This is a genomic window from Enterobacter sp. AN-K1 (genome assembly GCF_020971765.1).
Taxonomy (GTDB): domain Bacteria; phylum Pseudomonadota; class Gammaproteobacteria; order Enterobacterales; family Enterobacteriaceae; genus Enterobacter; species Enterobacter hormaechei_C.
Window position 1 is genome coordinate 2,860,671 of record NZ_CP087390.1, and the last position, 55,095, is coordinate 2,915,765.

Below are 55,095 nucleotides of genomic sequence, written 5' to 3' on the forward strand. Positions count from 1 at the left end.
GATCACACCCAGGTTGTCGCCAGCTGCGGAACGCACGTCGGGGTTGTGGACCATCTTGATGGTGAGCGAATCAAGCTTGCGAAGAGCGATCCGGAATCGGGCGGCAAACACCACTTTATTCCTCTCGGCTGGGTTGATAAGGTCGAAGATAATAAAGTTGTCCTGACCAAAAACCATAAAGAGGTTTTTGCTGAGTGGCAGGAAGCATAAATATATTTCTCGCAAGGAAATATATGCCTTCGCTCCGGCTTCGTCCGGAGCGTAATAGTGTCTGCGCCCGGTGATTGCTGCCATTACAAATGGATGATACTGTTTTGCCTGTCCTTTCCCCGATGCAGGCCCCAAATGATGCTCCAGAGTGAAAATAGATCAGCGAAACGCATATTTTTTGTTGAAGATTTTCAGGTATTCGGCGAGCGCTACGGCATCGACTACCGTTTCCCCCAGTTAAAAGAGGCGCAGGTCAGCGGTAGCCCCGTGTTGCAGGGAAATGTTGAAGAAATGATGCTCTCGTCCGGCATTTCGCTGACCCATTCCGACGTACGTGTATTACAGCCCTATGAAACCACCTCTCGCCACAGCAGCCCGCTCTATATGCTGGTGGTGCTGGAAGGGTGCGTGACGCTCACACTCAATGGTATCAATTATCCCGTCCGCCCGGGCATGGCGTTCAGCTCACGTCTGAGTGAAGATCAGGTGATGAGCGCGCGTCACGATGCCGACAGCACGCTGAAAACGCTCTCGTTTGGCGTCTACCCGCACGATGCCGGACGTGAAGCCCTGCTTGAGTCATTGCTTCTGGAATGGCAAAGCCTGAATGCACCCGCGTTTGTCTGGCAGGTTCCCGAGTTTGTGATGTCAGGTATTCTGCATGCGCAGCGGCAGGGGGGAAGCGTGCTCTCACGCAAGCTGTTGCTGGAGGGGCTGATGTATCAGCTGCTCGGCCATGGCCTCAACCAGCGCCAGCAGCCTTGCCCAGGCCGCCCTGAGCATGCGCGTCTTGAACGCGTGCGGAGCCTGCTGGAACAGTCTCCTGAACGGGATCATACTCTCGCGCAGCTGGCAGCCCTTGCCGCAATGAGCCCAAGCAGCCTGCGCAGCAAGTTCCGTCAGCGCTACGGCTGCACGCTCTTCGATTACCTTCGCGACTGTCGCCTTGCGCTGGCGCGCCGCTATCTGCTGGAAGGCCACAGCGTGCAGCAGGCGGCTTGGATGTGCGGGTATCAGCATGCCACCAACTTTGCCACCGCGTTTCGTCGTCATTACGGGATTTCACCGGGGGACGTGCGCAAACTCCGCTAACGTAATTTCTCCTGTCGCGCGAATGCATTCCGTGTGGTTTAGCATCGCGCATACGTAACCTGGCGGCACGCATAGCCGTTTGCACTCTCAAAAAGGTAATAATTCTTATTAACAATAAGAAATATCTCTGGAGAGGGTTATGTTTGTTAAATCGCGTCTGGCACTGCTGGTGGGATGGGTTACCGGTAGCGTTGCTTTTCCTTTACTGGCGCAGGATGCCCAAAAAACTGACACCGTGGTGGTGACCTCGCAGATGCAGTCTGCGGCCACCAAGCTTGAAACACCGGATATTGAAACCCCGCAGTCGGTCTCTATCGTCACTCGCGAGCAGTTCGAAGAGCAGGGCGCAACCAGCGTGCGTCAGGCCGTGAGCTACACGCCGGGGGTCTACAGCAACCAGATCGGGGCGTCAAACCGCTTTGACTACATGGTGCTGCGCGGCTTCTCGGACGGCAGCCTGGACAACGTCTACCTCGACGGCCTGAAGATGATGGGCGACACCAACTCCCACAGCTCGCTGGTGGTTGACCCGTGGTTCCTGGACAGTATCGAAGTAGTGCGCGGTCCGGCCTCCGTGCTCTATGGCCGCTCATCGCCGGGCGGGATTGTGGCGCTCACCTCCCGTAAGCCATCGTTCGATCCTGGCGGGGAGATCAAGCTCTTCGCCGGTAACAATAACCAGCGTGGGGCGATGTTCGACGTCACTGGCCCGGTTGATGATAACGACCGCGTGGCGGTGCGCCTCAGCGGGATGACCCGCTATGCCGATTCCCAGTTCGATCCGCTGAAGGAAGAGCGTTACGCCCTGATGCCGAGCCTGACCTGGCGTATCACCGACAACACCCGTCTGGATCTGATGGCCTACCTGCACCGCGATCCGGAAGGCGGCAGCCACTCCGGCCTGCCATATGAGGGCACCGTTGTACCGCACAGCGGTAAGAAAATCTCCAACACCTTCTTCGAGGGCGAGGACGATTACGACAAGTACGATCGTCGGGAAAACATGGTCGGCTATAACATCGAGCACCTGTTTGACAGCGGCTGGTCCGTGCGCCAGAAGCTGCGCTACCTGCACACCAAAGTCGAGCTGAACCAGGTGTATGCCGCAGGCTGGCTGAATGACACCGAGCTGAACCGCGGCTATTCCGGCTCCGACGAGAAGATGAACGCCATCACCCTGGATAACCAGGTCGACGGCAGCTTCGATACCGGGGCGGTAAACCACCGCGTGCTGATCGGCATGGACTACCAGGACCGCACCAACAACGTCACTGGCTACTACGGCGGCTTCCCGCCGATTGACGCTTTCCATCCTGTTTACGGCGCGAAGCCGGACTACATCACCCAGTACAGCAGGGAAAAACACAAGCTGCGCCAGACCGGCTACTACCTACAGGATCAGATGTCCATTGACCGCTGGCGCCTCACGCTGGGCGGGCGTTACGACCAGGTGAGCGTGTCGAACGTCGACAACTTCAACCACACCCGCAGCGATCTGGATAAAAACAACTTCAGCAGCCGCGCGGCGCTGCTGTATCTGTTTGATAACGGCGTCGCGCCGTACGTCAGCTACTCTACCGCCTTTACGCCGACCAGCTTTGCCGACGAGCAGGGCAACATTTTGGATCCGATGAAGGGCAAGCAGTGGGAAGCGGGTGTGAAGTATGAGCCGGAGGGGATGAACAGCCAGTTCAGCGCCTCGGTGTTCCGCATTAACCAGAAGAACATTGCCACTAAAGAGGAGCCGACCGATCCGTACCGTTCCATCGGTGAAATCGAATCCGAAGGCGTTGAACTGGAGGCGATTGGTCAGCTGACCGACAGCCTGCGTATGCAGGCCGCGTACACCTACACGGATATTCGCTACAAGAAGAGCAGCCCGGAAGAGGAGGGCAAGCGCGCCGTTTATGCCCCGCGTAACATGGCCAGCGCCTGGCTGAGTTACGACGTCAAAACCGGCCCTCTGGACGGCCTGACCGTCGGCTCCGGCGTGCGCTATGTCAACGGGATCGCCAGCGATCGCCAGAACACCCATACGCTTCCGTCGTACACGCTGGTGGATATGACCGTGGGGTATGACCTGTCGAAAGTGGGGCTCACGGGCGTGAGCGCGCAGTTGAACGTCAATAACCTGACGGACAGAAGCTACGTCGCGGCGTGTAACTCGCTCTCTTACTGCTACTTCGGTGCAGAACGCAGCATTGTGGGCAGCGTTTCGTGGAAGTTCTGAGTCGTTGATTTTGCCGGGGGCGGGAGCGGTTTTCTCCCTGTGGGAGAGGGGCGGGGTGAGGGCAACAGGCCGTACTACTCCTCCATCGCAATCACAATTGCCTCGCCCATCTTCCTCAGCGCTTCGCGGTTCTTCTCCGTCGGCGGCAGCGCCACGTTGATCCGCAGGCAGTTGCGGTACTTCCCGGAGGCGGAAAACAGCGACCCGGCCGCAGCCTGGATCTTCAGACGGCACAGCTGCTTGCTGACGCACACCATATCGACCGTCTCCGGCAGCTCAACCCACAGCAGGAAGCTTCCCTGCGGGCGGGTGACGCATATCTCTGCCGGAAAATACTGCCGCACCCAGCAGGTATAGGTTTCCATATTCTGCTGATAAATCTGACGCATACGGCGCACGTGGCGATGGTAATGGCCGTCGCGAATAAACGCCGCCACCGCCATCTGCGTGCCCGGCACGTTAAACCCGCCCGCGGCGTACTTCATGTGCATCACCCGGTCGTAATAGCGCCCCGGCACGATCCAGCCGACCCGCAGGCCCGGCGCCACGGTTTTGGTAAACGAGCTGCATAAGAGCACGCGGCCATCTATGTCCATAGAATGAATGGTGCGCGGACGCGGGTACTCCGCCGCCAGCTCGCCGTAAATGTCATCCTCAACAATCACGATATCGTGCCGCTGTGCCAGGGCTAAGACCTGCTTCTTGCGAGACTCCGGCATGATAAACCCGAGCGGGTTATTGCAGTTCGGCACCAGGATCACCGCCTTGATCGGCCATTGCTCCAGCGCCAGCTCTAACGCCTCGATGCTGATCCCGGTCTCGGGATCGGTGGGAATTTCAATGGCCTTGATGTCAAAGCCGCGCAGCATCTGCATGGTGCCGTGAAACGATGGTGACTCGACTGCCACGATGTCACCCGGCTTGCACACCGAGAGCAGGGCGATCGACAGCGCGCCGTGGCAGCCGTTGGTGATGACAATCTCGTTTGCCGCCACGGTGGAGCCGCCATCCAGCATCAGACGGGCGATTTGCTCGCGTAGCTCCAGGCGCCCGTCGAGCACGTCATAGCTCAGCATTTCGCCCGGATTATGCTGCGCAATGCGGCTCATCTCACGCCACAGCGGCTTCAGGCTCGGTTGGTTAATGTCCGGTGAGCCGCCGCCAAAGGAGATCATCTCTTTGTCGGCGCGGGCGTCCAGCAGCATCATCACTTCGTCCCACTGGGTGACGTCCACGGGGCGCTGCACCGGGCGCGTCATCGCCGGGACGGGCGGCTGGGCTTTGCGTTTCGAGACAAAATAGCCGGAGCGCGGCTGAGGCGTAATCAGCTGGCGGTTTTCGAGGATCTGGTAGGCCTGCTGTATGGTGCTGATGCTCACGCCGTGCTCCTGGCTCAGCGTGCGTACCGACGGCAGACGTTCACCGCTGCGATACAGCCCTTGTTCGATACGTTCCGCCAGGAGGTTGGCCAGATGTTGATAGCGCGTCATGCTGTATCCTTTTTTTTCACCATACAGAGCATTAAACCAGTACAGATTGATGGGTAAACCACCATGCAGATACCGTTTTAGCGGATCTGTATGGTAAACAAAAGCAGTTTTTGAATCTGTATTGTACTGGCCGTTTTCCATGATGATAACTCCACTGGCACAGCGAGGAGAGCATCATGGAATTCTACGAGAATCGTTCAAAACGTCCGTTTATCGCGTTTGCCTGGGTAGCGAAAACGCTGCGTAACTGGTATCGCATCAACCGTACCCGCCGTATTCTGAGCCAGATGAGCGACGAGCAGCTCAAGGACGTCGGGTTATCGCGATATGATGTGTGAGCATAGGGTTGCCCGGTGGCGCTACGCTTACCGGGCCTACAGGAGACCGTAGGCCGGGTAAGGCGCAGCCGCCACCCGGCGGTTTTCAGCTCAACAGCGCAAGCGTCTGCCGTTTCGGCCTTTCCAGCAGCTCAACTGCCTCCTGATATGACCGCACGTTGTTATAGCCCATCACCAGCCCGTAGCGTTTGCCCGACCCGCGATACCACGCCGAAAGCGCATTGACCTGCAATTGCTGTTCCTGCCAGCAGCGGGCGATCTCCCGGTCAGCGCTTCCCTTTGCGAGGAACGCGACAATATGCATTCCACCGTCGTTTTGCTCGGTGAAGAACAGATCACCATAGACCTCACGCAGGGCGGCAATCATCCAGTCGCGGCGGGTTTGATAGAGCGCGCGCATCTTTTTCAGATGACGGAAAAAATGCCCCTCGTTGAGAAACGTGGTGAGGATTTTTTGCGTCAGGACCGGCTGGCCGCTGGTGAGGATGTCCGCGCTGTCGGTAAACGCGCCGACAGTGCTGGCGGGCATCACCACGTAGCCCATGCGCAGTGAAGGCATGATGGTTTTGCTGAAGGTGCCCATAAAGATCACCCTGTCATGCTGGTCGAGGCTTTTCAACGACGGCAGCACTTTGCGGGTGTAGTGAAATTCGCCGTCATAGTCATCTTCGATAATCCACGCCTCGTTTTGTGACGCCCAGTCGAGCAGCTGCTGCTTGCGCGGCAGGGAGAGCGTCATCGCCAGCGGGCTCTGGTGCGACGGGGTAACGATGGCGAAGCGGGCATCGTGGTGATTACGCAGCAGGTAGTCCGTATCCATCCCTGCGCGATCGACCGGCACGGTGTGCAGGCGGGGCACAATGCGCTTGAGCAACTGCTGGCCCATAAAGTAGCCCGGATCCTCAAATACCACCTTATCGCTGCGGCTGGCGAGCGTGTCGAGGATCAGGCGCAGGCTGCCGCTGTAGCCGCTGGTGATCAGCACCTGTTCTGCGGTGCAGGACAACCCGCGCGAGATATTGAGATAGCGGGCAATTGCCTCGCGCAGCGGATACCAGCCCAGCACCGGCGGGTTGAGCATTTCATCCTGACGCATGGCGCGCGTCGCCTGGCCTGCCAGCAGCAGCCATTTTTTATAGGGGAAGCTGTCGAGCGCGGGAATGCCGGGGCGCAGAAAACCGGCCCGTTCGCGCTGGCTAATCAACGACGCCGGCAGCGTGCCGGTCGCTTGTTCTGCCGGGGCGTTTTGCGCGGGCAGCAGAAGATCCGGATTCACCCGCGTCCCGCGCGCGCCCTGGCTTACCAGATATCCTTCCCCCGTCAGAATGGCATAGGCTGTTTCAACGGTTTTTCGCGCGACCTTAAGCTCTTCAGCCAGCACGCGGATGGCAGGCACTTTGTCGCCGGGCTTCAGTACGCCGCGCGTGATGTTATCGCGATAGCGGGTATAAATGTCGTGATAGCCCGGCTTCATGTCCTACCTCATTTCAGGTTTTTTGTGTCTTTTTACTATGTCATTAACGACGTAGATTTGCCTCATCGCATGATAAAAACCGCACAAAAAAGAGGAAAGACAATGAGCACCCGCGTAAACCACCACAAAGCCACACCTGCACTCGCCAACGCGCTTTCCGCCCTGAGCATGGAAGTGGCGAAAACCTCCATTGATCCGGCGCTGAAGCACCTGATCGACATTCGCGTCTCGCAGCTGAACGGCTGTACCTTCTGCCTGGATATGCATTCGAAAGAGGCCAAAATTGCCGGCGAGCGCGAGCTGCGCCTGTACCATCTGGCGGCGTGGCGGGAGTCGCCGCTGTTCAGCGCCCGCGAGAAAGCCGCGCTGGCCTTCACCGAAGCGCTGACCCAGATTAGCGTTCACGGCGTGAGTGACGCGCTGTACCGCAGCGTGGCGGAGCATTTCTCGGACGTGGAAATTTCAGAGCTGAACTTCGCCATCGTAGCGATCAACGCCTGGAACCGCCTGGGCATTACCTCTCGCATGGAGCCGGGCTCGCTGGATGCGGCATATGGGCTGAACAAGGCTAACCTGGAGTAATCCCGCGCTCGCGGATTATCGCCACCTGCGCCCGTAAGCTTGGCGGGACGTGACGATGGCGAGTGGGGGATTCGGGCGTTTATGGAGCCGAGGTCGATTGTGGGTTAAACCCTGCCCGGTGGCGCTACGCTTACCGGGCCTACAAAACACCGTAGGCCGGATAAGCGCAGCGCCATCCGGCAAACACTTCGCTCCATACCGAAGCATCCACACCATTAGTCCCGCATTCTCTCCATATCATCACACGGAGAGACCTTCATGATTGCAGTCCTTTTCGAAGCTAAAGCTGCACCGGCGCATCAGGCGCGCTATCTTCAACTTGCCGCAGAGCTTAAGCCTTTGCTGGCCGATATCGACGGCTTTATTGATATCGAACGGTTCCAGAGCCTGACGACCGACGGCAAAATCCTGTCCCTTTCCTGGTGGCGGGATGAAGAGGCCGTCCGCCGCTGGAAGCAGAATGTCTTCCATCAGGCCGCGCAGGCCGAAGGCCGGGCGTCGATTTTTTCTTTCTACCGTATTCGCGTGGCGCAGCTGATGCGGGAGTACAGCTCCGAAACGGGAGGGCACGCGGATGTATGACGTTCATGTGATTTTCGACAACAGGCCCGGCGAGCAGGGTGAAATTGCGGCGGCGCTGGAACAGGCCATTGCCGCTGTAGCGGCTACAATGGCCGATCCGTCGCGCGTGAAGATGCTCTGTGCTCTGATGGACGGGCGGGCGTGGACGGCTACAGAGCTGAGCGTGGCGGCAGACGTTGCGCCGTCGACCGCCAGTGGGCATCTCGCGCGGCTGGTGGAGGGAAAGCTGATTACCTGCCTGTCTCAGGGGCGGCATCGCTACTATCGCCTGGCGGGACACGACGTGGCGGCGCTTGTCGAGCAGATGATGGGACTCTCCTGGAGCCGCATCACGCCGCCGGAAACCTCCGCGCCAAAAGCCCTGCGCGAAGCACGAACCTGCTACGACCATCTTGCCGGAACGGTGGCGGTGCATATCTATGAATTCATGCAGGCGGAAGGCTGGCTTGAGGCAGACGGTTCAGCGCTCACGCTACATGGCCGCGAGCAGTTTCTGAAGCTTGGTATTCCGTTAAATCCCAATACCCGTCGCAAGGCGTGCTGCGCCTGCCTGGACTGGAGCGAGCGGCGGTTTCATCTGGGGGGAGAGGCCGGCGCGGCGCTGCTCATCCACATGGAAAGCAAAGGTTGGATCCAGCGGGTGGCGGGGTACAGGGAGGTCGTGGTGACGGCTTCGGGGAAAAGTGCCGTCAGGAAGCATTTTAGCCGCTAAACGCCGTTGCGGGCTGATGCCCTCACCCCGACCCTCTCCCACAGGGAGAGGGAGAACATCGTTTCGCAATTCCTGCGCTTTAACTTCTCGTTTCTTGATACTTACCCTGATAACTATTATCGTAATGGCGTACTACGAGAGGATTCCCCATGAGTGAAGAAGATCTGTTTAGCCGCAGGCCGATGGGCATGCGGATGGCGATGATCGTGCGTCAGTGGCGCGCAGTCATCGACGACGCCATTCTCGACACCGGGTTAACCCAGTCGAGCTGGACGGTGATGATGCAGCTTCATCAACTCGGGGATAACGTCTCGGTCAGCGAGCTGGCGGAAGTGCAGGGGATTGAACTGCCTCCGCTAATGCGTACGCTGACACAGCTGGAAAAGCAGGGCTACCTGCTGCGCACCGTCTCGCCGTATGACAAGCGTATCCGGCTGCTGACGCTGACGCCTGAGGGAAAAGCCATTCTTGAAAGGCTCTCTCAGGTGATTGAGACGTATCAGGCGCGCGTATCGCAAAACATCGCGCCGGAACATATCGATATTTTCAGCGCCACACTCAATCAAATCGCCTGCAATTTGCGGACAATCCGCGAAGAAGATAATAAGACCGAAAAATAATGACTCCTGAACAAAAGTTTGCCCGCTGGGTAAGGGTGAGTATTGCCTCTTTCCTGCTGATGTTTGTCTACTTTATCGTCGCGGATATCTGGATCCCGCTGACGCCGGACTCCACCGTGATGCGCGTGGTGACCCCGGTGTCAGCCCGCGTCTTCGGGTATGTGGCGGCGGTACATGTCCACAACAATAGCCAGGTTAAGAAAGGCGATCTGCTGTTTGAACTCGACGCCACGCCGTTTCGCAATAAGGTCGAAGCGGCGCAGATCGCGCTGGAACAGGCGCGTCTGTCTAACGACCAGCTGGACGCGCAGATTGCCGCGGCGCAGGCCAGCCTGAAAACCGCCGTGCTGACGGCGCGTAACGACAAAGTGACCTTCGACCGCTACCAGAAACTGAGCACCTTGCAGAACGTGTCGCAGGCGGATCTGGATAAGGTTCGTACCACCTGGCAGAGCAGCGAGCAGTCCGTCAGCTCGATTCAGGCGAATATCCATAACCTGCGCATTCAGCGCGGCGAGCGGGATGAACACCGTAACGTGACGCTGCAAAAATACCGTAACGCGCTGGACGAAGCGGAGCTGAACCTTGGCTGGACGAAGGTCTACGCCGAGGCGGACGGCACGGTCAGTAACCTGCAATTAAGCCCCGGTTTTTACGCCTCGTCCGGTTCGGCAGCGCTGGCGCTGGTCAACACCCGGATCGATATCGTGGCGGATTTCCGCGAGAAGAGCCTGCGGCATACCCACCAGGGGACCGACGCCGCCGTGGTGTTCGACGCCTTCCCGGGGCAAGTTTTCCGTGCCCACGTCACCAGCAGCGACGCGGGGATCCTCGCCGGACAGGAGGCCGTAAACGGTCAACTTTCTGAACCGGAAACCTCCAACCGCTGGGTGCGTGATGCCCAGCGTATGCGCATTCACGTGGCGCTGGACGAAGCCTTACCGAAGCCGCTGCCGACCGGCGCGCGCGCCACCGTGCAGCTCTACAATAGCGAAGGGCCGTTTGCGCGATTCTTCTCCGGGATGCAAATCCATCTGGTGAGCCTGCTTCACTATGTCTATTAGCACCCTGGCGCGGGTATTCACCCCGCACGGCAACATCGTCTACACGGCAAACGACTTTCGTCAGACCCTGCGTATCGTCTTTGCCGGGATGATTGCGCTCAGTATTTCGAGTTTCTACAACACCAGCTACGGCGTGTTTTTTGTGGTCTACCCGATCATGCTGCTGTCGCTGGTGCCGGTGTTTAACCGCCACGTGGCGAAGCAGTTTATCTTCAGCGCCTCGCTGAACTGCATCGAAATGGTGTTTATCATCGGCTATCTGTCCCAGTGGCCGGTCATTATGACGCTGGTGGTGTTTGCCCTGTACGTGATGCGTTTTCGCTTTATGAGTAAGGGGCCGCTGTTCCTGTTCGGCTCGATGGGCGTGGTTTGCCAGAGCGTGATGCTCAACTTTATGAGCTACCCCACCACCAACTGGCACACGCTTTTATTCTCTAACATCGAAGCGAGCGTGATGGCGGTGTGCCTGAGCGCGCTGATGAACTACCTGCTGCCGGACGTGGAGCCGCGTAAGCCGCCGCCGCTGATCGAGAAAGATGACGCCCGCGTGCGCCACGAGTCTCTGCTCTCGGGCACCGTGGCGACGCTGATTTTCGTGGTGTTCCAGATGAGCGACTTAAGCGATTCGCTTTCGGCGCTGATGGCGGGCATTTTGATCCTGTTCCCGATGCACTATCGCGGATCGGTTATCAGCTCCATCTGGCGCGTGGTCGGCGTGGTGCTGGGGTGTCTTTATATCCTTGTCGTCCAGCTTATCCTCTACGATCACAGCAGCCATATGCTGCTAATGATGCCGCTGATTGGCCTTGGACTGGCGTTTGGCGCGCGTCTGCACGTAATGGAGAAGGTCGGCGCTGGGGTAGGCTTCGCCAGTATCACCACCATCGGCATTATGTTCGGGCAGAACATGCATCCGGACAGCGACCTGGTGTTCAGCGATCTGTACCGCATCACCTCCGTCACCTTCGCGCTGGTGGTCACGCTGACGATGGTCTTTCTGGTGCACCTGATCCTGAACCGCTTCGAGGCGACGCGCTACGTTATCGCGCCGCCAAAAGCGGATTAATGCCCCAGCACGGCGGGCAACTGCGAGAGCAGAAACAGGATCAGGCCAATCGTTCCGCCCACCAGGGTACCGTTAACGCGAATGAACTGAAGATCTTTACCGATATTGAGTTCTATCTGGCGTGACATGTCTTTGGCATCCCAGCTTTTCACCGTGTCGCTGATATGGCGCGTCAGGAACGCGGCGAAATCCGGCGCCACGCGGTGCGCGGCTTGCTCCAGATGCTCATTCAGCGACGCCCGCAGGCTGGCGTCGTTGGTCAGCGTTTCGCCAAACCACAGCCCGGCGTTGGCGATACGCTGCTTCACGCGGGAATCATCGCTCTGCATGTCATTTTTCAGCCACTGGCGCAGGTCAGCCCACATTTCCCCCAGATAGCGGTTAAAGGCCTCGTCATTCTTCAGGTAGTGTTTGATATTCTCGGCTTTCGCCGTCATCTCCGGATCGTTTTTCAGATTGTCGATGAACTTGATCGTGGCGCGGTCAAACGCCTGACGGATCTGGTGCGTGCGGTCGTGGCTGATATCGTCCAGCAGCGTGTTCACCGCGTTCGACACCATCTCCGCGCTTTGATCGCCCAGCCACTCGGTGGGCAGCACCATCGCCTTGCGCGGATGCTCGGTCTTAAGCCAGTGGACGATCTGGTCGGCAATAAATTCCCGCGTGCTTTCCCGCTGAATCAGGGTAATCAGGCGGTTGATGATGGCGTCCAGCAGCACCTGGTGACGGTTGTTTTTGGTCATGCTTTCCAGCATGACGGCGCTGGTCTCGGTTAGATCGACTTTGTCGATAGCCTTGTGCACGGCGCGTTTGAGCAGGCGCTGAATGCGTCCATCGTCGGTAAGTTCCAGAAAACCGCTCATCACCTGCACCAGATGCTGCCCCACGCGCCGGGCGTTATCGGGCTGGCTGAACCAGGTCCCAATCATCTGTGCGGGCTCGTAGCGACGGATAAGATCGACAAGGGATTGCGTATCGAGAAACTTTTCCTGCACGAACTGGCCGAGATTGTCGCCGATGCGGTCTTTATTGCGCGGGATAATCGCCGTATGGCGGGAGATAAAGGGAATTGGCACCCGGCGGAACAGCGCGACAACGGCAAACCAGTCCGCCAGCGCGCCGACCATCGCCGCTTCGGCAATGGCCTTTACGCCGCGCACCCAGAAGGTTTGCGGCAGGAACAGAGTGGTGATAAACGCTGCGACGGCAATCAGCAGCAGCGACAGCGCGAGAAGCTTGGCGCGTTTGAGTTCGGTATGTTTTTCCATGGGTTAAGGATAGAGGGATACGGGGGAAAAGTGCAAAGCTGCACGAGGCCAGTCATCTCACTTTCTGGAATGCTCCTTCAGAAATCAAATCAAAACATTATCTTTTTTGTTCAAATACTGCTCTGTTTGTATATGCTTTTTTGTATATACAATCAGGGAAGGGTACACTATGCCTATAGAGTATGAGTGGGATAGCAATAAGGCGAAAAGCAATCTGCAAAAACACGCCATTCGTTTTGAAGATGCAGTTCTGGTTTTTGACGATCCCTGCCATTTGTCTGTTCAGGATCGTTATGAAAACGGGGAGTTTCGCTGGCAAACCATTGGTCTTGTACAGGGTGTTATTGTCATTCTGGTCGCGCACACGGTATGTTTTGAAAGCGGGGATGAAATCATACGTATCATCAGTGCGCGTAAAGCGGATCGTAAAGAGAGGAGGCGTTATGAGCATCGTTAAACATAAACGCGGTAGTGCACCGGAAGTGAGTGCCCGCCGGGAGGCTGAACTCAAAGCGCTGGCGGATAAACCCGACAGGGAAATTGATTACAGCGATATACCGGCCACGGAGGATGATCGCTGGGCCGGTGCCGTGCGGGGAAAATTCTATCGACCGCTCAAAACTCAGGCATCAGTACGCATTGACGCCGACGTGATGGAGTGGCTTAAACGGCCAGGGAAAGGTTACCAGACGCGGCTTAATGCCATTTTGCGCGAGGCGATGCTGCGCGATCAGAACAAAAAATAACACAGGCAGCGTCAGGCTGCCTTTTCTCTCAGAGGATATTTGCCACTACCCGCCACAGCACCCACCCACCAAACCCCATCAACACCACCCCTGCCGTGCGCTCTATCAGCCAGAGCGAACGGCTGAGCTTTCGCTGAACCGCCGGTAACCCCATCAGCGATATCAGCGCCAGATCCCATACCAGCACCACCATCACCATCCAGACGCCGCAGGTCGCCTGCTGAAGCAGTGTGACGTCCGGCCCGAGTAACGCTGTCATTAGCGCCAGGTAGAACAACGCGTTTTTGGGATTTAACAGCGCCGAACCCAGCCCCAGCAGGATTTGCTTCCGCAGAGAAGGGCAGCGCTGGCGGGTTTCTTCCAGCGCCAGCGGCTGCGGGCGGCTGCGCACAAGATGCGAGCCAATCCACAGCAGGTACAGCGCGCCGGACAGTTCGATAAGCGTAAACAGCCACCCAAACTGGCGCAGCGCGCTCCAGCCGATAATCACCAGTAAGATATACAACCCGTTACCTGCTGCGATGCCGAGACACAATCCGGCGCTGCCGCGCAGCCGGTAGCGGGCGGCGTAGCCTACCAGCAGGAAGAAATCCGGGCCCGGGCTTAACAGGGCAACAAAATGCGCCAGCGCCAGGGCAAGAAAGGCGGAGGGAAATAACAGTTCCATAGCGACCTCAGTGACAAATCTGAGGTCACCTTACGACGTTACGTATCCTGATTATTGTCTGATATTGATCGGCCCGTGGCGTACTGGCGCGGCGTGGCAGCGGTATAATTCACGAAGGTCTTATGAAAATGACTCTGGTCGGCAAACCCGCTCTGGTAGCCCACGTCGGCGATATCATCCCCCGCGCGCAGCCGCGCTTTGGCGTACTCCACGCGCGAAATGTTGAGGAAACTGCCCGGCGTCAGGCCGGTATCCTGCCTGAAAGTGCGGATCAGCGTCTCCTTGCGCAGTGAGAATCGTTGGGCGAGTTCGTCAAGGGAAGGCGGTGCGGTAAGGTCGGAGAGTAACGCCTGCTGAACCTGCTGGCTGGTTGAGCGAGGTGCATTCATCTCACCCGCGCAACGGGGAAGGGCAGAAAGCAGGGTCTCCACGGATGCGGAGGACATCGTCCCGACAACGGCAAGAAAGTGCTTAAAGAGCGTGGGATCGCGAATAACCTGTAGCGCCAGGGGAAGATCGGTGTCGATATAGAGCATATGGTAACTGCGCGGCTTCCCGGCAACGGGGTTGCAGCTGTGCGGGGCATAAGCCGGGATCACGATAAGATCACCGGGATCAAGAACGTACGCATTGCCATGACTTACGCAGCAGGTCTGGCCTTCCACAATCGCGCCGATGGAGAGCTGTGGATGGCAATGACGTTTATATGCCCGGGTGCTTTGCCACGTACTGCGCAGCTCAAGGCCTGCTGCGCGGTTAAAGGTCTGGGGGATGTGGCGGGTATCGGTCATAGGAACTCCATTGATGAGCATTTTTTATACCATGTCTGCGCATCGCCTGGCAGCGTCTTGTTAAGAACCCTCCGTATATACCCAACTTTACCTTCAAAGCCAGTCAGATTGACTACCCTTAATACCCTAAGCGGTAAAACAAGGAGATTCGATATGGCTTACCAGACAGTAAATCCTGCCACGAACCAGCTCATCAAAGAATATCCCTCTCACACTGACGCAGACGTTGAAGCGGCGCTGAAGGCAGCCGATGCGCTCTATCATTCCGACTGGGCGAAAGGCGACATAAGCCAGCGCCTGCCGGTGCTGCATAAGCTGGCGGACCTGATCGACGAACGCGTGGAGGATCTGGCGAAAATCGCCAGTCAGGAGATGGGTAAGCTCATCGAACAAAGCCGCGGCGAAGTGAAGCTGTGCGCGCAAATCGCCCGCTACTATGCGGACAACGCGAAGCAGTTCCTGGCCCCGGTGAAGTATGACTCTGAACTCGGGGAAGCATGGGTTGAACATCACCCCATCGGCGTGCTGATGGCCGTCGAGCCATGGAACTTCCCTTACTATCAGCTGATGCGCGTTCTGGCGCCAAACCTGGCAGCGGGCAACCCGGTGATCGCCAAGCACGCCAGCATCGTGCCGCACTGTGCAGAGACCTTTGCACAGCTGGTACGTGAAGCGGGCGCGCCGGAAGGGGCGTGGACCAACCTGTTTATCTCGTCCGAACAGGTGGCGAACATCATCGCCGACGATCGCGTACAGGGGGCGGCGCTGACCGGTTCAGAAAAAGCGGGTAGCGTGGTTGCGGCACAGGCTGCGAAGCACCTCAAAAAATCGACCCTGGAACTGGGCGGGAACGACGTGTTCGTGGTGCTGGACGATGCCGACCTGGATAAAGCCGTGAAGATCGGCGTTAACGCGCGGCTGAACAATGCCGGGCAGGTCTGTACCGCGGCGAAGCGCTTTATCCTGCATGAAAAGATTGCAGACGCCTTCCTGAGCAAATTCACCGAGGCGTTTAAGCAGGTGAAAATTGGCGATCCGCTGGACGAAAGCACCACGCTGGGGCCTTTGTCATCCAAAGACGCGCTGGAGACGCTAACTAAACAGGTTAACGAGGCGGTGAAAAATGGCGCGAAGCTGCACCATGGCGGCAAGCCGGTTCAGCGTGACGGAAGCTTCTTTGAGCCGACGATCCTGACACATATCTCGCGCGATAACCCGGCGTACTTCGAGGAGTTCTTCGGTCCGGTAGCGCAGGTTTACGTGGTGAAAAGCGACGACGAAGCGGTCGCACTGGCTAACGATTCCCACTACGGTCTGGGCGGCGCGGTGTTCAGCCAGAACATCGAGCGCGCGAAGAAAATGGCGTCGCGCATTGAGACCGGGATGGTGTACATCAACTGGCTCACCGACACTGCGGCAGAGCTGCCGTTCGGCGGCGTAAAACGTTCGGGTTACGGACGCGAGCTGTCGGACCTGGGGATCAAAGAGTTTGTGAACCAGAAGCTGGTGGTCGTTCGCAAGTAATGCGGTAATAAAAAAACCTGCCATCCGGCAGGTTTTTTTATTAACGGTCGCATCGCCTTTCTTGCCGGGTGGCGCTGCGCTTACCCGGCCTACAATGTGCAATAATTTTAATACATTGCACCCTTCATTGTAGGCCCGTGCAAGCGTAGCGCCGCCGGGCGAAACGCGCAAACAGGCTTAGAAGGACACTCCACCGCCTACATATGCACCATCGATCAGCGTGTGGTTTGGACGACCGTCTTTACCGTCTACGCTCACGTGGCGATAGCCCACTTTCAGCGTGACAGGTTTGACTGGCGTCCAGCTTACGCCGCCGTTAGCTTCAACATAGTTCTTCACGCTGTTGTTCAGGCCGTCTGGCGCCACATAACCTTCACCAAACACGTGAATGCTGTCCGTAAGCGCAACGTTAACGCCGCCGCCAATCGGGAATGCTACGCCGTTATCGCCTTTTTTCGGGCCGATGTAGATGGCTTTCGCGCCAGCGTTCAGCATCACCGGACCCACTTCCAGGTTGTAGCCTGCCCCAACGCCGCCGGTCTGGGTACCGTCATCGGTGTTTTTCAGCCAGTTGCTCTCCGCATACAGGCCGGATGAGGATTTCCCCATTTCCAGATTGAGGTTAGTAAAGTTTTTACCCTGCTCAATGCTGCCACCCATGGCCAGTGCGGAGCCCGATACGGCGGTCAGAGCAGAAAGGATCAGGATGTTAAGTTTTTTCATGAGTGTTTCCTCGTCATTAAATTAATCTGAGGGCACCTTAACAAGCGATGTTTATGACTGCAAATGTGATAGGTCTCGCATTTATATGCTGTTTGTGTTGGGTTTTTGAATGGTAAATGTTGATGAATTGTTTATATGGCAAATCGTCAATGTCCAATACATTCGCGTTTAGGGACAGTTTACATTCCTGGCTAAACGTAAAATGAACGAGGCGAAAATAGTCCTTCGCCATGAATTAATTGGGTTTCTAATAATTTCCAAAAGTATTTCAGCTGACACAGATAAAGACAGAGGTTTACATTTCTGGTGATTGATATACGTCCGTACGCGCCGCTTCGTTGCCATTACATGTCATTTTTCTGACACGTTTCTTCATTACGTTGTTGGCTTCACTTACTGGATGCTAACAATATGAAAAGAAAAATTATTCCTGTGCTAATCGGTTGTGCGCTCTCTTTCTCTGGCCTGGCGGCACAGCCAACCGCGGAGCGCTACGTCGTCAGCTTTCCCGAAGGCGCGCATGTCAAATACAGCGGTGCGTTTGCCAGCGCATTCCCGAACGGGCTCCCGGTGGGGATGGGTTCGGGTTTGTTATTCACGGGCAAGCAGGGCGATGCGCTGACGTTTGCGACCGTGACCGATCGCGGTCCTAACGCGGACTCGCCAAAAATGGGGAAAAACGATGCCAAAATCTTTGTTACCCCGGATTTCGCCCCGCAGCTGATGACGATCCGTGTGCTAAACGGCAAAGCGGAGGCCGTGGACGCGCGACCGCTGCATGACGATAAAGGCGAGATCAACGGCCTGCCGCTGCAAAGCGGCGTGATTGGATCTACCAATGAAGTCGCGCTAAGCGACACCTTAAAAGTGCTGAAAGGCGATAACCGCGGGCTGGATACGGAAGGCATCACGCCGGACGGGAAGGGCGGTTACTGGCTGTGCGATGAGTATGGCCCGTTCCTGATTAACATCGACGGGAAAGGGAAAATCCTCGCGATCCACGGCCCGCAGGCGACGGAAGGGGAGAAGTCCATCGCGGGTGGTCTGCCAAACGTTATCAAATGGCGTCAGGCAAACCGGGGCTTCGAAGGGCTGACCCGCATGCCGGACGGACGCATTATCGCCGCCGTGCAAAGCACGCTGGATATCGACGGGAAGAGCAAAAAACAGGCGCTGTTTACGCGTCTGGTCAGCTTCGATCCGGCGACCGGGAAAACCGCGATGTACGGCTACCCTGTCGACAGCGCGGCCTACAGCAAAAACAGCGACGCCAAAATCGGCGACATAGTGGCGCTGGATAACCACACCATCCTGCTGATAGAACAGGGTGAGGATAAAAATGACGCAATGCGTAACCTCATCTACAGGGTGGATCTGAGCAAGGCGAGCGATCTGGCTGCCTTCGACAGGCCGGGCGAATACCCGGAGTTTGATGATGAGAAAACGCTGGCGCAGCGCGGCATCACCCTTGCGGAAAAAACGCAGTTAGTCGATCTGCGTGCGCTGGGCTGGCAGCAGGAAAAGGCCGAAGGACTGGCGCTGATTGACAGTAAAACGCTGGCAGTGGCGAACGATAATGACTTTGGCGTGAAGGTGGCGATGCAGAAGCCAGTCGAAGGCAAGAAGCTCAAGGATTATCGGGTAAACGCGCAGGGGGCGCTGACGCTGGATGACAAACCGGTTGAAACCACCCTCAGCGTGAAGCCGTTGAAGAAACCGGAATCCGACAGCGAGCTGTGGATTGTGACGCTGCCGGAGGCGTTGAACCAGGGCTGAGCCACTTACCCCTCACCCTGACCCTCTCCCCGCGGGGGAGAGGGGATAATCGGTGCGGTTATTTCTTCAGCCCCGCAAACGCTGTCCGAATTTCTTCTTCCGGCAGCTGTATTCCAATAAACACCATCACGCTGTGCGGCGCTTCATCGCCCCACGGGCGATCCCAGTCGGCGCTGTACAGGCGCTGCACGCCCTGGAACAGCAGGCGGTTCGGCTCGCCGTCGATCCACAGCATCCCTTTATAGCGCAGCAGCTTGTCGGCAAACGACAGCAGCAGGTTCTCCATCACGCGGGAGACCTCGCTGATGTCTACCGGATAATCCAGCTCCACCACAATCGACGCCACGTCGTTTTGCTTGTCGGACATAAAGTGGAAGCGCGGTTTCGCGGTGACGCTCTCTTCCAGCATAAAGCCGTTGGTGTTGAACAGCTGGGCGAGATCGATATCGCCGTGCGTCACCGTGTAAATGGGCGCACGCGAGTTGATGCGCGTCAGGCGCTCGCGCAGTTTTTCGCTTTCGCCCGCCACGTCGGTTTTGGTCAGCAGGATGCGGTCGGCGTAGCCAACCTGAGACTGGGCGATGGTGAACTGGTTCATCTGCTCGTCGGCATGGACCGCATCGACCAGGGCAATCACGCCGTCCAGCAGGTAGCGCTGGCAGAGGATCTCGTGGGAGAAAAAGGTCTGAATAATCGGGCCGGGGTCGGCCATGCCGGTGCACTCGATCACCAGACGGTCAAAGTCGATGGCACCGCGATCGCGGCTGTCGAGCAGGTCCAGCAGGGCGTCTTCTAATTCGTTAGAGCGGGTGCAGCAGATGCAGCCGTTGGTCAGGGTTTTGATCTGCGTGGCGCGGTCGCCAATCAGCTGATCGTCAACGGAGACTTCGCCAAATTCGTTTTCGATGACGGCGATTTTGAAGCCGTGCTGTTCATTCAGGATGTGGCGCAGCAGGGTGGTTTTACCGGCGCCGAGGAAACCGGTCAGCAGGGTAACGGCAATCGGGGTCATGGTTTCTCCTTTAGCAGCAGCGGACGCCGCCTTCTCCACTTCCGCCGTAGCGCGCTTCCTGACGCTCGCGGAAGAATTCAGTGTAGGTCATGTACGGCTTATCCGGATGGTTGGTCTTCATATGCTCAACGTAGTTGTCATAGTCCGGAATGCCAATCAGCATTTTCGCCGCCTGACCAAGGTATTTTTTCGCTTCACCTAAGTTACCAAACATAACGTGTCCTGATAAGAAAAAGCCCGGTGGCGCTACGCTTACCGGGCCTACAGTACCGTTGTAGGGCGGGTCAGCGCAGCGCCACCCGCCATTTTATTAATGGTGTGAAGAAGTCTTCACGCCGCCTTCTGGCACCGGTACGTACGGGGTTTCTTTGTCCGTACGGCCCTCAACGTTACGCACTTTCATCCAGGTTTTGATGCCGTAGAAGATAATGCTGTACACCACCACCAGGAACAGAATGCTCAGACCCGCGTTGGTGTAGTTGTTCACCACGATATGGTTCATGTTGGCAATCTGCTGCGCGGTCAGATCCGCGCCGCCTGCGGCAATCTTCTCTTTGTACTGGTTAGCCATGAAGAAGAAGCCTTCCAGCTGCGGGTTGGTGCTGAACAGTTTCAGACCCAGCGCCCAGGTAGTGCAGAGCAGCAGCCACAGCGCAGGCACCACGGTGACCCAGATGTATTTGGTGCGTTTCATCTTCACGAGGACAACGGTACCCAGCACCAGGGCCACAGCCGCCAGCATCTGGTTAGAGATACCGAACAGCGGCCACAGGCTCTTCACGCCGCCCAGCGGGTCAACAACGCCCTGATACAGCAGATAACCCCACAGGCCTACGCAGCCCGCAGTGCCCAGAACGCCGGCCACCAGCGAGTCGGTTTTCTTCAGGAATGGCACGAAGTTACCCAGCAGATCCTGCAACATGAAGCGGCCTGCACGCGTACCGGCATCCAGCGCGGTGAGGATGAACAGCGCTTCAAACAGAATACCGAAGTGGTACCAGAAGCCCATGTCCGCCCACGGCAGCACTTTGTGGAACACGTGTGCGATACCCACCGCCAGCGTTGGCGCGCCACCTGCGCGGTTCAGCACGGACGGTTCGCCGATGTCTTTCGCGGTCTGCATGATCTGCTCAGGCGAAATCACGAAGCCCCAGGAGCTGACGGTCGCCGCCGCGTGTGCGCTGGCGTCTTTCAGCTGTGCCAGGATCAGCGCGGTATTTTCGCCGCCCATCTCATGCAGGTTTGGCATGGTAATGCCGAGACCCGCCGGCGGGGTGTTCATCGCAAAGTACAGGCCAGGCTCGATAATCGACGCCGCAACCAGCGCCATGATCGCCACGAAGGATTCCATCAGCATCGCGCCGTAACCGATGAAGCGCGCGTCGGTTTCGTTGGCCATCAGCTTCGGCGTGGTGCCGGAGGCGATCAGCGCGTGGAAGCCAGACACGGCACCGCAGGCAATGGTGATAAACAGGAACGGGAACAGGGCGCCTTTCCACAGCGGACCGGTACCGTCAATGTACTGCGTCACCGCCGGCATTTTCAGCTCCGGGTTGATGATCACAATACCAATGGCCAGCCCGACGATAACGCCGATTTTCAGGAAGGTCGCCAGGTAGTCACGCGGAGCCAGAATCAGCCACACCGGCAGCAGCGCTGAGATGAATGCGTAGCCGATCAGCGCGAAGGTGATGGTGGTGTCTTTAAAGGTCAGCGCCGGACCCCAGTACGGGTCGTGCGCAATCACGCCGCCGAAGTAGATGGAGGCGACCAGCAGCACGATACCGATGACAGACACCTCGCCAACGCGGCCAGGGCGCAGGAAGCGCATGTAGATGCCCATGAACAGCGCAATCGGTACGGTAGAGCAGACGGTGAAGACGCCCCACGGACTTTCGGCCAGCGCTTTCACCACGATCAGGGCCAGCACCGCCAGGATGATGATCATGATCAGGAAGCAGCCGAACAGGGCGATCGTGCCTGGCACGCGGCCCATCTCCTCTTTGATCATCTCGCCCAGCGACGAACCGTTACGGCGCGAGGAGATAAACAGCACCATAAAGTCCTGCACCGCTCCCGCCAGCACCACGCCCGCCAGCAGCCAGAGCGTACCCGGCAGGTAGCCCATCTGCGCAGCCAGCACCGGACCGACCAGCGGACCCGCGCCTGCAATGGCGGCGAAGTGGTGACCAAACAGCACGTAACGGTTGGTTGGCACGTAGTTCAGGCCGTCGTTGTTAATAACCGCCGGGGTGGCGCGCGTCGGGTCGAGCTTCATAACCTTCTGCGCGATGTACAAGCTGTAGTAGCGATAAGCCACAAGGTAGACGGAAACCGACGCGACCACGATCCACAGGGCGCTGACGTGCTCGCCCCGGCGTAATGCGACAACCGCCAGACAGAAAGCACCGATGATCCCGAGGATGGCCCAGGGCACGTGCTTAAGTAGTTTTTTAGTATCCATAATAAGACCTGGTTTTTTATGTAAAGAAAAAAGGGTCAGGGTTCGTTGTGAGGAGGTATTGATTAATGCTGGAGCGATCGTGCCAGATCCTCGAGCGTGTAAAGCACGGTAAATGGGTGAGTGGTTGAAAGCGATGCGTGAGCGGTCAAAAGCGAGGGTGAGTGGTTAAGGCTCACCCCCGGTGGGAGAAAATATGTGATTGAGATCACTGAGAATAATCTAGCCCTGTGGACTTTTGTCGTTCGCTTCAGGGTAGTGTACGCAGCGGCAGGGCTGATACGCGGGCAGCAGCTGATAGCGCCCTTTGCCGTCGTGTTCAATAATCGGGGAAAGCGCCTGTAAATCGCGGTACACCGTGCGTTCGGTAATGCCAAATTTTTGCATCAGATCGCGGCGATTAACGCTTCCGTTGCGATGCAGGGCAATAATGATTTCAACCAGACGTTCAGCCGAGCGGCTTCGGGGTGAAGGGGCCATAAGACTTTCCAGCGTTAAGGGGGCGGCTGACGACGTTGCCAGCCGCCCCGGAAAATTTATCTTATGGATAGTTAACGGCGCACCTTTGCGGAAACCTTAGCGTTTTTTTGTGCAACGGGATCAAATCGCGGCTTCCATCTCCATCATCACCGGGTGGAAACGGCGTTTGAAGTAGATCAGGCCGTGCCCCTCGCTGCTGAGGATGATGTTCTTAATCTCTACAAGGTAGACCAGATGGGTGCCGATGGTTTGCACCTGGGTTATCTCACCTTCCAGGCTTGCCAGAGCGCCTTTCAGCACCGGCTGCGCCAGCGGTCCTTTCTGCCAGCAGGAGAGAGCAAAGCGCTCCTCCATTGCCATGCCGGTCATCCCGGCAAAGTGGCGGGCCATGATCTCCTGCTCGTGGTTCAGCACGTTGACGCACAGTTTGCCGTTGCCCTGGAAGACCGGGTTCATGGCGCTGTTGGCGTTGATGCAGACCATGACCGAGGGCGGGGTGTCCGTGACCGAACAGACGGCGGTGGCGGTAATGCCGCAGCGACCCGCATCGCCCTCGGTAGTGACCACATTCACCGCCGCCGACAGGCTGGCCATCGCGTCTCGAAAACGCAGGCGTTCTTCAGATTGCATTGAAACCTCCCGCTGCGTTATTTCAGCAGCTTATCCAGCATATTGATATCAGTGTTGTTGTGCAGGTGCGGTACGGTCCAGCCGTGCTGGTCGTACTCGGACATGCAGCGGTCAACCATCGCCATCATCTTGTCCATGTTGCCGGAGCTTTGCGCCTGACGCAGGCATTGCAGGCGGACCTCATCCTGGCTACCGGAGTAGTTGATTTCGTACAGCTCGTGACGTCCGCCAAACTCGCTGCCGATGGCATCCCACATCAGTTTCAGAATCTTGATGCGTTCGACATGATCCATCCCGTTGGAGCCGCGCACGTACTTCGCCAGGTACTGGTCGATCTGCGGGTTGTTCAGGTCCCGCGCGCTGGACGGCAGGTAGATCAGCCCGGAGGTCACGTTACGTTCGATGATGTTCTTGATCTTCGCATAGGCCATTGGCGCCATCACGCGGTAGGTCTGTAACGCCGCGTGGTCAGGCAGATACGCGCCGTTTACCCACGGAGTGGCTTCGGAGCACATGGAGTCGCTCAGCGCCCAGAACATGTTGCGCCATGCCACCACTTCGCCGAGATCCGCCTGCACGCCGCGGAACTCGAGGGTGCCGGTACACTCCAGCGACTTCTTCAGCAGAGCGGTGATGAAGTCGAGCTTCACTGCCAGACGCACGCAGGCCTGAAGCGGGTACATGCGGGCGAAGCCACCTTCCATCGTCCAGCGACGGCAGCGGTCGAAATCACGGTAGATCAGCACGTTTTCCCACGGGATCAGCACATGATCCATTACCAGAATGGCGTCGTTCTCATCAAAGCGGCTGGAGAGCGGGTAGTCGTACGGAGAGCCTGTCGCCCCTGCCACCATCTCGTATGAGGCGCGGGAGATCAGCTTCACCCCTTCGGCATCCATCGGCGCGACGAACATCAGCGCGAAGTCCGGGTTTTCGCCCATCACCTGCGCAGAACCAAAACCGATCATGTTGTAGTGGGTCAATGCCGAGTTGGTGGCCACCACTTTCGCGCCGCTGACGATGATCCCGGCGTCGGTCTCTTTCTCCAGCTTGATGTAAACGTCTTTCACCTCGTCCGCCGGTTTATGGCGATCGATCGGCGGGTTGACGATGGCGTGGTTAAAGTACAGGCCAGTTTCCTGAATACGGGTGTACCAGTTGCGGGCATTCTGCTCGAACTGACCGTAGAAGGCAGGGTTAGCCCCGAGCGCGCAGCCGAACGCGGCTTTGTAGTCCGGCGTACGCCCCATCCAGCCGTAGCTCAGGCGCGACCACTCGGCGATGGCGTCACGCTGCTGGCGCAGATCGTCGGCGCTTTTCGCCACGCGGAAGAATTTATGGGTGTAGCCGCCGCTGCCGGTGTCGGTGCCCCAGCAGAGGGTATCCTGCATGTCTGGCTTGTGCAGGGCATCGTACATCTGGGCGATGGACGCCGCCGCATTACGAAATGCCGGGTGGGTAGTGACGTCCTTAACGCGCTCGCCGTAGATATAAATCTCACGGCCATCTTGCAGGCTTTTTAAATACTCTTCACCGGTTAACGGACGTTTGGCATCAGCGCGGAAATCTTCAGGCTTCATAGGGACCTCGTATCGGAAGATGATTGTTAAATTTATGTTTTGTTTTTGTTGTTTAATTGAAGCTTGAGAGGGGCGGAACGTGAAGGGACGATTGGGACAACGGCAGGTACTTTTCGCGAGAGATCGCAGAGTGTGATTTCCCTCACCCTAACCCTCTCCCAAAGGGAGAGGGGACGGTTACTCCCTCTCCCTTTGGGAGAGGGCAGGGGTGAGGGGAACAGGCGATACCGGTACTTTCTGCGCCCGGTACGCGCTGGGTGAGCACCCCGTCAGTCGGTTAAAAAAACGGGCGAAATAGGCCGGATCTTTAAACCCCAGCTGCCAGGCAATTTCGCTCACGGTGCTGTCGGAAAACAGCAGCAAACGTCTGGCTTCCCGCAGCTGGCGGTCGAAGATCAGCCGTTTCGGCGAGCGGTTGGCAAAGCGGCGGCAGATATCGGTCAGGCGGGATTCGGTGAGATGCAGTTCGCTGGCGTATTCCGGCACCGTCCAGTGCTCGTGGTAATGAGCATCTGTCAGCTGGTTAAAGCGCTGAAACAGCTTCAGCTCACCGCGCATGCCGCCTGACGCGTGGTCGTCGAGCTTCGCGTTGCGCAGCAGCAGGGTAAAAACGGCCTGGGCCAGCAGGGCCAGCGTATGCTCGCGACCGGGCAGTTGTTCCGTGGATTCCCGGGCAATCAGCTGCCAGTAGTGCTTCAGCGCCGCCAGTTCGTCCGGCTTGTCGGCAAGCGACAGGCAGATCCCCGGCAGGCCGAACGCTTCCCGCGTGCCGGGGTAGAGCACTTCTAACAGCGGCCAGATGAGATCCTCGCGCACCGTCAGTACGTGGCCGTCGCTGTCGGATTCGGTGATAAACGCGTGCGGCACCGACGGCGGCGTCAGCACAAACAGCGGCGCCTGCACCGAGTAACGGTGGTCGTCGAGCTGGAGCTCAATCTGCCCGGTGTCGAGAAAATGCATCTGAAAATACTGGTCGTGGCGGTGCGCCTGCATGTCGCGGCCAAAAAAGGCCGCCATGCGGGCAAACGACTGGTAGTGCACATCGTCGGTGCCCAGACTTTCGTCGTAATCCTTGCTGATATCAATGTTGGCGATGGGGCTCTGGCACATGATCATTCCTCTGTTGATCCCGCTGCGTCATCGGAATGCGCGTCAGCACCAGCGCGCCCACCACCAGCAGACCCGCCACGAACCACAGCCCCGAGCTGAAGCTGCCGGTCGCGTCGCGCAAAATACCTATCAGCAATGGGCTGACGGCAGACCCGACGTTGCCGATGGCGTTGATCACCGCCAGCGCCACCGCGCGGGATTGCAGGCTAATAACCTGATCCGGCGTGGTCCAGAATATCGCCATGGCGGTAAACGATCCGGTTGAGGCCATGATGATGCCAAGCAGCTGGATCAGGCTGTGATCGGTCGCCGAGGCCAGCATCCATCCCGCCGCGGCAAACAGATACGGCAGGATGGTGTGCTTTTTTCGCTCTTTCAGCCTGTCGGAGCGGCGGCTCCACCAGATCATCCCGAGGATGGTGCAAAACTGCGGGATCGCCGCCAGCAAGCCAATCACGATATTGCTGCTGCCGGTGTTGAAGCTTTGCAGGATCTGCGGCGTCCAGATGTTGATCGCGCTCAGCGTATTCGTCAGGCAGAAGTAGGCCAGCGTGTAGAGCAGCACGGCGGGCGTCAGCACCTCGCGCAGCGTCGATCGCGGCGTGGCGACGTGCGCAATGGCCAGCTCCTGCTCGCGAGCGATCATCGTTTTGAGTGCCTGCTTTTCGTCATCATCCAGCCAGGTGGCCTGATCCGGGGTGTCGTTAAGGTAGAACCAGGTCACCACGCCGAGCACCACCGACGGCAGCCCCTCCAGCAGGAACAGCCACTGCCAGCCCTTCAGGTTCCACAGCCCGTCCATCGCCAGAATGTACCCGGAGAGGATCGAACCGAGCATCATGGTCACCGGCATGGCGATCATAAACAGCGCGTTGGCGCGGGCGCGGTGATACGCCGGGAACCACCAGGTGAGATAGACCAGAATGCCCGGCAGGAAACCGGCTTCGGCAATGCCCACCAGCATGCGCAGGACATAAAGCGTTTCGGGGCTGGTGGCGAACATGGTGCAGGTAGAGGCGATGCCCCACACCACCATGATCCCGGCGATCCAGCGGCGGGCGCCGACCTTCGCCAGCATGATGTTGCTGGGGATCCCGCACAGCACGTAGGTCACGTAAAACAGCGTCGCGGCCAGGCCAAACATGGTCGACGTGAGGCCCAGATCTTTGCCCATCGTCAGCCCGGCAAAGCCGATGTTGATGCGATCGAGAAACGAGAAAACAAACAGGATAAAAAGAAACACGATCAAACGACGGAACAGCTTATTAATAACGCGATGTTCAACAGCTTTATTATGCAGGGTTGAGGTCGTCATGTTGCGCTCCACATCGTACGTTTAGTAGACGGATTTATTGTTATCAACTGCTGTGGTGACGTCGGTAAAGCGGGCCGCCAGCGCTTCGGCGCTGCGGGCGAGCAGGGTGGTATCCACGCCGACCGCGACAAACAACGCGCCGAGGTTGAGATAGCGTTTTGCCAGCTGTTCATTCGCCATCAGGATGCCGGGCGCTTTGCCCGCGCTGAGGATCTGCGCGATCGCCTTTTCAATGGCGTCCTGCACCTCCGGGTGCTGCGGATTGCCGGCGAAGCCCATGTCGGCGCTCAGATCCGCCGGGCCGATAAACACGCCGTCCACCCCTTCCACGTCCAGGATCTGCGGCAGGTTTTTCAGCGCCTCGCGGGTTTCGATTTGCACCAGCACGCACATGGCGTCGTTAGCGTGATGCAGATACTCCGGGATGCGGTTCCAGCGCGACGCCCGCGCCAGCGCGCTGCCGACGCCGCGAATGCCGGCAGGCGGATAGCGGGTGGCGCTGACCGCCAGACGGGCTTCGTCGGCGTTTTGCACCATCGGCACCAGCAGGGTTTGCGCCCCCACGTCCAGCAACTGCTTGATCTGCACCGGATCGTTCCACGACGGGCGCACCACCGGCTGGCTGGGATAAGGGGCGATGGCCTGTAGCTGAGTCAGGATGGTTTGCACGCTGTTCGGCGCGTGCTCTCCGTCGATCAGCAACCAGTCAAAACCGGCCCCGGCCAGTAGCTCAGCGCTGTAGCTGCTGGTCAGCCCCAGCCACAGGCCGATTTGCGGCTTTCCGGCTTTCAGCGCGGTCTTAAATGCGTTTTCCATGGTGCACTCCTACACAAAGCGGCAACTGATGGAGCCCATGTTGCCGTAGTCGACGTGGAAGGTGTCGCCTCTGCTGGCGGCAACCGGGCGGGTAAACGAGCCGCCGAGGATGATCTGGCCTGGCTCAAGCTGCACGTCGTATGGCGCGAGTTTGTTCGCCAGCCACGCCACGCCGTTTGCCGGGTGGTTAAGCACGCCTGCGGCGACCCCGGTCTCTTCGATCACACCGTTGCGGTAGAGCAGGGCGGAGATCCAGCGCAGATCCAGCTCGTCGGGTTTAATCGGGCGGCCGCCGAGGATCACGCCCGCGTTGGCGGCGTTATCGGAGATGGTGTCGAACACCTTGCGCGGGCGCTGGGTTTCCGGGTCAACGTTATGGCAGCGGGCGTCGATCAGCTCCAGGGCGGGGATGACGTAATCCGTGGCGTTGTAGACGTCGAAGATCGTGCAGTTCGGGCCGCGCAGCGGTTTTGCCAGCACGAAGGCCAGCTCCACTTCGATGCGCGGGACGATAAAGCGATCCACGGGGATGTCGCTGCTGTCGTGGAAGAACATATCGTCCAGCAGCGCGCCGTAGTCCGGCTCGCTGATCTGCGAGCTGGCCTGCATCGCTTTGGAGGTGAGGCCGATCTTGTGGCCTTTCAGCACGCGGCCTTCGGCGATTTTCAGGCTCACCCATTCGCGCTGGACGGCGTAGGCGTCTTCAATGGTGATCTCCGGGTACTCCAGCGAGATCGCGCGGATCTGCTCCCGGGATTGTTCCGCCTGATGCAGGCGGTGGGCGATCAGGGTATGGGTGTGTTTGTCGAGCATGGCGTATCCTTTGTGCGGCTGTTGCCGGGTGGCGCTTCGCTTACCCGGCCTACGTTCGAGCCGTTGTAGGCCCGGTAAGCGAAGCGCCACCGGGCGAAAAAGATGTCTACTTAAACAACGCGTGCACGTTGTTTTGTTTGTAGTTCAGCGTCGGATCGAGTTCTTCCATGGCGAAAGAGAGCGCCAGATAACGGCCCGCCATTAGCTCCGCGAAGTGCGTTTTGATCAGCGCAAACAGCATTTCACCGACCTCTTTCCGGCTTTCCAGGCTGCGCCCCGCGCCGATCTTCAGCGTCATATGCACAAAGGCGTAATCGTGCTTACCGTCTGCCATCTGCCAGGTGTCCAGCCAGTGGGCGCGGCTGCGGATACCGCCGATGGGGAAGATGCCCGTGGCGGCGAGCGCCTCGTTCACTTTGGCGAACAGCCCTGGCAGGTCGGCCTGCTCGCGGATGTTGTCGGTACATTCAGCAATAAAGTGCGGCATGGCGGCTCCTTACGCGGGCAGCGGGAAAACGGCGTTGACCTGGCCGGTGCCGGAGCTGGCGAACAGCTCGGTGAGAAACTCCACCTTACCGTCGTATTTGTCCCAGCCGAGCATCCCCAGCAGCATCACCGTGTCGTGCATATTGCCCTCGCCGTAGCAGTAGTCGGCGTACTCCGGCAGCATGCTGCAAAACTCCTTGAACTGACCCTCGCGCCACAGCTTCACCACGCGCTCGTCCATCTGACGGTCAAACTCGCGGGTGTAGCTGTTCATCCCTTCCTCCGCGCGCTGGTCGTCGATAAAGCGGTGCGAGAGCGAGCCGCTGGCAAGCACCGCCACGGTGCCGTCGTATTTTTCGATGGCACTGATGATGGCCTCGCCCAGCCTGCGGCTGTCGGCGAAGTCGTGAACCGTGCAGAACGCCGAGATGGAGACCACTTTGAAGTGCTTATCCGCGTTCATGTAGCGCATCGGCACCAGCGTGCCGTACTCCAGCTTCAGGCTCGGGATGTTGTGCGCCTTGGCGCGAACGCCAAGCTTCACCGCTTCGTCGGCAATCAGCTGGCCGAGTTCCGGGTTGCCGTCGTAGTCGTAGGTCATGTCGCGAATAAAATGCGGCAGCTCGTTGCTGGTGTAGACGCCCGAAAAATGGTCCGCGCAGTTGATGTGATACGCGCTGTTCACCAGCCAGTGGGTGTCGAAGACGATAATGGTGTCCACGCCCAGCTCGCGGCAGCGCTTGCTGATCTCTTTATGCCCGTCGATGGCCGACTGGCGGCAGCCGTGGTTTTTGCCCGGCAGTTCAGAGAGATACATTGACGGAACGTGTGTGATTTTTGCCGCTAACGCTAATTTACCCATGGTCAGATCCCCCACTTTGGAATCGGATGGTCACCCATGGAGATACAGACGTTCTTCATCTCCGCGAAGACCTCGAAGCTGTACTCGCCGCCCTCACGCCCGGTGCCGGAGGCCTTCACGCCGCCAAACGGCTGGCGCAGGTCGCGCACGTTCTGGGTGTTGACGAACACCATGCCCGCTTCGATGCTGCGCGCCAGACGCAGCACTTTGCTGACGTCCTGGGTCCAGATGTAAGATGCCAGGCCGTACTCCACGTCGTTCGCCAGGCGCAGGCCTTCCGCTTCATCCTTAAACGGCAGCAGGCAGGCCACTGGCCCGAAGATCTCCTCCTGCGCCACGCGCATGCGGTTATCGACATCCGCCAGCACGGTTGGTCGCAGGAAGTTGCCGCCCTTCAGGTGCGCAGGTAGATCGGTCGGTTTGTCCGGGCCGCCCGCCAGCAGGGTTGCCCCCTCTTCAATGCCGAGGCGGATATAGCCGGAGACTTTTTCCCAGTGCTGCTGGCTGATGAGCGCGCCAATCTGGGTGTTCGGATCGGTCGGGTCGCCCACGCGCAGGCGGTTGGCGCGCTCGGCAAAGCGTTTGACGAACTCCGGGTAGATGCTCTGCTGGATGAAGATGCGCGAGCCGGCGGTGCAGCGTTCGCCGTTGATGGAGAAGATGGTAAACAGGGCGGCGTCCAGCGCGCGCTCGATGTCTGCGTCTTCGAAAATCAGCACCGGCGATTTGCCGCCCAGCTCCATGGAATACTTCTTCAGCCCGGCGTTTTTCATGATGTTGCGCCCGGTGGCGGTACCGCCGGTGAAGGAGACGGCGCGCACGTCATGATGACGCACCAGCGCGTCGCCCGCCGTGGCGCCATAGCCCTGCACCACGTTGAGCACGCCCGCCGGAATGCCCGCTTCGAGGGCCAGCTCGCCCAGACGGTCAGCGGTCAGCGGGGAGAGTTCAGACATCTTCAGCACCGCGGTATTCCCTAAGGCCAGGCACGGCGCGACCTTCCAGGTGGCGGTCATAAACGGCACGTTCCACGGCGACACCAGCGCGCAGACACCCACCGGCTGCACCAGGGTGTAGTTGAGCATCTTGTCGTCGACCGGGTAGGTTTTGCCGTTCATCTGCTGGCACACCTCGGCGAAGAACTCGAAGTTGTGCGAGGCGCGCGGAATGAGCACGTTTTTGGTCTGGTGGATCGGCAGGCCGGTGTCGGCGGTTTCCATCGCGGCAATGTCCGGTACGTTCTGGTCAATCAGATCCCCCAGGCGACGCATCAGGCGCGCGCGCTCCTTCATCGGCAGGTTGGCCCATTTCGGAAACGCCTCTTTGGCGGCGGCAACGGCCTGATGGATTTCGGCTTCGCCGCCTGAGGCCACTTCTGCCAGCACCTCGCCGGAGGCCGGGTTAGTGGTTTGAAAGTACTCACTTCCGGCGACGTTTTTACCGTTGATCCAGTGGTTAATCTTTTTCATTTTGCAGTCTCCTCACTGACAATTCGGTTTACCAGACGGCCTACGCCTTCCACTTCCACCACTACCTCATCGCCCGGCACCACGTCGGACAGCCCCTTCGGCGTGCCGGTGGCAATCATGTCGCCCGGTTGCAGGGTCATGAAATCACTCAGATACGCAATCAAGTAGGGGATGCTGAAGATCAGGTCTGCCGTGGTGCCTTCCTGACGCAGTTCACCGTTGACGTAGGTGCGAAGACGAAGGTTGTGCGGGTCAGGAATGGCTTCTTTTGGCACTACGTTCGGGCTGATGGGGGTCAGCCCGTCGCGGCTTTTCACCCGCAGGTTCGGGCGATAGTAGTTTTCGAGATAATCGCGGATGGCGTAGTCGTTGCACACCGTGTAGCCCGCAACATACTCCATCGCCTCGGCTTCGCTGACCTTGCGCGCGGTTTTGCCGATGACCACCACCAGCTCGGCTTCGTAATGCATGTATTCAATGTTGTTTGGGCGCACCGAGGTCTGGTTGTCGCCGTTAAAGGTGTTTGGCGCTTTGATAAACACCAGCGGCTCGGTGGGCGGTTTGAAGTCCAGCTCGCTGGCGTGATCGGCGTAGTTCAGGCCGAGGGCGAACAGCGTGGCGTGCGGCGGCGTGCGCGAAGCGATGGCAACGTCGCGTTCCTCCACCACCGGGTTTTCCAGCGGCGGAAATCCTTCTGCCAGAATACGTACCCGATCGCCCGGGCGAACTTCGACGCGGCTTTGCGGAGTGCCGAGCAATATCGCATCGCCGGGGTTCAGGGTGGCAAATTCGCTCAGGGCGCTCAGCAGTTCGGCGGCGTTGCGGTGCAGATCGGCCGTGTTCCAGTGGTCCGCTTCGCGGCCGTTGATCTCGGTGATGATGGTCAGATTATCCACGTTATCAACGGCGACAGGTTCGCCGAGCGGGCAAAATCCATCCCGGCATTTGGCCTTGATCGCCGGACGGTAGAAGCTCTCTTCCGGCAGGCTGATTTCGTTAGCCAGCGCGTAGCCGGCGATGTACGCCGCTGCCTCTTCAACGCGTACTTTGCTGGCGGTTTTGCCCACCACCAGCGCCACCGTCGCGCCGCTTAACACGGTTTCTCCCTGCGGGAAGGGAATCGGTTCGCCTGCGCGGATAACAGCGTTATGTGGCTTGATAAACCACACCGCCGTTTTTGGCGGCGCGTTATAGGGGGCTTTTTCAAACGCCTCAGCCCAGGCCAAACGCTGGCTTTGGTGGTTTAGCGCTACGGCAAAAACAGTACCTTTCATTCCCATACTCCTCAAACCGGCTGTCCGGTTTTGATTTCATTAATATGTTAATGATCTGGTTTTATGCTTTTGCTGTTCGTTTCGCAATCAGAAGTGAATAATTTGTGATGCAAATAACAATAAATTTACATAAAAGGGTTAATATATATTTAAATCAATAAGTTAAAAAAATAGCTTTGTTTCTGTTAGACTTTTTGGGTTAAAACGTGTTGTCTATAAAAGCATCTGTTTTTAATTGTTTATTTGTTAATGATGTAAGGGGTAGATGATGCATGACTCATTAACCATCGCGCTGTTGCAGGCGCGTGAAGCGGCGATGGGCTACTTCCGCCCGATAGTGAAGCGGCATAATCTGACCGAGCAGCAGTGGCGTATCGTCCGCGTGCTGGCCGAGCATCCCTCCATGGATTTTCACGATCTGGCGTTCCGCACCTGTATTTTGCGCCCAAGCCTGACCGGCATTCTGACGCGGATGGAGCGCGACGGTCTGGTGCTGCGCTTAAAACCGGTGACTGACCAGCGCAAGCTGTACGTGTCGCTGACGAAAGAAGGCAATGCGCTGTACCAGCGTGCTCAGGCTCAGGTGGAAGAGGCGTACCAGCAGATAGAGGCGGAATATACGCCTGAGAAGATGAAGCAGCTCACGGCGCTGCTGGAAGAGTTTATTGAACTTGGAAACCGACATATCGCCGCGAGGGACGAAGCGTAAAAACCCTAAATTCCAGGATGATTTTCGTAAAGTTTTCTCATGCCAGGCCGAATATTCTGTATCTGCCTGAGGAAAGAGAAAACATGTTAAACCGAATCAAGATTGTCACCAGCTTACTGCTGGTTTTAGCGATATTTGGCCTTTTACAACTCACGTCTGGTGGTCTTTTCTTCAATGCCCTGAAGCATGACAAAGAGAATTTCACCATCCTGCAAACCATTCGCCAGCAACAATCCACCCTGAACGGTAGCTGGGTGGCGCTGCTGCAAACCCGTAACACCCTGAACCGCGCGGGTATCCGCTATATGATGGATCAGAACAATATCGGCAGCGGCTCAACCGTCGCCGAGCTGATGCAGATTGCCTCTGCGTCTCTGAAACAGGCGGAAAAAAACTGGGCGGATTACGAAGCGCTGCCGCGCGACCCGCGTCAGAGCGACGCTGCGGCACTGGAAATCAAACGTAATTACGATATTTACCATGGCGCGCTGGCTGAGCTGATCCAGCTGCTGGGGGCGGGCAAAATCAATGAGTTCTTCGACCAGCCGACCCAGAGCTATCAGGATGGCTTTGAGAAGCAGTACGTCAACTATCTGCAACAGAACGACGCGCTGTATCAGACCGCGGTTGAAGACAGCAACAGCTCTTACCGCCAGGCTATCTGGGTGCTGATTAGCGTGCTGGCTGCGGTGCTGGTGGTGATTGTTGCCGTCTGGCTGGGTATTCGTCAGGCGCTGATTTCGCCGCTGAACCGTCTGATTGACAGCATTCGTCATATCGCCAGCGGCGACCTGGTGAAGCGCATCGACGTGGAAGGCTCCAACGAGATGGGGGTACTGGCTGACTCCCTGCGCCATATGCAGGGCGAGCTGGTGCGTACCGTGGGTGACGTGCGTAACGGCGCCAACGCTATTTACAGCGGTGCGAGCGAAATCTCGATGGGCAATAACGATCTCTCATCCCGTACCGAACAGCAGGCTGCCTCTCTGGAAGAGACCGCCGCCAGCATGGAACAGCTGACTGCCACCGTGAAGCAGAACGCCGAGAACGCCCGTCAGGCGAGCAACCTGGCGCTGAGCGCGTCTGAAACCGCGCAGAAAGGCGGCAAGGTGGTGGATAACGTGGTGCAGACCATGCGTGACATCGCCGGCAGTTCGCAGAAAATCGCCGATATCATCAGCGTGATCGACGGGATTGCCTTCCAGACCAATATTCTGGCGCTGAACGCGGCGGTAGAAGCGGCGCGTGCGGGCGAGCAGGGGCGTGGTTTTGCGGTGGTTGCAGGTGAAGTCCGAAACCTGGCGCAGCGCAGCGCCCAGGCGGCTCGCGAGATCAAGAGCCTGATTGAAGACTCCGTGGGGCGCGTGGAAATTGGTTCAACGCTTGTTGAAAGCGCGGGTGAAACCATGGGTGAGATCGTGAATGCGGTAACGCGCGTGACGGATATCATGGGCGAAATCGCGTCTGCGTCTGACGAGCAGAGCCGCGGTATTGACCAGGTTGGGCTGGCGGTGGCTGAGATGGATCGCGTGACGCAGCAGAACGCCTCGCTGGTGGAAGAGTCTGCGGCGGCGGCCGCGGCACTGGAAGAGCAGGCGAGCCGTCTGACGCAGGCCGTTGCGGTGTTCCGTATTCAGCAGGAACAGATGAAGGCGCGCGAGTTCGCCTCGGCGAAAAGCGTTGCCGCACCGGTAGTAGCGCGTAAACCGGCTACCGCAGATGCGGGCGATAACTGGGAAACGTTCTGACGCTGTGCGTTTTGCCGGGTGGCGGCTGCGCCTGACCCGGCCTACGGATTGTGCGTTTCGCCGGGTGGCGGCTGCGGAATTGGGTTTTGTAGGCCCGGTAAGCGCAGCGCCACCGGGCGATTTTACAGAGGCAGGCGCATGGCGCAGCGGGAACCATACGCTAAACCGTGCGCCGTCTCTTCCTCGCGTTTCTGGCGCAGTTCCGGCGTCAGCGTCGTCATCATTTCAAACCCTAATCGCCTGTAGAAGGGCGCATTCCACGGGACATCACGAAACGTCGTTAACGTCAGCGAGTTCAGCCCCAGACTGCGGGCATGCGCGGCGGCACGGGCGATTAACTGGCGTCCAAGACCTCGTCCCTGCCAGTCCAGGTGAACCGACAGTTCCACAATAAACAGCGTCGATGGATGAGCTTCGGCGAGAATAAAGCCCACGGGCCTGTCGTCAGCCAGCGCCAGCCAGCTTAATCCGCGTCCGGCGTAACCGAGGTGATCTTCAACAGAAATAACCTCATTGTCTGCCAGCCAGGCCAGCTCAGGAACGTCGCGAAACCGCTGCCCCGCCGCGCGTTCAATGGCGGGCAGGGCAGCGACGTCGTCGATGCGCGTCGGGCGAAGAGTGAACGCCGTCATCAGCCAGCGCTGCTCACAATTTTAATCTCCACCATGCCGATCCCCAGCTTGCGCGGAGCGTGACCGAGAATATTCCCTTCGTTAGTGGACTGCGGATCGGGTGGCACAATGACCAGCGTATTGCTGCGCGTTGGGTTATCGAAATGCAGCGTGCTGGTGGTGACATCGTTGCTCAGCGTCAGCGTCTGTTCTTTATCACCGACGCGCACCGGTATAGGACGGTTTGCGTTGGGACCAAATGCCCTGGCGGTGATCACCAGATCGAATTTCTCCGGCAGCGGATGGGTATATTCAATTTTCACCTCATCGCCCAACTGCGCGTTAGACCAGCGCCCCCAGGATTCCGGCCGTGAAATACCGCTGAACTGCTTCACCTCTTCCGGCGCGCCGGCAACATTAAAGATGAAGCTGTCTGCTTTATAACGAATGTCGTTGTCGACGATTTTCAGCAGGTCTACGTTGCGCTGATAGCGTGCGGTATCAATAACCGTATCTTTAAACGCGGTTTTTCCCTGCCACTGCGGTTTGTCAACGTGTTGCACGGTCTGCTCGCCGCCGAGTTGCCCCTGAGAGACGCACCAGTCGGTGGACAGCGACAGCTGTTGCGACCAGAGCTGGCCCATTTTGTAGCATTTGTCGACCCAGACGAAATTATCGCGCGGGGCAAATTCCGCCAGCTGGAAGCGCAGTGGCGCGGAGTATTCGCTTTCCGGCAGCGGCTCGACGCGGTTATCCGACACGCGCAGCAGCAGCGGCAGGCGGAAATGGCTGCCGGAGAACGCGATCATTTTTTTATCCTGATCGATGGTGAAGTCTTTTATCTCTTTCGGGAAGTTCCACAGACGAATGATATCCGGCTTCCAGGCGAGGATTTTTTCCTTCATGTTGAGGAAGATTTCCGACAGGGACTGGCCCGACAGCGTACTGCGGCCCAGGCCAATGAAGTTATCGCCACCCAGAATATCCAGCACGGTAGCGCCGTTATCCATCGAGTTACGTTTAGCGGCAATGATCTCCTGCTGCGGTTTATCGCCGCGCAGCACAAAGAACAGGTTGCTACGATCCAGCTTATTCAGTTCATCCCAGGCGCTGTTTTTCATCGCCAGATGGTCAGATGAGACGACGATGACCGTATTTTTGAAATACGGCGACGCTTTGATTTTCTCGATTAACGCCGCGATATGCTCCTGGCTACAGGTCACGGCGCTGAACGACTTGTTGTTTTTACCGTCAATGTCATAGCCCTGACGTTTACAGGTGCGTGAGACAAAACCATCCGGATGATGCGTGTCAACGGTCAACGCAAACAGCGAGAAGCGTTTACCGGCGCGGGAAAGCTCCTCGAATTTCTTCCAGGTTTCATCAAGAACGGTATCGTCGTAAAAGCCCCAGTCGTTGCGGTAGGCCGGATCGGCCACCGTGGTTTTCAGCTCTTCGGAACCATACAAGTGATCGAAACCGTGGGATTTCAGGAACACATCTTTCCCGGCAAAGCGCAGGTTAGCGCCCTGCATAAAGTAGTTTTCATAGCCCGAGTTTTTCAGGATATCGCCGAGGCAAATATTCTGCGGGAAGAAGCTCGACATTGAGGCGGAGGCGTTGCCTTCAAACGGGGCGAACAGCGGAATGCCGCACTGAGAGGCCACCATCCCGGCGATGGTGTAATCCGTACCGGGCAGCTGCATGGTGTGGCTGAAGTCGAGGCCCTGGTCTTTCAGCGCGCCAAGCTCTGGCGTCAGGTTCGGGAAAGCATCGTTATCAAAATAGGTGCGTTCCAGACTTTCGCCGTAGATATAGACCAGGTTGAGTCTGGGATTGTCGATCTTCTTCGAGGGTTCTTTGTAATAGGCCGCAAAGTCCGGATCGCCATCGCGCGACTGGGATTTTACCAGCTCGGTAATTTGATGGAATGCCGGGCTGGCATCCACGGAGGCCAGCGCCAGGCACAGCGCCAGCAGGCTGTAGCCATGATGATGCGGACGGTGACGGCGACGGCGCAGAACCCAGGCCAGCGCGGCGAAGATGCCCACCAGGGCGACCACCAGCCCCAGACCCGGAAGGATGTACTTACCCACACCAGCGCCGGTGAGGCTGTTGGTCAACGTGTAGAGCACCGCGTCGTTAATACCGTCGCCGGTAAAGTAATCGCTGGCATATAACGTAATGTTTAAAACAATAAAAATGCCGAGCACCACCAGGGTGGCCACAAACCACCAGGTGTGACGACCGGCTTTCCAGGCATAAACGCCGATGGAAGCCAGGAAAAGGACAAGGGACATTAACTCTGACAACAGCAGATCCTCATCATGCCGGACGCTTAGCCGGCTAATTGCTTATTTTTTGGGTAATACAATGTAATTGCGATGTCGCTTAGCTGCAATTTTAGTGTCACGAAAGTGTGCTGTTGTTAGGATTTGGTTTATAAAATCGGATTTTTGAATACAGTCGCATCGTGGCACACGGAGGCTGAGGTGGTGGCAGGGGGTAAAAAAACGCACTTCACGCCGCGGTGTAAGACTAACGTAATAAACCCGGCGTGTTGTGGCAGAAAATGGGAGGCGATCAGGAGAGGAAATTAACGCCTTGTTTCAGCACCAGATCGCAGGCTTTCGTTTTCACCTGTTTCGCCAGAGATGAATTTCCAAGGGTGCTGAGGTTCAGCTGCTGGCCATTTTGCGCGTTCAGCAGACCCTGAATACCGTCCATATAGTTGGTGTCCGCTTTCTGCTCCTGGGTGTCCAGACCCAGTTTACCCAGCACCTGGTTTTTGATGTTTTCGGTATCGGTAACGGAAGCCAGTTTCTGCTTCGCGCAGTATTCCAGAATGCCCGCCGCGTTGTTCATCGTTCCGGCGCTCAGGCTTTGGGAGCTGTTACTCAGCAGGCCGGTGAGGGACGAGGCTGACAGCCCGCCCTGGGAAGTGCCGCTCTCTTTGGTTAACTCACTTGCTGCGCTGGAGAGCGACTCCTGCCATGATGCGGCCTGCGCTGCGCCAGTCACCAGCAGGGCGCCAGTAAGGATGCTGATAAGAAACTGTTTTTTCATAATGATTTACTCAACAAGATCCGTTTTGGGCCAAAAGTGGGTTTAGTATATACCTCTGCTCTTCCGGTGCTCCCTGGAAATATCTTAATACTCTTTGCCGCTGACGCGGCTGCGATAGCTGTCCCAGTCGAAGATGACGTACAGGCTGTTACCCAGCTTCATGCGATCCATCACCCGCTCGCCAAGAAGTCGGGTCATCTCCTCGATATTGTGGTTCGTCAGCATACCGGTTGGGCGTTTTGACGACGAACGGCGATCGACAATCTGGTTGATGATCACTTTTTCGTAGCGGGACTCCGTCTGGACGCCGATCTCGTCGATGACCAGCAAATCCACGTTACTCAAATCATTCAGCAGCTGTTCTTCGCTGGTTTCGCGGTTACTGAAGGTGTCCTTCATGGCGGACATAATATCGGCCACGGTGATAATCAGCACTGACTTCCCGCGCAGCAGCAGCTCGTTGCAGATAGCGGCCGCAAGGTGATTTTTCCCCGTGCCGGGTTTTCCGCTAAAGATGAAGCTGGCAATGTTGCCGTCAAATTCATCCACGTACTGGCGCGCCTGGTTGAGGGCGTTCATCTGCCCCTGTGACTCGACCTTATAATTCTCGAAGGAGCAGTTCTGGTGCAGAGGGCGAATGCCCGAGCGGTTAAAGGTGCGCTGCATTTTCATCGCGCGGTTTTCGCGGGCGAGGGCAGCCGCGCGAATTTTACCTTGCTCTTTTTGCCATGCCAGCAGCTCTTCACCGGTGGTGAAGGCGGGCTTCACGTTGGCGGGCATCATCTTCTGCAAACGTTTCATCAGGTCGCCGACGTTTTTCATTTCGCACCTCGGAATCCATCAGGGATTTTTTTGTCCGGTTCTGAAAAGGCATTGATATCACGTTTTGGCTGGCCATTGTTGCTGGCGCGGTTGATTTGCAGACTGCGCGCGAACTTTTGCTGCCACTGAACATGGTGGAAGACTTTTCCTTCAGCCTGCCAGTAAGCGGTAAAGGCCGCCAGCTCTTCTGGCGTCGCGGGCTGCGCGAGGGCTATTCCCCATAAGGCCGCCTGCCGCTGAAAATCGGCGTCCGGCTGCCAACCGGCGTACATGGGAAATTTCCCCATTGGAACGGCCACCGGGGCGCTGGCGGGTTCGTCAAAAAACTGATTATCCAGCATGACATCGCTCGCCGGACGCGACAGCTTCGCTTCAATTTCCAGAAGCTGCGCCAGACGTTCCGGCGTGACCGCATAAAACGCCGGGGCGTTGTCGGCAAATACCGCGAGCGTGCCGCCTTCGGCGTGCGTCAACACACCGCGAGGATCGCGCATAAAGGCATCAATGCCAGCAATGCTGGTGGTCAGGATTCTGGAGGACATAACACTTTCTCAACTGATTACTACGGGCGTGATTGAGGGTTATGGTAGCACAGAGAGAGGGGGAGGAAAGGAGAGGATTTCCCCGGCGGCGTTACGCTTACCGGGGCTAAAATCACAGGGGCTGTTTACGCGATGATGTTCAGCGTCACGTCGATGTTGCCGCGCGTCGCGTTAGAGTACGGACAGACGATATGTGCCGCATCCACCAGTTTTTTGGCTTCCGCTGCGTCCATCCCTTCAACGTGGATGTTCAGCTTCGCTTCGATACCAAAACCGGTTGGCAGCGGGCCAATCCCCACTTCGCCTTCAATAAAGGCGTCTTTTGGCAGAGCGAATTTGTCGCGTGCCGCAACGAACTTCATTGCGCCCAGGAAGCAGGCGGAGTAGCCCGCAGCGAACAGCTGTTCAGGGTTGGTTACTTCACCCCCCATGCCGCCCATCTCTTTTGGCACACCCAGTTTGACATCCAGAACGCCATCGGAAGACGTTGCGCGGCCATCACGGCCTCCGGTTGCTTTGGCTTTGGCAGTGTAGACAACTTTTTCTAAAGACATGGCAGGTTCCTCATCTTACGTTTATATGCACTATTAAATAGTGCGCGATGTATTAAGTTAAAATCAGACGCGTAAAGTATAGCCTTACGCGCGATGCAGCTGTTGGCGCAAAAGTTCGAGCTGTTGCTTGAGCGCCAGCATGGTGTCGGTATCACACTGCGCTGCACAGCCCACGGCGTGGGGTATCGTCACGGCCTGCTGTTGCAGCGCCCGACCCGCGTCGCTCAGGGTGACGGCGACCTGACGCTCATCCTGACGGGAACGCTGGCGGAAGATTAATCCTGCGCTTTCCAGGCGTTTTAGCAGGGGAGTCAGCGTGGCGGAATCCAGGAACAGCCGCTCGCCAATGTCTGACACCGTGATATCATCCTGCTCCCACAGCACCAGCATCACAAGGTATTGCGGGTAGGTCAGGTTAAGCGGCGCCAGCAGTTGCCGGTACAGCTTGTTAAGCGCCAGATTTGCCGAATAGAGGGCAAAACAGAGCTGGTTATCCAGCAGAAGCGCGTTGGTAGTGTCGTTCGTTTTTGCGTCCATGAAATGAATATAGATAGCGCACGATACAATTGCAAGCGATTTTATTATACGCGTGGACGTTTGCGGTAAAGCCATAATCCGGGGATCGACAGGCCGATGGAGAGCGCGCCCACAATCGACGAGGCTTTAAGGAAATTGCTCAGAAGCAGGATCATCTGCGGTTCGCTGTAGCCAAAGTGGCTGATTTTGACGGCGGAGATCATCGCCGTATAGGCTGAAATGCCCGGGAACATAGGAATGACTGCCGCCACGGTGAACACTTTCGGGTGCGCCAGATACCAGCGGGACCACTGAATACCGATGCTGCCGACCAGCATGGAGGCGATAAACGTCGACCATTCGATATTAAAGCCCGAGGTCATCATGATCATACGTGAGCCGTGGCCAATGGCACCCAGCAGCGCACACCAGGGTAATGCACGCTGTGGTACGTTAAACACCATCGCAAAGCCAACGGCGGGAAGGGCTGCCAGGAGCATGTCCTGCGCCAGTGCGAGCAGAAAATCCATCACGCCCATCCGCGTAACCCCCAGAGTGTCATGGCCATTACCACCCCGATACAGGTCGCCAGCGTCAGCAGGCTGGCTATCGCCCAGCGCGCCAGACCGGTGTTGATGTGGCCTTTGAACATATCAGCGACGGCGTTGATTAAGGGAAAACCCGGCACCAGCAGCAATACGCTGGCGGCCATCGCAACAGTAGGCGTGCTGGCGAAGTAAGGCTGGCGCAAAAGCAGGCCGGATACGGTTGTCGCCACGAACGCCGTGATGCAGAAGTTAATTTGCGGATGCAGTTGCCTGTGCGTCAACAACTGGCGGACATACATCGCGATGCTGCTGGCAAAGAAGGTCACGACAGCGCCGTCCCAGCCGCCCGCGTTGAGCTTGCAGAAGCAGGCGCAGGAGAGTCCCACCATCAGCACAACCAGCCAGCGTGGATACCGGAGAGGTTTGATCTGGTTGAAGCGTTTCTCTATCTCCCTCAGATCGAGCAGCTTGTGTTCAGCAAGGATCACGATGTGCTGCACTTCCGTCACGACGTGCATGTTAATGCCGCGGTCATGATTTTTACGGGTGGAGGTCAGGCACTGTCCGTCTTTAATGGTGGTCAGCACAATGGCATTTGACGAGATGGAGCTCTCAACGCTGTCCATCCCCAGCGCCAGCCCAAGGCGTGTGGAAAGTTCTTCCACGAGGGCGCTTTCTGCCCCGTGTTGTAAGAGAAAAAGCCCGCACTGAATACATAGCCGCGTGGTAGCACGTTGCTTAGACCGATCTGCCTGCATGAAACGCCCTGAAGAGAAGAGAGATTGCTTACTTTTAACACAAAGGGCAGGGCCCTTTGCGCTGGGCCAGATCAACATTTGTGCAATCAGTCGCGTGAGCAGGGGGAGAAAACCGCACTTTCTATTTGTTTAATGAATATAAAAATAGAGATTTATAAAGACAATATATTAAGTATTTCTAATTTCATATTTTCAATCTTTTCACGCAATCTTAATTAAAGTTTTGTGGTCTTTATGCGATATTAAGCCAGTATTGGGCGTTTCTTAACCCATGTGATATTTCTTCTGATTTGCGAGTATTAAGCCGTTTTGTACTGAGGGATGCAAGCGTGTTTAAACTCGTAGGGTTAGTTCGTTCTTAAATAATGAATTCATGACAGGGAGGGTCTATGTTGCCATTGAATGGTAAACACGGAGTGGTGATTAGTAGAGTGCCAGTTATGCAAAATGGGCTAGGTGGCGTCATGACGCGTCATTTTCCTGATTTTGAAATAACGTACTGCCGTTCGATGCAGGAGTTGACGCTACTACAATTGCGTCGCGCTGGGGTCGTTATTGCCGATATTTCAGGTGAGTATCGTAATCCTCGCGGCACGCTTGAGCAGTATTATGGATTAATGAATCAGTATCGGGACATTCACTGGATATTCCTTGTCTCGCGTCCCCTTTATCCACTTGCAGTAGAGCTTCTTATGCGTCCGGAAAGCACGCTGCTTTCGGATATGGAACCGATCGAAGGCGTTATTAACGCTATTCGCGCGGGCAGTGAACGTGCCGAGCGAATAAGCCAGACGTTATTAATACCGGAAACGTCCGATATTGAAGAAGAGAGTGAGCAAATGATTGCGCTCACCCACTCTGAACGCAAGGTGTTGCGTTTATTAGGTAAAGGTTGGGGAATCAACCAAATAGCCACGCTGCTGAATAAAAGTAATAAAACGATCAGTGCACAGAAAAACAGTGCAATGCGCCGCTTATCACTTCGCAGTAATGCCGATATGTACGCGTGGATAAGCAGTACCCAGGGAATGCGAGAACTCAGTTTAATGTCGGCTTATGGAGAGTTTGAGGAATGGAAAAGACCACTGCAACAAGACATATCGCCGTCATCGAAAGCTGCTCAATGAGCGCTGTAGGGCTGAAGCATCTCTTTGCGATGCCCGCCCTGAGCCATTACCAGGTGCACCTGTTTAGCAGATTCGCCAGCTTTAAAGCGGCGCTCTCGGATATCTCATTCTATGCGGTTATCTATTCACTGTCTGATGAGCGTGAAGAGCGGAGAAACTGTCTGGCCTGTTTACGGGATCTTACCTTCACCCACAGCGACGTCCAGCGTATCGTGCTGGCCTCTGACGAAATGGAGGCGAGGCTGGTCAGCCATCTTTCGCCTTCTCGCCTGCATGGGATAATCAGTAAATCGGTTCCGCTAAAGCAGCTGATGGAGGGGCTGGAGACATTACTCAGCGAAACGCATCAGGTGAATGACAACATGTACAATCACTGGTGTGTTAGCCAGAATCGTATGTTAAGCCCAACCGAAAGGGCAATACTACGTTATATGTCATCGGGTTTTTCAATCCCTGAAATTGCGGCGCAGCTTGAACGCAATATTAAAACCATCCGGGCGCATAAGTTTAACGCAATGGTAAAGCTGGGCGTCAATTCTGACGTGGGATTACTGGATGCGGCGGATATCCTGGCGCATCTCCCTGCCCGGGAAGTGCGTCGTTCAGCTCTCACCGTTCCTTCATTCTCTCAGCGTTAAGTGGTGCGCCAGAGTTCTTCTGGCGCAACGTTTAAATGCAGACATCGACCCATTTTGCTGCGGTCAGCTCCGCCATTCTGTCGGGCGATATACGCACCGCACTGTGGATGGCACCCGCTGCGGGTAACACTTCCGCGTACTGTTTTAATGTGATGTCACAGTAAACAGAGAGCGGATTTTCCAGTCCGAAAGGGCAGACGCCGCCAACAGGATGACCCGTCAGGGTGACTACCTCATCGCTGCTGAGCATGCGGGCTTTTGCGCCGAATGTCTCTTTAAGCTTTTTGTTATCCAGACGCGCATCGCCTTTTGCAACCACCAGAATCACGTCATTTTTAATTTTCAGTGACAGCGTTTTGGCAATTTGGCCGGGTTCAACGTTGTGCGCGGCAGCAGCAAGGGCAACAGTCGCTGTGCTTTGGTTAAGCTCAATGATCTCTATATCCGGAGCGTGTTCGGCAAAAAACTGTTGTACAGACTGCAAACTCATTGATTCCTCCTGACAAATATCCTGCGTAATCTGTCATAAGAATTTAGTCGCTGTAAATATCCCTTAAGTAACAAATATCCGTCAGGGGCGATTTCTGGATCGCCTTCACATTCACAGAAACCGGTTACAGTAACCGGTTGCAGAGCGTGATGCAGAGATTAATACTAAGTGTGTAACTTCCCCTGTATCTAATAATAAGAGCTAATTATGAAACCATTCCGTTTGAGCAGTACCGCAGGTACACGATCCGGCAAGGTTGTGACGCTGATGTATGGAACAACGTGTGACGTGAGAGCGTCCAAAACGAACGTCTGACAGGAGATCTGCTATGTCTGCCAACCACGCTGCATTTAATCTGATTTTCCGCTTCGTTGAAAATTATGTCAGCCCTATTGCCGGGCGCATCTCTTCCCAGCGTCACGTTATGGCTATTCGTGACGGGTTTATCTCAGCGATGCCGTTTATGATTGTAGGCTCGTTTTTATTAGTGTTCGCTTACCCGCCTTTTTCGCCAGATACCACCTGGGGTTTTGCTCGCGCCTGGCTGGATATGGCGAAGCAGTTTGAAGGTCAAATTCTGACGCCGTTTGATATGACAATGGGGGTGATGTCCCTTTATATCTGTGCGGCTATTGCCTACAACCTGGGCAAACATTACGTTAAAACGCATCAGCTGGATCCGTTCATGTGCGCGATGCTGTCGCTGATGGCGTTCCTGCTGGTCGCCGCCCCTAAAACCAAAGGCGCTTTACCGGTGGATAGCCTGGGAGGGACCGGTATTTTCACCGCGATTCTGGTGGCGATCTATTGCGTTGAGATGATGCGTTTCCTGAAAGCACACAATATCGGGATCCGCCTGCCAGACCAGGTTCCACCGATGATCAAAAACTCGTTTGACCTGCTGATCCCGGTGCTGGTAGTGGTGCTCACGCTATACCCGCTGAGCCTGCTGATCCAGTCGCAGTTCGGTATGCTGATCCCACAGGCCATCATGTCGATATTCAAACCGCTGGTCTCTGCGGCTGACTCGCTGCCTGCGATCCTGCTGGCGGTGCTGATTGGCCACCTGCTGTGGTTTGCCGGGATCCACGGCGCGGCGATTGTCTCCGGGATGCTGCAAATGTTCTGGCTGACAAACCTGGGGGCGAACCAGACCGCGCTGGCGGCGAGCCAGCCTTTGCCACACATCTTTATGGAAGCCTTCTGGACGTTCTTTATCGTTATCGGCGGATCGGGGGCGACGATGGGGCTGGTGTTCTGCTATCTGCGTAGCCGCTCCGCGCACCTGCGCTCCATTGGACGTCTGAGCGTGGTACCAAGCATTTTCAATATCAATGAACCGGTGATTTTCGGTACGCCGATTGTGATGAACCCGGTGTTCTTTATTCCTTTCCTGCTGGCGCCGATGGTTAATGCCGTGCTGGCATGGGCAGCGATGAAGTTTGATCTGATTGGCCGCGTGATTTCCGTTGTGCCGTGGACGGCACCGGCTCCGGTTGGTGCCGCCTGGGCGCTGGGCTGGGATTTCCGTGCAGCCATTCTGGTGCTGGTTTTGGCCTGCGTTTCCGCCATTATCTATTTCCCGTTCTTCAAGGTGTACGAGAAACAGTTGCTTCAGCAGGAAGCGGAAGAAGCACAGCGTAATGGAGAAGAGGAAAATCAGCAGGTCGCTTAGGTAAAAGCAAAACGGCAACGCAGGTTGCCGTTTTTAATGTTTGTTCCCTCTCTCTGCGGGTTTCAGGCCGGGCCAGACTACTTAAGCGTGCAATCGCCACACTGCTGCACGTCCGGCAGACGGTAGCGCTGACAGCAGGTACGACGTACCAGAAGTCCCTCACGCGGAACCACGGTGCGGTAAAGAGGGTTGTCCCGTCCATCCGACAGCTGTCTGGCAAAGAAACAGCTCTGACGCAGTGCATCCACTTTCTCGTCGCCGAGCAGCGGCTTCATCTCCGTTAAATACCAGTGGATAAGATACCCGGTATTACTCCAGATCAGTTTGCCGTTAATCTCTCCCGTCGCTTCCAGCGCATCAATGACCGGAACCAGCGCTCTTGTAATCAGCCGTTCCATACGCGCCTGCGCTGACAGGTGTCTCGCGCTCGGATCTTCATGTACATCAATCCAGAAACAGGCAGCACGCCCGGTTTCATGAAACTCAACATGGAAATGTTCTGACGAGAGATCGAGCATCGTTTCCTGGGTCAACAGGGCCAGCATGACAGGCGGCACCATCAGCCCGATATACCACTGTGCCCAGAGGGATAACAGCGGTTTGTTTTCCCGCGTCAGGGTAGGTTGGTTACGATAAATATGGTCGGAATAGGTTGCCAGCAGTGACCGCAGCTCCGCAGGGCGTTGCCACTCAGTCAGCGTCAGAGCATGATGCGGCGGTGCTTCATCCAGTTTGATGAAATCCAGCAGATGGGCGCGCGTTACGGCAATTTTTTCCCGAATGGCATCCGCAAGCGTCGTTTCCCCGGCGGAGAGTGGAGCTCGCCAGAGCAGGGGCTCAACGATGTGTGCGGTACGAGTCGCCATAGTGTGGATTACAAATCTAAATGATAATGATTGCCAATCCTAACTATAGATAAAACCGAGCGCAAGCGTTTTATCCTGGCGCTGTGAAGGCGGTTTCAGGCGGTATGAAGCTCTTCGCTCAGCAGAATGCTGTTACGTCCCATATGCTTGGCTTCATAGAGGGCTTTATCGGCTTTCGCCAGCGCGCCTTCAACGTCTTCACCCTCGAACATGGCGATGCCGATGCTGATGGTCACGTTAGTGGCGACGCTTTCGTTAAACATATGGGGGATTTTAAGATCGTAAACCTTCTGACGTATGCGTTCAGCCGTCTGTCGCGCTTGCTCCAGCGGGATGTTACTCAACAGCACCATAAATTCTTCCCCGCCAAACCGGGCGACAACATCGCGTGAGCGCACGGCGTCGCGTATCGCAGCCGAGACCCTGATCAAGGCCTGATCGCCCATCATATGGCCATAATGGTCGTTGTAGGCTTTGAAGTGGTCGATATCCATCAGCAGCACGAAGTGCTCGCCAGCGTCAGGCCTGGGAAGATTCTCCAGCCGGCTTTGCAGCCCGCGACGGTTATATAGGCCGGTGAGCGGGTCCATCATGCTGAGATCGGTCAGGGTTTCGCGCTCCTCCAGCAGTTCGGAAAGCAGCTCCTGGGCGAAACGGTCATTGCGCCGCTGAAGAACATGATGGATACCAATGGCGACCACCGGCAGCGCGAAAAAATAGGCCATTCTCAGCCAGTTTTCGGACGGACTAAGCCACAGGCAGGATATAAAAGCGGGAAATGAATGTAACGTAAAGGCTTTAATATTACTTGCGAACGCCAGAGACCCTATAAAAAGCACTGTTAATAGCGCCATCATTAAATAGGTCGCGTGATCGTGCGTGATTAACAGAAATTTAGAGACGATCTGCCAGGCCCATAAAAGACCAAAAATAGCTGAAACAACAGGGATATTTATTTTTCGCGTGCTGTTTTTCCAGTGCCAGATAAGTAAGCCTGTGCTGATAGTCAGTACGGCAAAGAGCGGGACTGATAACACACGCACGGAATAGAGAGGGTTTGTTACCGAGAACAATGCTGATGCGGCGTTCAGAAATAAAAACAAACGTAAAGATAGCTGATATTTCTTGTTGACTAAAGACAGCCAGGATTGTGATGTCATATGCGTGCGTTTTTATTAAAACTCAATTAAAACAATGAGCAAGGTGTTGTTGTGTAATATTGGGCGCTACAAAATTGAATTTTTATTATCAGAAAAACTTTATCGGAAGTTAACAGGTGGGCAATTTATCACCTTACACATTCTCTGTCATTATGGGAAAGCAATTGCTGGCGCAATTTCTTACGTCGCATGCTGACAAGTGATAATTACTATCATATGATACTGGTTATCATTATCAGTGCGAGAGGTGAAACCATGTTGAGCAAAGCGCTGGGAAGTGGGTGGGGAATATTACTGCCTGGTTCCATTATCGGTGGGCTAATGTTTGCCGATCTCCCCATTGATGTCTGGAAAGCAATGATTGTTTCAGGCTTGCTGGTGACATCCGCAATGATCTGGCACAAACAGTTACGGCATTACGTGCTGCTGCCATCATGCGTGGCGCTAATCAGTGGACTGCTGGTGATTCTGATGAGTTTGAAATAAAAGGGAAAAACAGGAGGCACTGCTGAGGGGATGTAAGATAATTGGTGCGAGGGGGGGGACTTGAACCCCCACGTCCGTAAGGACACTAACACCTGAAGCTAGCGCGTCTACCAATTCCGCCACCTTCGCACAGTCATCTTACTGGTTTGATATCGCCTCGTTGGTGCGAGGGGGGGGACTCGAACCCCCACATCCTAAGGACACTAACACCTGAAGCTAGCGCGTCTACCAATTCCGCCACCTTCGCCCAGTGCGAGCAATATCAACGTGATTTATGGTGCGAGGGGGGGGACTTGAACCCCCACGTCCGTAAGGACACTAACACCTGAAGCTAGCGCGTCTACCAATTCCGCCACCTTCGCATACCATCGACACTGTAAAAGTATCGTAACCACGGAGGCGCATTCTAGATGTTTTCAGCTTTACGTCAACAGAAAATTGCGCACGTTGTTTTGATTGCTGCAAAAATGGGCGATGGCAGCGTCAGCCATCGCCGGACCGGGGGTTTACTTTTTCGCCTGGCGCGTCATCACGGTGCGATAGACCTTAAAGCGGCCCGTCTGGGCGATCACTTCGTGGAAGCCAAAGGTTTCATCCAGCACTTTCGGGTACGCGAGGAAGGCGTTCGCTACGATACGCAGCTCACCGCCGCTGTTGAGGTGACGGGTTGCGCCACGGATCAGCGTTTGCGCCGCTTCAAGGCTGGTCTCCATTCCGTCGTGGAACGGCGGGTTAGAGATGATAATGTCAAAGCGACCGGTCACGTCGGAGAAGACGTTGCTGGCTAACACGTCACCTTCTATGCCATTCGCAGCAAGCGTGGCGCGGCTGGCTTCTACTGCCGGGGCGCTGACGTCACACAGGGTTAAACGCACTTTTGGTGAGTGGCTGGCGAGAACCGTTGACAGCACGCCCGCGCCACAGCCGACGTCCAGCACCTTGCCCTTGGTGTGAGGCGTCAGGGTGGACAGCAGCAGCTTGCTGCCCGTATCGAGCGCATCACGACTGAACACGCCCGGCAGGGTTTTAATGGTCAGGCCGTCGAGCTGGTACTCGTCCCAGAAAGCGTCGGCATCGAAGGTGGTCTGTTTTTCCAGACGACCATGGTACAGTCCGCAGCGACGGGCGCTGTCGATTTTCGTCAGCGGCGCCCAGGCTTCGAGCATCTGCTCTGCGCTACGCACCCCGCTGCGGTTCTCACCGACAACAAAAATATCGCAGCCGACCGGCAGCAGAGAAAGCAGGTTCATCAGCTGGAACTGGGCTTCCGGCTTGTTTTTCGGCCAGTAGTAAATGAGCGTATCGCAGTCAGCAATATCGCTCTGCTCCGCCGCCAGGCTAAAGCGCGCGCGCTCGCCCATCTGGCGGCTCAGCACCTGCCAGTGGTGATAGTACTGGGTGTGGGCACGGCTTTCAGCACAGTCGAAACGCGCGGGCAGGTCATCCTGCATATCTCCGGCAAACAGAATACGGCTTTCTTCGAAATCATCACTGTGACGCAGCAAGACTTCACTTGCCGGGGTAAATGCAGACATGAATTGTTCCTCAATAAACTCAGGCGGGGATTATAGTAGGTAGATGGCGCAGTTTCGACACATTTGCTATATTTGCGCGCCTGAGAGACAGGAGTTTTCGCTATGACATCCCGACGAGACTGGCAGTTGCAGCAGCTGGGCATTACCCAGTGGGCTTTGCGTCGCCCGACGGCGTTGCGGGGCGAAATAGCCATCTCCATCCCTGCGCATGTCCGCCTGGTGATGGTGGCAGAAGCGCCGCCTGCCCTGAACGAGCCCCTGATTGAGGATGTCCTTCGCACCCTGAAGGTGACCCGCGATCAGGTATTACAGCTGGCGCCTGAAAGCGTCGCGATGCTTCCCCCTGACAGCCGCTGTAACAGCTGGCGAATCGGGGCGGTGGACGAGCTACCTCTTGAAGGAAGCCAGATAAGTTCGCCAGCGCTGGACGAACTGAAAGCCAACCCAAAAGCGCGTAGCGCGCTATGGCAACAAATTTGCGAATATGAACACGATTTCTTCCCTCACGACGGCTGACCTGACCACCGCGTTCGCGATTGAAACCCGCGCCCATGCCTTTCCGTGGAGCGAAAAGACGTTTGCCAGCAATCAGGGCGAACGCTATTTAAATCTCCGCCTGGACGTTGACGGTGCGATGGCTGCGTTCGCCATCACGCAGGTCGTTCTGGACGAGGCGACGCTGTTTAATATTGCGGTCGATCCCGTTTACCAGCGCCGCGGGCTGGGCAGGGAACTGCTTGAGCACCTCATTCGTGAGCTGGAAACCCGTGACGTTTTCACCCTGTGGCTGGAGGTGCGCGCGTCCAATGTCGCCGCCATCGCGCTCTATGAAAGCTTAGGCTTCAACGAGGCGACTATCCGCCGTAACTACTACCCCACCGCAGAGGGACGTGAAGACGCCATTATCATGGCTCTGCCGATTGGATAACGAAAATAAGGTTGTAACGATGAAATGGGACTGGATTTTCTTTGATGCCGACGAAACGCTGTTTACGTTTGACTCGTTCGGCGGCCTACAGCGGATGTTTCTCGACTATAGCGTGACGTTCACCGCGGAAGATTTTCAGGACTATCAGGCGGTGAACAAACCGCTGTGGGTGGATTACCAGAACGGAGCCATCACCGCGTTACAGCTTCAGCATCAGCGTTTTGACGTGTGGGCTGAACGGTTAAACGTCAGTCCTGGGGCGCTGAACGAGGCCTTCCTGAATGCGATGGCGGATATCTGCGCGCCGCTGCCCGGCGCCGTTTCTCTGCTGGATTCGCTGAAAGGGAAGGTGAAGCTTGGGATCATTACCAACGGCTTTACCGCGCTTCAGCAGATCCGCCTTGAACGCACCGGCCTGCGCGATCATTTCGACGCGCTGGTGATCTCCGAAGAGGTGGGCGTACCGAAGCCGGATCCGCGTATTTTCGATTATGCGCTGGCGCAAGCGGGCAATCCTGACCGCGATCGCGTGCTGATGGTGGGGGATACGGCAGAATCTGATATTCTGGGAGGTATGAGATCGGGCCTGTCGACCGTCTGGCTGAATGCGCATGGTCGCACGCTGCCGGAAGGCATCGAGCCGACCTGGACCGTTACGTCATTGAACGAACTGGAGCAGCTCCTGTGTAAACAATGATTGCCTGCCCCCTGTTGATGGGTAAAATAGCCGCATTTTTCGTATTCCATGATGCGCGGCCTGCTGCCGCGCTTACCTAAGAAGAATTGATTATGACGTTGTCTCCTTATCTGCAAGAGGTGGCCAAACGCCGCACTTTTGCCATTATCTCGCACCCGGATGCCGGTAAAACGACCATCACCGAGAAGGTGTTGCTGTTCGGACAGGCGATCCAGACCGCGGGTACCGTTAAAGGCCGTGGCTCCAGCCAGCATGCTAAATCCGACTGGATGGAGATGGAAAAGCAGCGTGGTATTTCGATTACCACCTCCGTGATGCAATTCCCGTATCACGACTGCCTGGTGAACCTGCTGGACACCCCGGGGCACGAAGACTTCTCCGAAGATACCTACCGTACGCTGACGGCGGTGGACTGCTGCCTGATGGTGATCGACGCCGCGAAAGGTGTTGAAGATCGTACCCGCAAGCTGATGGAAGTCACCCGTCTGCGCGATACGCCGATCCTCACCTTTATGAACAAACTCGACCGTGACATCCGTGATCCGATGGAACTGATGGATGAAGTGGAAAACGAGCTGAAGATTGCCTGCGCGCCAATCACCTGGCCGATTGGCTGCGGCAAGCTGTTCAAAGGGGTTTACCACCTCTATAAAGACGAAACCTACCTGTACCAGACCGGTAAGGGCCACACCATTCAGGAAGTCCGCATTGTGAAAGGTCTGGACAACCCGGAGCTGGACGCCGCTGTCGGTGAAGAGCTGGCCGCCCAGCTGCGCGATGAGCTGGAGCTGGTTAAAGGCGCGTCCCACGAGTTCGACAGAGAGCTGTTCCTGAGCGGTGAAATTACCCCGGTCTTCTTCGGTACCGCACTCGGCAACTTCGGCGTTGACCATATGCTCGACGGTCTGGTTGAGTGGGCCCCGCAGCCGATGCCGCGTAAAACCGACACCCGCGAAGTAGAAGCGAAGGAAGAGAAGTTCTCCGGCTTCGTCTTTAAAATTCAGGCCAACATGGACCCGAAACACCGCGACCGCGTCGCCTTTATGCGCGTGGTTTCCGGTAAGTACGAAAAGGGCATGAAGCTGCGTCAGGTCCGTATCGGTAAAGACGTAGTGATATCCGACGCGCTGACCTTCATGGCGGGTGACCGTTCGCATGTAGAAGAAGCCTATCCGGGTGACATCATTGGTTTACACAACCACGGTACCATTCAGATTGGCGATACCTTCACGCAAGGCGAAATGATGAAGTTCACCGGTATCCCTAACTTCGCGCCAGAACTGTTCCGCCGCATTCGCCTGCGCGATCCGCTGAAGCAGAAGCAGCTGCTGAAAGGCCTGGTCCAGCTTTCCGAAGAGGGTGCGGTACAGGTGTTCCGCCCAATCGCCAACAACGATCTGATCGTGGGCGCGGTGGGTGTGCTCCAGTTCGACGTGGTGGTTGCCCGTCTTAAGAGCGAGTACAACGTGGAAGCAATTTACGAATCGGTGAACGTGGCGACGGCGCGCTGGGTTGAGTGTTCTGACGTGAAGAAATTCGAAGAATTTAAACGTAAGAACGAAGTTCAGCTGGCGCTGGACGGTGGCGATAACCTGACCTATATCGCCCCAACCATGGTAAACCTGAACCTGACGCAGGAACGTTATCCTGATGTTCAGTTCCGCAAAACCCGCGAGCATTAATTTCCTTTCAGAGCACGGCAGCCGCCGTGCTCTTCTTTAATTCCTGTGTTATTAAACCCTTGCGGAATGTTCTTAATTCACCGCAATTTTTCGCTATTCGTTCGTTTTTTCCCCAATTCTGAATGCACCCCTCTGATTGTGATCTATATTTAACTCAGTGTTTAGCACCGGGCGTGGATGAATTAACTGTTCAATGCATGTCCATTGGTTCTCCATTTTGCACCGGTGTTAATTCGCAATATATAAAACCAAGATTAGGGAAGTATGTCGCCCAAATAATGGGCAAAACACAGGAATAAATCGATGAATATGACAAGACTGAAGATTTCTAAAACTCTGCTGGCTGTAACATTGGGTAGTGTCTTGGTAAGCGGTTCTGCTCTGGCGGAAACCAGCACCATGGATAAAGCGCAAAATTCCGCCAATACCGCAGGGGAAAAAATCGATAGCTCTATGAATAAAGTCGGTAATTTCATGGATGACAGCTCAATCACAGCAAAAGTGAAAGCCGCACTGGTGGATCACGAATCCATCAAGAGCACCGATATTTCTGTTAAAACCGACAACAAGGTTGTCACCCTGAGCGGTTTCGTTGAAAGCCAGACCCAGGCTGAAGAAGCCGTTAAAGTGGCGAAAGGCGTTGAGGGCGTAAGCTCCGTCAGCGACAAACTGCA

At 56.6% G+C, this 55,095-nt stretch carries 58 protein-coding genes and 3 tRNA genes (2 of these 61 running past the window's edge); 25 read left to right on the top strand and 36 right to left on the bottom strand.

Features of this window, described 5'->3' with window-relative positions; genetic code table 11:
* From LOC22_RS13645 to foxA, 3 genes are all read left to right on the top strand, one after another.
* Positions 1–210: the 3' portion of a DUF2171 domain-containing protein gene (locus LOC22_RS13645; protein WP_003863067.1), read on the top strand. Its footprint begins 24 nt before the window's first position; only the last 210 of its 234 coding nucleotides appear in the window; its start codon lies beyond the left edge, outside the window; it ends in the stop codon at positions 208–210.
* A gap of 135 nt (positions 211–345) precedes the next feature.
* The gene (locus LOC22_RS13650) at positions 346–1,302 is read left to right on the top strand and encodes a helix-turn-helix domain-containing protein (RefSeq protein ID WP_015572569.1); all 957 of its coding nucleotides are present in this window, start codon (positions 346–348) and stop codon (positions 1,300–1,302) included.
* A 121-nt stretch (positions 1,303–1,423) separates the two neighbouring features.
* Positions 1,424–3,532 (top strand): ferrioxamine B receptor FoxA, encoded by a 2,109-nt coding sequence (gene foxA, locus LOC22_RS13655; RefSeq protein WP_103557149.1) that lies wholly within the window; start codon positions 1,424–1,426, stop codon positions 3,530–3,532.
* Positions 3,533–3,606: 74 nt separating this feature from the next.
* Here foxA and LOC22_RS13660 read toward each other — a convergent pair whose 3' ends face one another.
* Positions 3,607–5,022 carry a PLP-dependent aminotransferase family protein gene (locus LOC22_RS13660; RefSeq protein ID WP_026080655.1) on the bottom strand — a complete coding sequence of 472 codons (1,416 nt, stop codon included), beginning with the start codon at positions 5,020–5,022 and terminating at the stop codon, positions 3,607–3,609.
* Between the two features lie 176 nt (positions 5,023–5,198).
* Here LOC22_RS13660 and LOC22_RS13665 point away from each other — a divergent pair, with 176 nt between their 5' ends.
* Positions 5,199–5,360 (top strand): DUF1127 domain-containing protein, encoded by a 162-nt coding sequence (locus tag LOC22_RS13665; RefSeq protein ID WP_165468206.1) that lies wholly within the window; start codon positions 5,199–5,201, stop codon positions 5,358–5,360.
* A gap of 85 nt (positions 5,361–5,445) precedes the next feature.
* Here the strand turns inward: LOC22_RS13665 and LOC22_RS13670 are convergent, their stop codons facing one another.
* Positions 5,446–6,834 (bottom strand): PLP-dependent aminotransferase family protein, encoded by a 1,389-nt coding sequence (locus LOC22_RS13670; protein WP_230238974.1) that lies wholly within the window; start codon positions 6,832–6,834, stop codon positions 5,446–5,448.
* A gap of 102 nt (positions 6,835–6,936) precedes the next feature.
* On the opposite strand from LOC22_RS13670, the gene LOC22_RS13675 reads away from it, so the two are divergent.
* The 6 genes from LOC22_RS13675 (at position 6,937) to LOC22_RS13700 (ending at position 11,460) form a co-directional block, all read left to right on the top strand.
* On the top strand, positions 6,937–7,416 hold the full coding sequence (locus LOC22_RS13675) for a carboxymuconolactone decarboxylase family protein (protein ID WP_045344429.1): 480 nt from the start codon (positions 6,937–6,939) through the stop codon (positions 7,414–7,416).
* Positions 7,417–7,674: 258 nt separating this feature from the next.
* Positions 7,675–7,998 carry an antibiotic biosynthesis monooxygenase family protein gene (locus tag LOC22_RS13680; protein WP_032652462.1) on the top strand — a complete coding sequence of 108 codons (324 nt, stop codon included), beginning with the start codon at positions 7,675–7,677 and terminating at the stop codon, positions 7,996–7,998.
* Positions 7,991–8,710 carry an ArsR/SmtB family transcription factor gene (locus LOC22_RS13685; protein ID WP_017383867.1) on the top strand — a complete coding sequence of 240 codons (720 nt, stop codon included), beginning with the start codon at positions 7,991–7,993 and terminating at the stop codon, positions 8,708–8,710. The genes LOC22_RS13680 and LOC22_RS13685 overlap by 8 nt, the downstream gene beginning before the upstream one ends.
* 149 nt (positions 8,711–8,859) lie before the next feature.
* Positions 8,860–9,330, top strand: coding sequence for a MarR family winged helix-turn-helix transcriptional regulator (locus tag LOC22_RS13690; RefSeq protein ID WP_045333472.1), 471 nt, complete (start codon positions 8,860–8,862; stop codon positions 9,328–9,330).
* The gene (locus tag LOC22_RS13695) at positions 9,327–10,394 is read left to right on the top strand and encodes an HlyD family secretion protein (protein WP_230239553.1); all 1,068 of its coding nucleotides are present in this window, start codon (positions 9,327–9,329) and stop codon (positions 10,392–10,394) included. The genes LOC22_RS13690 and LOC22_RS13695 overlap by 4 nt, the downstream gene beginning before the upstream one ends.
* Positions 10,384–11,460 carry a DUF2955 domain-containing protein gene (locus LOC22_RS13700; protein ID WP_015572578.1) on the top strand — a complete coding sequence of 359 codons (1,077 nt, stop codon included), beginning with the start codon at positions 10,384–10,386 and terminating at the stop codon, positions 11,458–11,460. The genes LOC22_RS13695 and LOC22_RS13700 overlap by 11 nt, the downstream gene beginning before the upstream one ends.
* On the opposite strand, the gene LOC22_RS13705 is transcribed toward LOC22_RS13700, so the two are convergent.
* Positions 11,457–12,728: a DUF445 domain-containing protein gene (locus tag LOC22_RS13705; protein WP_015572579.1), complete on the bottom strand. Its 1,272-nt coding sequence runs from the start codon at positions 12,726–12,728 to the stop codon at positions 11,457–11,459. The genes LOC22_RS13700 and LOC22_RS13705 overlap by 4 nt on opposite strands.
* Positions 12,729–12,897: 169 nt before the next feature.
* Between LOC22_RS13705 and LOC22_RS13710 the strand changes: the two genes are divergently transcribed.
* Together LOC22_RS13710 and LOC22_RS13715 are read left to right on the top strand one after the other, a co-directional pair.
* Complete coding sequence (locus tag LOC22_RS13710) at positions 12,898–13,185, top strand: BrnT family toxin (RefSeq protein WP_230238975.1); 288 nt, start codon at positions 12,898–12,900, stop codon at positions 13,183–13,185.
* Positions 13,172–13,474, top strand: coding sequence for a BrnA antitoxin family protein (locus tag LOC22_RS13715; RefSeq protein ID WP_017694570.1), 303 nt, complete (start codon positions 13,172–13,174; stop codon positions 13,472–13,474). The genes LOC22_RS13710 and LOC22_RS13715 overlap by 14 nt, the downstream gene beginning before the upstream one ends.
* A gap of 28 nt (positions 13,475–13,502) precedes the next feature.
* Here LOC22_RS13715 and LOC22_RS13720 read toward each other — a convergent pair whose 3' ends face one another.
* Positions 13,503–14,141 carry a LysE family translocator gene (locus LOC22_RS13720; RefSeq protein WP_017694569.1) on the bottom strand — a complete coding sequence of 213 codons (639 nt, stop codon included), beginning with the start codon at positions 14,139–14,141 and terminating at the stop codon, positions 13,503–13,505.
* A 38-nt stretch (positions 14,142–14,179) separates the two neighbouring features.
* Positions 14,180–14,932 carry a helix-turn-helix domain-containing protein gene (locus tag LOC22_RS13725; protein WP_230238976.1) on the bottom strand — a complete coding sequence of 251 codons (753 nt, stop codon included), beginning with the start codon at positions 14,930–14,932 and terminating at the stop codon, positions 14,180–14,182.
* Positions 14,933–15,085: 153 nt separating this feature from the next.
* Between LOC22_RS13725 and LOC22_RS13730 the strand changes: the two genes are divergently transcribed.
* Positions 15,086–16,456 (top strand): NAD-dependent succinate-semialdehyde dehydrogenase, encoded by a 1,371-nt coding sequence (locus LOC22_RS13730; RefSeq protein ID WP_017694568.1) that lies wholly within the window; start codon positions 15,086–15,088, stop codon positions 16,454–16,456.
* A gap of 177 nt (positions 16,457–16,633) precedes the next feature.
* Here the strand turns inward: LOC22_RS13730 and LOC22_RS13735 are convergent, their stop codons facing one another.
* A complete protein-coding gene (locus LOC22_RS13735) occupies positions 16,634–17,179 on the bottom strand; it encodes a YfaZ family outer membrane protein (protein ID WP_006810254.1) in 546 nt (181 codons plus the stop codon).
* Between the two features lie 411 nt (positions 17,180–17,590).
* Between LOC22_RS13735 and LOC22_RS13740 the strand changes: the two genes are divergently transcribed.
* The gene (locus tag LOC22_RS13740; protein WP_023295871.1) at positions 17,591–18,955 is read left to right on the top strand and encodes an esterase-like activity of phytase family protein; all 1,365 of its coding nucleotides are present in this window, start codon (positions 17,591–17,593) and stop codon (positions 18,953–18,955) included.
* 58 nt (positions 18,956–19,013) lie between these two features.
* Here LOC22_RS13740 and yjiA read toward each other — a convergent pair whose 3' ends face one another.
* The 14 genes from yjiA to hpaG form a co-directional block, all read right to left on the bottom strand.
* Positions 19,014–19,967: a GTPase gene (gene yjiA / locus LOC22_RS13745; RefSeq protein WP_230238977.1), complete on the bottom strand. Its 954-nt coding sequence runs from the start codon at positions 19,965–19,967 to the stop codon at positions 19,014–19,016.
* A 10-nt stretch (positions 19,968–19,977) separates the two neighbouring features.
* On the bottom strand, positions 19,978–20,181 hold the full coding sequence (locus LOC22_RS13750) for a YbdD/YjiX family protein (protein ID WP_003856610.1): 204 nt from the start codon (positions 20,179–20,181) through the stop codon (positions 19,978–19,980).
* A gap of 96 nt (positions 20,182–20,277) precedes the next feature.
* Positions 20,278–22,431, bottom strand: a complete 2,154-nt coding sequence (locus LOC22_RS13755; protein WP_003856608.1) for a carbon starvation CstA family protein — start codon at positions 22,429–22,431, stop codon at positions 20,278–20,280.
* A 219-nt stretch (positions 22,432–22,650) separates the two neighbouring features.
* Entirely contained in the window at positions 22,651–22,908 is a 258-nt protein-coding gene (locus tag LOC22_RS13760) for an HTH domain-containing protein (RefSeq protein WP_015572587.1), read from the bottom strand.
* 120 nt (positions 22,909–23,028) lie between these two features.
* Positions 23,029–23,538 (bottom strand): 4-hydroxyphenylacetate 3-monooxygenase reductase subunit, encoded by a 510-nt coding sequence (locus LOC22_RS13765; RefSeq protein WP_017383854.1) that lies wholly within the window; start codon positions 23,536–23,538, stop codon positions 23,029–23,031.
* A 17-nt stretch (positions 23,539–23,555) separates the two neighbouring features.
* Positions 23,556–25,118 carry a 4-hydroxyphenylacetate 3-monooxygenase, oxygenase component gene (hpaB, locus tag LOC22_RS13770; RefSeq protein WP_023295873.1) on the bottom strand — a complete coding sequence of 521 codons (1,563 nt, stop codon included), beginning with the start codon at positions 25,116–25,118 and terminating at the stop codon, positions 23,556–23,558.
* A gap of 177 nt (positions 25,119–25,295) precedes the next feature.
* Complete coding sequence (gene hpaA, locus LOC22_RS13775; protein WP_047052541.1) at positions 25,296–26,228, bottom strand: 4-hydroxyphenylacetate catabolism regulatory protein HpaA; 933 nt, start codon at positions 26,226–26,228, stop codon at positions 25,296–25,298.
* A complete protein-coding gene (gene hpaX, locus LOC22_RS13780) occupies positions 26,200–27,543 on the bottom strand; it encodes a 4-hydroxyphenylacetate permease (RefSeq protein WP_063405450.1) in 1,344 nt (447 codons plus the stop codon). The genes hpaA and hpaX overlap by 29 nt, the downstream gene beginning before the upstream one ends.
* A 21-nt stretch (positions 27,544–27,564) precedes the next feature.
* Positions 27,565–28,359, bottom strand: a complete 795-nt coding sequence (hpaI, locus tag LOC22_RS13785; RefSeq protein ID WP_230238978.1) for a 4-hydroxy-2-oxoheptanedioate aldolase — start codon at positions 28,357–28,359, stop codon at positions 27,565–27,567.
* A 9-nt stretch (positions 28,360–28,368) separates the two neighbouring features.
* The gene (hpaH, locus tag LOC22_RS13790; RefSeq protein WP_063927105.1) at positions 28,369–29,172 is read right to left on the bottom strand and encodes a 2-oxo-hept-4-ene-1,7-dioate hydratase; all 804 of its coding nucleotides are present in this window, start codon (positions 29,170–29,172) and stop codon (positions 28,369–28,371) included.
* A gap of 106 nt (positions 29,173–29,278) precedes the next feature.
* Positions 29,279–29,659: a 5-carboxymethyl-2-hydroxymuconate Delta-isomerase gene (locus LOC22_RS13795; RefSeq protein ID WP_023295876.1), complete on the bottom strand. Its 381-nt coding sequence runs from the start codon at positions 29,657–29,659 to the stop codon at positions 29,279–29,281.
* 9 nt (positions 29,660–29,668) lie between these two features.
* A complete protein-coding gene (gene hpaD / locus LOC22_RS13800; RefSeq protein WP_032661486.1) occupies positions 29,669–30,520 on the bottom strand; it encodes a 3,4-dihydroxyphenylacetate 2,3-dioxygenase in 852 nt (283 codons plus the stop codon).
* Between the two features lie 2 nt (positions 30,521–30,522).
* Complete coding sequence (hpaE, locus tag LOC22_RS13805; RefSeq protein WP_017383848.1) at positions 30,523–31,989, bottom strand: 5-carboxymethyl-2-hydroxymuconate semialdehyde dehydrogenase; 1,467 nt, start codon at positions 31,987–31,989, stop codon at positions 30,523–30,525.
* Positions 31,986–33,263 carry a 4-hydroxyphenylacetate degradation bifunctional isomerase/decarboxylase gene (hpaG, locus tag LOC22_RS13810; protein ID WP_230238979.1) on the bottom strand — a complete coding sequence of 426 codons (1,278 nt, stop codon included), beginning with the start codon at positions 33,261–33,263 and terminating at the stop codon, positions 31,986–31,988. Before hpaG ends, hpaE begins: the two co-directional genes overlap by 4 nt.
* A gap of 268 nt (positions 33,264–33,531) precedes the next feature.
* Between hpaG and hpaR the strand changes: the two genes are divergently transcribed.
* Together hpaR and tsr are read left to right on the top strand one after the other, a co-directional pair.
* Positions 33,532–33,972, top strand: a complete 441-nt coding sequence (hpaR, locus tag LOC22_RS13815) for a homoprotocatechuate degradation operon regulator HpaR (RefSeq protein WP_017383846.1) — start codon at positions 33,532–33,534, stop codon at positions 33,970–33,972.
* Positions 33,973–34,055: 83 nt separating this feature from the next.
* Entirely contained in the window at positions 34,056–35,720 is a 1,665-nt protein-coding gene (tsr, locus tag LOC22_RS13820) for a methyl-accepting chemotaxis protein (RefSeq protein WP_017383845.1), read from the top strand.
* A 122-nt stretch (positions 35,721–35,842) separates the two neighbouring features.
* Here tsr and LOC22_RS13825 read toward each other — a convergent pair whose 3' ends face one another.
* From LOC22_RS13825 to LOC22_RS13865, 9 genes are all read right to left on the bottom strand, one after another.
* Positions 35,843–36,352 (bottom strand): GNAT family N-acetyltransferase, encoded by a 510-nt coding sequence (locus tag LOC22_RS13825; RefSeq protein ID WP_045141642.1) that lies wholly within the window; start codon positions 36,350–36,352, stop codon positions 35,843–35,845.
* Positions 36,352–38,643 (bottom strand): phosphatidylglycerol--membrane-oligosaccharide glycerophosphotransferase, encoded by a 2,292-nt coding sequence (gene opgB / locus LOC22_RS13830; RefSeq protein ID WP_047726414.1) that lies wholly within the window; start codon positions 38,641–38,643, stop codon positions 36,352–36,354. The genes LOC22_RS13825 and opgB overlap by 1 nt, the downstream gene beginning before the upstream one ends.
* A gap of 271 nt (positions 38,644–38,914) precedes the next feature.
* Complete coding sequence (locus LOC22_RS13835) at positions 38,915–39,397, bottom strand: DUF2501 domain-containing protein (protein ID WP_015572603.1); 483 nt, start codon at positions 39,395–39,397, stop codon at positions 38,915–38,917.
* Positions 39,398–39,481: 84 nt separating this feature from the next.
* Entirely contained in the window at positions 39,482–40,219 is a 738-nt protein-coding gene (dnaC, locus tag LOC22_RS13840; protein WP_230238980.1) for a DNA replication protein DnaC, read from the bottom strand.
* Complete coding sequence (dnaT, locus tag LOC22_RS13845; RefSeq protein WP_003856579.1) at positions 40,216–40,761, bottom strand: primosomal protein DnaT; 546 nt, start codon at positions 40,759–40,761, stop codon at positions 40,216–40,218. Before dnaT ends, dnaC begins: the two co-directional genes overlap by 4 nt.
* A gap of 125 nt (positions 40,762–40,886) precedes the next feature.
* On the bottom strand, positions 40,887–41,315 hold the full coding sequence (locus tag LOC22_RS13850; RefSeq protein WP_003856578.1) for an organic hydroperoxide resistance protein: 429 nt from the start codon (positions 41,313–41,315) through the stop codon (positions 40,887–40,889).
* An 84-nt stretch (positions 41,316–41,399) separates the two neighbouring features.
* The gene (locus tag LOC22_RS13855) at positions 41,400–41,852 is read right to left on the bottom strand and encodes a MarR family winged helix-turn-helix transcriptional regulator (protein ID WP_015572604.1); all 453 of its coding nucleotides are present in this window, start codon (positions 41,850–41,852) and stop codon (positions 41,400–41,402) included.
* 44 nt (positions 41,853–41,896) lie between these two features.
* Positions 41,897–42,370 (bottom strand): threonine/serine exporter, encoded by a 474-nt coding sequence (locus LOC22_RS13860; protein ID WP_015572605.1) that lies wholly within the window; start codon positions 42,368–42,370, stop codon positions 41,897–41,899.
* Positions 42,361–43,137, bottom strand: a complete 777-nt coding sequence (locus tag LOC22_RS13865; protein ID WP_047637732.1) for a threonine/serine ThrE exporter family protein — start codon at positions 43,135–43,137, stop codon at positions 42,361–42,363. Before LOC22_RS13865 ends, LOC22_RS13860 begins: the two co-directional genes overlap by 10 nt.
* 389 nt (positions 43,138–43,526) lie before the next feature.
* Between LOC22_RS13865 and LOC22_RS13870 the strand changes: the two genes are divergently transcribed.
* Positions 43,527–44,264, top strand: coding sequence for a helix-turn-helix transcriptional regulator (locus LOC22_RS13870; RefSeq protein ID WP_017383841.1), 738 nt, complete (start codon positions 43,527–43,529; stop codon positions 44,262–44,264).
* Positions 44,261–44,902: a DNA-binding transcriptional activator BglJ gene (gene bglJ / locus LOC22_RS13875; protein WP_017383840.1), complete on the top strand. Its 642-nt coding sequence runs from the start codon at positions 44,261–44,263 to the stop codon at positions 44,900–44,902. The genes LOC22_RS13870 and bglJ overlap by 4 nt, the downstream gene beginning before the upstream one ends.
* A gap of 31 nt (positions 44,903–44,933) precedes the next feature.
* Here bglJ and LOC22_RS13880 read toward each other — a convergent pair whose 3' ends face one another.
* Positions 44,934–45,392, bottom strand: a complete 459-nt coding sequence (locus tag LOC22_RS13880) for a YbaK/EbsC family protein (protein WP_003856572.1) — start codon at positions 45,390–45,392, stop codon at positions 44,934–44,936.
* Positions 45,393–45,720: 328 nt separating this feature from the next.
* Between LOC22_RS13880 and LOC22_RS13885 the strand changes: the two genes are divergently transcribed.
* A complete protein-coding gene (locus LOC22_RS13885; RefSeq protein ID WP_003856571.1) occupies positions 45,721–47,067 on the top strand; it encodes a PTS cellobiose transporter subunit IIC in 1,347 nt (448 codons plus the stop codon).
* Between the two features lie 77 nt (positions 47,068–47,144).
* On the opposite strand, the gene fhuF is transcribed toward LOC22_RS13885, so the two are convergent.
* Together fhuF and LOC22_RS13895 are read right to left on the bottom strand one after the other, a co-directional pair.
* Positions 47,145–47,933 (bottom strand): siderophore-iron reductase FhuF, encoded by a 789-nt coding sequence (gene fhuF, locus LOC22_RS13890; RefSeq protein ID WP_003856570.1) that lies wholly within the window; start codon positions 47,931–47,933, stop codon positions 47,145–47,147.
* A gap of 95 nt (positions 47,934–48,028) precedes the next feature.
* Positions 48,029–49,093 (bottom strand): GGDEF domain-containing protein, encoded by a 1,065-nt coding sequence (locus LOC22_RS13895; protein ID WP_003856569.1) that lies wholly within the window; start codon positions 49,091–49,093, stop codon positions 48,029–48,031.
* 216 nt (positions 49,094–49,309) lie between these two features.
* Here LOC22_RS13895 and LOC22_RS13900 point away from each other — a divergent pair, with 216 nt between their 5' ends.
* Positions 49,310–49,579, top strand: a complete 270-nt coding sequence (locus LOC22_RS13900) for a DUF1435 domain-containing protein (protein ID WP_026080652.1) — start codon at positions 49,310–49,312, stop codon at positions 49,577–49,579.
* Between the two features lie 42 nt (positions 49,580–49,621).
* Here LOC22_RS13900 and LOC22_RS13905 read toward each other — a convergent pair.
* From LOC22_RS13905 to rsmC, 4 genes are all read right to left on the bottom strand, one after another.
* Positions 49,622–49,708, bottom strand: a tRNA-Leu gene (locus LOC22_RS13905).
* 32 nt (positions 49,709–49,740) lie between these two features.
* Positions 49,741–49,826: transfer RNA gene (locus LOC22_RS13910), tRNA-Leu, on the bottom strand.
* A gap of 28 nt (positions 49,827–49,854) precedes the next feature.
* A tRNA-Leu gene (locus LOC22_RS13915) sits at positions 49,855–49,941 on the bottom strand.
* Between the two features lie 144 nt (positions 49,942–50,085).
* On the bottom strand, positions 50,086–51,114 hold the full coding sequence (gene rsmC, locus LOC22_RS13920) for a 16S rRNA (guanine(1207)-N(2))-methyltransferase RsmC (protein WP_063946161.1): 1,029 nt from the start codon (positions 51,112–51,114) through the stop codon (positions 50,086–50,088).
* Between the two features lie 102 nt (positions 51,115–51,216).
* Between rsmC and LOC22_RS13925 the strand changes: the two genes are divergently transcribed.
* From LOC22_RS13925 to osmY, 5 genes are all read left to right on the top strand, one after another.
* On the top strand, positions 51,217–51,630 hold the full coding sequence (locus LOC22_RS13925) for a DNA polymerase III subunit psi (RefSeq protein WP_023295888.1): 414 nt from the start codon (positions 51,217–51,219) through the stop codon (positions 51,628–51,630).
* Entirely contained in the window at positions 51,599–52,042 is a 444-nt protein-coding gene (gene rimI / locus LOC22_RS13930) for a ribosomal protein S18-alanine N-acetyltransferase (RefSeq protein WP_230238981.1), read from the top strand. Before LOC22_RS13925 ends, rimI begins: the two co-directional genes overlap by 32 nt.
* A gap of 19 nt (positions 52,043–52,061) precedes the next feature.
* On the top strand, positions 52,062–52,739 hold the full coding sequence (gene yjjG / locus LOC22_RS13935; RefSeq protein ID WP_017383835.1) for a pyrimidine 5'-nucleotidase: 678 nt from the start codon (positions 52,062–52,064) through the stop codon (positions 52,737–52,739).
* A 92-nt stretch (positions 52,740–52,831) separates the two neighbouring features.
* Positions 52,832–54,421, top strand: a complete 1,590-nt coding sequence (prfC, locus tag LOC22_RS13940; protein ID WP_006810210.1) for a peptide chain release factor 3 — start codon at positions 52,832–52,834, stop codon at positions 54,419–54,421.
* Between the two features lie 303 nt (positions 54,422–54,724).
* Positions 54,725–55,095, top strand: partial view of a molecular chaperone OsmY gene (gene osmY, locus LOC22_RS13945; RefSeq protein ID WP_015572610.1) — the 5' portion only. The gene runs 247 nt beyond the window's last position; the window shows 371 of its 618 coding nt (coding positions 1–371); it begins with the start codon at positions 54,725–54,727; its stop codon lies off the right edge, out of view.

Bases quoted from the DNA above. Each gene is read 5' to 3' on its own strand.
- yjjG (WP_017383835.1), top strand. From the start codon at position 52,062: ATGAAATGGGACTGGATTTTCTTTGATGCCGACGAAACGCTGTTTACG.
- LOC22_RS13750 (WP_003856610.1), bottom strand. From the start codon at position 20,181: ATGTTTGGTAACTTAGGTGAAGCGAAAAAATACCTTGGTCAGGCGGCG.
- LOC22_RS13825 (WP_045141642.1), bottom strand. From the start codon at position 36,352: ATGACGGCGTTCACTCTTCGCCCGACGCGCATCGACGACGTCGCTGCC.
- LOC22_RS13680 (WP_032652462.1), top strand. From the start codon at position 7,675: ATGATTGCAGTCCTTTTCGAAGCTAAAGCTGCACCGGCGCATCAGGCG.
- LOC22_RS13865 (WP_047637732.1), bottom strand. From the start codon at position 43,137: ATGCAGGCAGATCGGTCTAAGCAACGTGCTACCACGCGGCTATGTATT.
- hpaE (WP_017383848.1), bottom strand. From the start codon at position 31,989: ATGAAAAAGATTAACCACTGGATCAACGGTAAAAACGTCGCCGGAAGT.
- LOC22_RS13760 (WP_015572587.1), bottom strand. From the start codon at position 22,908: ATGGCCCCTTCACCCCGAAGCCGCTCGGCTGAACGTCTGGTTGAAATC.
- hpaH (WP_063927105.1), bottom strand. From the start codon at position 29,172: ATGCTCGACAAACACACCCATACCCTGATCGCCCACCGCCTGCATCAG.
- LOC22_RS13895 (WP_003856569.1), bottom strand. From the start codon at position 49,093: ATGACATCACAATCCTGGCTGTCTTTAGTCAACAAGAAATATCAGCTA.
- LOC22_RS13795 (WP_023295876.1), bottom strand. From the start codon at position 29,659: ATGCCGCACTTTATTGCTGAATGTACCGACAACATCCGCGAGCAGGCC.
- hpaR (WP_017383846.1), top strand. From the start codon at position 33,532: ATGCATGACTCATTAACCATCGCGCTGTTGCAGGCGCGTGAAGCGGCG.
- LOC22_RS13835 (WP_015572603.1), bottom strand. From the start codon at position 39,397: ATGAAAAAACAGTTTCTTATCAGCATCCTTACTGGCGCCCTGCTGGTG.
- LOC22_RS13670 (WP_230238974.1), bottom strand. From the start codon at position 6,834: ATGAAGCCGGGCTATCACGACATTTATACCCGCTATCGCGATAACATC.
- LOC22_RS13720 (WP_017694569.1), bottom strand. From the start codon at position 14,141: ATGGAACTGTTATTTCCCTCCGCCTTTCTTGCCCTGGCGCTGGCGCAT.
- hpaG (WP_230238979.1), bottom strand. From the start codon at position 33,263: ATGAAAGGTACTGTTTTTGCCGTAGCGCTAAACCACCAAAGCCAGCGT.
- fhuF (WP_003856570.1), bottom strand. From the start codon at position 47,933: ATGGCGACTCGTACCGCACACATCGTTGAGCCCCTGCTCTGGCGAGCT.
- LOC22_RS13730 (WP_017694568.1), top strand. From the start codon at position 15,086: ATGGCTTACCAGACAGTAAATCCTGCCACGAACCAGCTCATCAAAGAA.
- LOC22_RS13700 (WP_015572578.1), top strand. From the start codon at position 10,384: ATGTCTATTAGCACCCTGGCGCGGGTATTCACCCCGCACGGCAACATC.
- LOC22_RS13900 (WP_026080652.1), top strand. From the start codon at position 49,310: ATGATACTGGTTATCATTATCAGTGCGAGAGGTGAAACCATGTTGAGC.
- LOC22_RS13870 (WP_017383841.1), top strand. From the start codon at position 43,527: ATGTTGCCATTGAATGGTAAACACGGAGTGGTGATTAGTAGAGTGCCA.
- hpaI (WP_230238978.1), bottom strand. From the start codon at position 28,359: ATGGAAAACGCATTTAAGACCGCGCTGAAAGCCGGAAAGCCGCAAATC.
- LOC22_RS13715 (WP_017694570.1), top strand. From the start codon at position 13,172: ATGAGCATCGTTAAACATAAACGCGGTAGTGCACCGGAAGTGAGTGCC.
- LOC22_RS13880 (WP_003856572.1), bottom strand. From the start codon at position 45,392: ATGAGTTTGCAGTCTGTACAACAGTTTTTTGCCGAACACGCTCCGGAT.
- LOC22_RS13650 (WP_015572569.1), top strand. From the start codon at position 346: ATGATGCTCCAGAGTGAAAATAGATCAGCGAAACGCATATTTTTTGTT.
- prfC (WP_006810210.1), top strand. From the start codon at position 52,832: ATGACGTTGTCTCCTTATCTGCAAGAGGTGGCCAAACGCCGCACTTTT.
- LOC22_RS13705 (WP_015572579.1), bottom strand. From the start codon at position 12,728: ATGGAAAAACATACCGAACTCAAACGCGCCAAGCTTCTCGCGCTGTCG.
- LOC22_RS13710 (WP_230238975.1), top strand. From the start codon at position 12,898: ATGCCTATAGAGTATGAGTGGGATAGCAATAAGGCGAAAAGCAATCTG.
- hpaX (WP_063405450.1), bottom strand. From the start codon at position 27,543: ATGACGACCTCAACCCTGCATAATAAAGCTGTTGAACATCGCGTTATT.
- yjiA (WP_230238977.1), bottom strand. From the start codon at position 19,967: ATGACCCCGATTGCCGTTACCCTGCTGACCGGTTTCCTCGGCGCCGGT.
- rsmC (WP_063946161.1), bottom strand. From the start codon at position 51,114: ATGTCTGCATTTACCCCGGCAAGTGAAGTCTTGCTGCGTCACAGTGAT.
- LOC22_RS13675 (WP_045344429.1), top strand. From the start codon at position 6,937: ATGAGCACCCGCGTAAACCACCACAAAGCCACACCTGCACTCGCCAAC.
- LOC22_RS13925 (WP_023295888.1), top strand. From the start codon at position 51,217: ATGACATCCCGACGAGACTGGCAGTTGCAGCAGCTGGGCATTACCCAG.
- dnaC (WP_230238980.1), bottom strand. From the start codon at position 40,219: ATGAAAAACGTCGGCGACCTGATGAAACGTTTGCAGAAGATGATGCCC.
- rimI (WP_230238981.1), top strand. From the start codon at position 51,599: ATGAACACGATTTCTTCCCTCACGACGGCTGACCTGACCACCGCGTTC.
- LOC22_RS13755 (WP_003856608.1), bottom strand. From the start codon at position 22,431: ATGGATACTAAAAAACTACTTAAGCACGTGCCCTGGGCCATCCTCGGG.
- LOC22_RS13735 (WP_006810254.1), bottom strand. From the start codon at position 17,179: ATGAAAAAACTTAACATCCTGATCCTTTCTGCTCTGACCGCCGTATCG.
- LOC22_RS13860 (WP_015572605.1), bottom strand. From the start codon at position 42,370: ATGGGCGTGATGGATTTTCTGCTCGCACTGGCGCAGGACATGCTCCTG.
- LOC22_RS13740 (WP_023295871.1), top strand. From the start codon at position 17,591: ATGAAAAGAAAAATTATTCCTGTGCTAATCGGTTGTGCGCTCTCTTTC.
- LOC22_RS13660 (WP_026080655.1), bottom strand. From the start codon at position 5,022: ATGACGCGCTATCAACATCTGGCCAACCTCCTGGCGGAACGTATCGAA.
- bglJ (WP_017383840.1), top strand. From the start codon at position 44,261: ATGAGCGCTGTAGGGCTGAAGCATCTCTTTGCGATGCCCGCCCTGAGC.
- hpaB (WP_023295873.1), bottom strand. From the start codon at position 25,118: ATGAAGCCTGAAGATTTCCGCGCTGATGCCAAACGTCCGTTAACCGGT.
- LOC22_RS13725 (WP_230238976.1), bottom strand. From the start codon at position 14,932: ATGACCGATACCCGCCACATCCCCCAGACCTTTAACCGCGCAGCAGGC.
- LOC22_RS13685 (WP_017383867.1), top strand. From the start codon at position 7,991: ATGTATGACGTTCATGTGATTTTCGACAACAGGCCCGGCGAGCAGGGT.
- dnaT (WP_003856579.1), bottom strand. From the start codon at position 40,761: ATGTCCTCCAGAATCCTGACCACCAGCATTGCTGGCATTGATGCCTTT.
- tsr (WP_017383845.1), top strand. From the start codon at position 34,056: ATGTTAAACCGAATCAAGATTGTCACCAGCTTACTGCTGGTTTTAGCG.
- LOC22_RS13885 (WP_003856571.1), top strand. From the start codon at position 45,721: ATGTCTGCCAACCACGCTGCATTTAATCTGATTTTCCGCTTCGTTGAA.
- LOC22_RS13850 (WP_003856578.1), bottom strand. From the start codon at position 41,315: ATGTCTTTAGAAAAAGTTGTCTACACTGCCAAAGCCAAAGCAACCGGA.
- hpaD (WP_032661486.1), bottom strand. From the start codon at position 30,520: ATGGGTAAATTAGCGTTAGCGGCAAAAATCACACACGTTCCGTCAATG.
- LOC22_RS13765 (WP_017383854.1), bottom strand. From the start codon at position 23,538: ATGCAATCTGAAGAACGCCTGCGTTTTCGAGACGCGATGGCCAGCCTG.
- LOC22_RS13665 (WP_165468206.1), top strand. From the start codon at position 5,199: ATGGAATTCTACGAGAATCGTTCAAAACGTCCGTTTATCGCGTTTGCC.
- hpaA (WP_047052541.1), bottom strand. From the start codon at position 26,228: ATGTGCCAGAGCCCCATCGCCAACATTGATATCAGCAAGGATTACGAC.
- LOC22_RS13855 (WP_015572604.1), bottom strand. From the start codon at position 41,852: ATGGACGCAAAAACGAACGACACTACCAACGCGCTTCTGCTGGATAAC.
- LOC22_RS13690 (WP_045333472.1), top strand. From the start codon at position 8,860: ATGAGTGAAGAAGATCTGTTTAGCCGCAGGCCGATGGGCATGCGGATG.